This is a genomic window from Microcoleus sp. BROC3 (genome assembly GCF_036702515.1).
Lineage (GTDB): Bacteria > Cyanobacteriota > Cyanobacteriia > Cyanobacteriales > Microcoleaceae > Microcoleus.
Window position 1 is genome coordinate 1 of record NZ_JAUBTQ010000053.1, and the last position, 47,294, is coordinate 47,294.

The following is a 47,294-nucleotide window of genomic DNA, read 5'->3' on the forward strand; positions in this document are numbered from 1 at the left end:
AGGCAGCGAGCGCCCGGAGGTCGTTCCGGCTGAAGCCGGAGCGCCTTTGTTAAGAAAGATGTGAGTAAGGCATAGCTTAGCAAGGGGGGGCTGGGGGGGGTAAAACACCTAATGTTCTCAGCGATTTAATCCCATCTACAATCACATCTAGAACCCAATCCAAATTATGATAAACATTATCATTTGTAAACCTCAAAAAATTAATTCTTGCTGATTCAATAAATTCTTGCCTTTCCGCATCATATTCTACAGCACCTTCTTGAAAATGACTATCACCGTCAACTTCTAGTGCTAACTTGATTTCCGGCGAGTAGAAATCGATCGCAAATTCTGCTACGCTGTACTGTCTGCGAAATTTACAATTCTCAAGCTGTCTGTTTTTGATTTTCTCCCAGAGACGTTTTTCAGCTTTTGTCATTTCTCTGCCAAGCCGCTGTCGCTTGAGTTTTTCTGAGGTTTTGTTGTAAAGTTTTGTCATTTTTATATTTGGGTCTTTTCGTTGCTTGCTTGGCTTTTCTTACCCCCCCCAGCCCCCCCTTGCTAAGGGGGTGAGCAAGAGGGTTTTTCGTTGCTTGCTTGGCTTTTTTTACCCCCCCCAGCCCCCCCTTGCTAAGGGGGGAGAGCAAGAGGTTTTTTCGTTGCTTGCTTGGCTTTTTTTATCCCCGTTGCTAAGGGGGAGCAAGAGGGTTTTTTGAGGTTTTGTGAACTATCCGTGTAATACCAATTTTAAAAAAGAATGCAACAGTATTCTTGTTCCCCCCGCAATGCAGCGGGGGGGCTAGGGGGGATCGAAGAGTGTTGCACGATTTTAGAGAAATGGTATAAGTCCGGTAGATGCAAAAAAGGGGCAACTCGCGTCGCCCCTCATCTATTTAATCAACTGCAAAATTAAACTTCCACAGCAATCTTTTGTTCCGAAGCCTCCGGCGAATTCACTTCACTTGGCGGCACAACTTGCCAGAACTTAGGCAAATATTCCGACCAATTTGCTAAAATCTTCGCAGCTTTCTTGCTGCCAGTTCGATCGCACTGAGCCTCAATCAACTCCTTCAATTGCGCCTCCCCAGCCGCCGTACAAACGCGCTGCATCTTCACAATCTCCCCGTTGACATGAGCCGGGAAAGTCCCATCTTCATCGAGGAAATAAGCCAAGCCGCCAGTCATTCCAGCGCCGACGTTGCGGCCGACTTTTCCTAACACGACGATCGCGCCGCCAGTCATGTACTCGCAGCAGTGATCGCCCGCACCTTCAATGACTGCTTTCGCCATCGAGTTACGCACCGCAAACCGTTCGCCAGCTTTACCCGCAGCCAACAGAGTTCCCCCCGTCGCACCGTACAAACAAGTGTTACCGACGATCGCATTTTCAGAAGCATCATAAGTCGCACCAGCCGGGGGTGCGATCGCGATTTCGCCGCCGTGCATCCCTTTACCAACGTAGTCGTTGGCTTGGCCTGACAGTACCAGAGTCATCCCCGGCAAATTGAACGCGCCGAAGCTTTGGCCCGCGCTACCAGTGAAGTTGAGCGTGATTTGACCGCTAAAGCCGGTGTTCCCGTGTTGCTGTGCGATCGCACCTGCTAAACGCGCTCCCACAGTGCGATCGGTATTCACCAATTTTACATTCTTGCTAACAGTGCCGTGATTGGCGATCGCACTTTGAATCTCAGCATCCGCGAGCAAATCGTCGTCTAACACAGGCCCGTTGGTGTGTACGTCGCCGTGGATCAAGAAAGATCGATCGCTCTTAGTATCCGGTAACTTGGTCAAACAATCCAAATTAATCGCTTGGGTTTTAGTTAGTTTCACCCCATCGCGCATTTTCAGCAAATCCGCGCGGCCGATGATATCTGCGAGCGACTTATAACCCAATTTCGCCAGCAAACTCCGCACTTCTTGTGCTACGAAATAGAAGAAATTAACAACGTGTTCCGGTGTACCGGGGAACCGTTTCCGCAAGTGTTCTTGTTGAGTTGTCACGCCCACGGGACAACTATTCATGTGGCAAACGCGAGCCATAATACAGCCTTCTGCAATCATTGCCACCGTGCCAAACCCGTACTCTTCGCCGCCCATCAAAGCGCCTACAATCACGTCCCAGCCGCTTTTAAAGCCACCGTCAACACGCAGCAAAACTCGATCGCGCAATTTATTTTCCATCAGCACCCGGTGGACTTCGGTCAATCCGAGTTCCCACGGAGAACCTGCGTGCTTAATCGAACTCAGTGGTGAAGCACCGGTGCCGCCATCGTGGCCGGAAATTTGAATCACATCAGCATTTGCCTTGGCGACACCAGCGGCTACAGTCCCGATGCCGACTTCCGACACCAACTTCACCGAAACTCCTGCTTTCGGATTGATTTGGTGCAAGTCAAAAATCAACTGTGCCAAATCCTCGATCGAATAAATGTCGTGGTGAGGAGGAGGCGAAATCAGGGTGACACCAGGTTTCGACCGGCGCAAATAAGCAATGTACTCGCTCACTTTCGCCCCCGGCAATTGACCGCCTTCACCCGGTTTCGCACCTTGTGCGATCTTAATTTCGATTTGTTCGGCGTTCATCAGATACTCAGGAGTCACCCCGAAGCGTCCCGAAGCTACCTGTTTGATGGATGAAGAAGCTGTATCGCCGTTCTGCAAACCTTTCAAGTGAGGTAGCGTTTGTGAGAAACCCGCCTCGCTCACATCGTTTAGCACTTTGTAGCGCACCGGGTCTTCGCCGCCTTCGCCGGAGTTGGATTTGCCGCCGATGCGGTTCATGGCAATCGCTAGCGTTTCGTGGGCTTCCGGGGACAAAGCGCCGAGAGACATTCCGCCCGTGGCGAAGCGTTTGACAATATCTGCTACAGATTCTACTTCTTCGATCGCAATGGGAGGACGATCGCTCTGGAAATCCAGCAAATCCCGCAAAGCCGTTACCGGGCGATTTTCGAGCTGTTTCTTGTAAACCTCGTAATGGTCGTAGGCACTTTCCGAATTTTTGTCACCAATTGGTGTCATTTTGGGTTCGGCCCCGTTGCCATTACTGTTAGTTTGAGCCTTAAAAGTAGTCACAGCCTTGTGCAAAGCCTTGGCCATTTCCGGGCTGTTCATGTGATATTCGCCGCCCCGGCGGTACTGCACGAAGCCGAAGTTTTCCAACTTTTTCAGAACCAATTCTGGGAAAGCCTGACTGTGGAAAGACATTACCTCGTTAGCCAGTTCCGCGACACTCAAACCGCCGATGCGGGAAACAGTGCCTTTGAAGCCCAAATCGAGCAGATCGCCGCCAATGCCGATCGCCTCAAAGATTTGCGCCCCCTGATAGCTAGACAGCAGCGAAATCCCCATTTTCGACATAATTTTCAGCAGCCCGTTTTCCACCGCTGTGCGGTATCTAGCTTGAGCCTGCGTCACGGTAATATTGGGAACTTTGCCGTGCTGCATCAAATTTTGAGTCTTGGGGTCAGACCACCAGGCGCGCACGCTTTCCAATGCCAAGTAAGGGCAAACAGCCACCGCCCCGTAACCGAGCAAACAAGCGAAGTGGTGAGTGCTCCAACATTGGGCGCTATCCACAACCAGCGAAGTTTGCATCCGCAGACCGACGCTAATTAAGTGGTGGTGAACCGCACCAACTGCCAGGAAGGGCGGAATATAAGTGCATTCTGCACTCAATCCAACAGAAGATCCATCGCCTTCTTTCTTCAAAAGTCGATCGCTCAAAATCAGAATTCTCGAACCCTCGCGCACGGCTTGAGCCGCCTTTTGACAAAGTTGCTCGACTGCGGTTTTCAAACCGCCAGGCCCGGCCGCAATTTTGTAAAGCGTTGACAATTCGGTTGCGGGGAAAGACTTTTGCTCTTTCAAGAAACACAGTTCAGCGTCGTTGAGTACGGGGGAATCAATTTTTAGCCGCTTGGCATTTTCTGGTATTGCTTGCAGTAAATTGCCCCGCAGGCCCACATTCATCGTCAGCGACATCACCATCCCCTCGCGCAGGGGGTCGATCGGCGGATTTGTCACTTGAGCGAACCGCTGTTTGAAATAGTTGTACAGCAACTGAGGCTTTTCTGACAACACAGCCAAGGGAACGTCGTCGCCCATGCAGAAAGTCGGTTCTTTCCCAGAACTCGCCATCTCGACGATCACCATGTCCAAATCTTCGGCTGTGTAGCCGAAAGCAGTTTGGGTTGCCAACAGCGTTTGCGAGTCGAGGGTTGGGGTTTCGGCAAAAGGCTGCGGTTCCAAGGTTTCGCGGTGTTTTTGCAGCCATTCGCCGTAGGGATGCCGCTTAGCAATTCGCTGTTTGAGTTGCCAATTTTTGAGAATTTCTTGAGTTTGCAGGTCAACTGCAATCATTTGTCCTGGCCCCAAACGGCCTTTTTCGACAATATCTGCTTCGGGAATATCGACAACTCCGGCTTCGGAAGCCACAATTACCAAACCGTCTTTAGTAATGCAGTAGCGGGCCGGCCGCAAACCGTTGCGATCGAGCGTAGCACCTACTTGTTTCCCATCGCTGAACACCAGCAGTGCGGGGCCGTCCCAAGGTTCTTGAATGCCGCTGTAATATTCGTAAAAATCGACAATTTCTGGATAGGGAGCCAAATCCGGTTGATTTTTGTAGGCTTCGGGCACCAGAATTGTCAGGGATTCTAGGGGGGTGCGGCCGGAGTGCACCAACAACTCCATCACGTTGTCCAAGTTTGCCGAATCGCTGCTTTCGGGATTGACAATTGGGTTGAACGTGTCGATATCAGCTTGACTCCAATTCGGGTGAGCTAAATTCGCTTGCCGCGCCTTCATCCAAGTAATATTGCCCAACAGCGTGTTAATTTCTCCGTTGTGTCCCAGCAAGCGCATCGGCTGGGCTAAGCGCCAGCGGGGCAGGGTGTTGGTGCTGAAGCGCCGGTGATAGACGGCAAAAGAGCTTTTATAAGCGGGATTTTTCAGGTCTGGGTAAAATTCTGCCAGTACGGCCGATCGCACCATTCCTTTATAGACGATCGTGCGGCAGGAGAAAGAGCAAGTATAAAAGTCTTCGCGGGTGAAGTTGGGGCGATTTGACAGCGCGTGTCCGATCGTGCGGCGCGCCAGAAATAGATGTCTGTCGAGTTCGTCTCCGGCTAAGTGTGGTGAACTGACAATTACTTGTTCGATTTGAGGTTGATTTTCTAGCGCTTGCTCGCCCAAAACCGACGGTACAATGGGAACTTGGCGCCATCCCAAAAGTTTCAGCCCGCGATCGGTCAGAACTTGCTCAACCACCTGCCGCGCTATAGTCGCTTGAAATTTATCTTGAGACAGAAACAGCATTCCCACGCCGCAATTTTCCCGCGCCGGAGGCACAATTCCCTGTTCGGCAAACCAAGTATCCAGCAATTCCCAAGGAATCGCGGTCATCAAACCCGCACCGTCGCCGGAATCTTGGTCGGCACTGCAACCGCCGCGGTGTTCTAGACAAGTTAAAGCTGGAAGGGCTTTCTCAATAATCGAGTGGGTGGCTTCACCGCTTTGGTTGGCAATAAAGCCCACACCGCAGGCATCTCTTTCTTCCACTAACCAGCTTTGGCCGGCGAATGGAGTTCCTCGCTCAGTCTGATGCACGTTTCTGTTTCTGTTTGGATCGATCGTGTTACCCATGTTGATTGAATGTTATTTCCGTGATTGTGTGGTTGATGCGTTTTTATAGCTCGGAGAGAGAAGGCTGCCGAGCGGTGGGAGCCTAGTAAACTTTAAGACAGCACGTTGGAAGCTGATTTGATAAAAATTTACGTCTATGCGGCCTGTACTTAGCACTGAAACCCTGTTTGCAGATTTTAAATTATCTCGCTCGCATCCCCTCGGAGATGTCTCCTAGAATACCCTGCTGTTAAAAAGCAGTGATTCTTTGGGCAATCGCCGCCCTGCGACTACACACATTGCAGGCGATCTAGTTTTTTGTGTGGGTTTTTCCCGAGTTCGGAAGGGTAGCCTTGCGGACTCAGGTAGATAGTAACTTTAGCGTTATTTTGCTTGCTGCGCTGTTGAGTTGCTTTCGTCAGCGCCCGCAGAAACAAAAGCCACCTGCCCGCTCAGTCGGTAGGTGCAATGTAGCAGCGCGGTTCACAACTGGTGAAACCTGTCTTATTGTGAAGTCAACTCTCAAGCCGCGAACATCAAGTTTATCAAAAAATTGATAAAATTTCACCCATTACACTCAGAGTTTGCGCGCAAGTCTTGTCAGCGATCGTCCAGAACCCAGGCTAATATGGCTTGCCGAAACAGGTGGACAGTTGTCCACAACCCTAATTTGTGTTTTTTGACCCAAAAACGTTTGTAACTCATCAATGAAGGCTATTTCAAGGATTTCTGACATATTTATGGAGTATCTGGTAGAACCAGCGCAGCCTTTTTTAATCAACAATCTCACTCCATTTAGGGCCGAGAGTGTCAAAAATCATCCCATAATTAGGCCACGCCTGTTAATTAGGTTCTTAAGTTCCTCTTCCCTGAACTGCTGTCGTTCAATCAGCTAAAGCTAAGTCATTTTCTTAGTCTCAACTGCCATACAAACAGCGATTAGATCGAAAATTAAAGTCTTGTTTTTCAAATCGCTCTTTCATAGTTTGGCATCCCAAATATGTTAAGAAAAATGTAATTCAATGAATGTCGCAGCAGATAGAGGGACAATATTAGATATTAACTCTAAGAAGCTTCATGCTTAACAAAAACAGTAGGAATACGTAGGTATGACTAACATCACAAATCTTTTTCTAGGGTATCACATTAACGAGCAAATATACGCAGGCAATCGAACTCTAGTTTATCGTGGCTTTCGGTGTTCAAATGGGCAGCCCGTCGCGATCAAACTGCTGCGAAATGACTTTCCCCGCTTCAACGAACTGGTTCATTTCCGCAACCAGTACATCATTGCTAAAAACTTAGAGATCCCTGGCAGTGTTAAGGCATACAGCCTGGAGACTTACCATAACCACTATGCTCTGGTGATGGAAGACTTTGGGGGAATTTCCTTAAGTAGCTACCTCGCTAGTATAGCAGAAGCTAGCAAGGAACCTGTAGAAGGCTTGCCAGTTAACGAGTTTCTTCCTATGGCAATTCAAATTGCCAACGCCCTTGACGGACTTTATCGCCACCACGTCATCCATAAAGACCTCAAGCCCGCCAACATTCTGATTAACCCCACCAGCAAAGAAGTCAAGCTGATTGACTTCAGCATCGCTTCCCTGCTGCCTCGCGAAACCCAAGAAATTCAAAATCCCAACGTCCTCGAAGGCACTTTACCCTACATATCTCCAGAACAAACTGGCCGGATGAACCGAGGGATTGACTACCGCACAGATTTCTACTCTTTAGGAGTAACATTCTACGAATTACTAACAGGAAAGTTACCCTTCCAAACGGATGATCCAATGGATTTGGTACACTGTCACCTTGCCAAGCAGCCTATCCCAATCCATCACCTCAACAATAGCATTCCATTGGGGCTGTCTGAAATTGTTAGCAAACTGATGGCGAAGAATGCTGAAGATAGGTATCAAAGTGCGATCGGACTCAAGTTTGATTTGGAAACTTGTTTGCACGAATGGGAAGAGACAGGTCAAATTACTTCCTTTAAATTGGGAACGCGAGATTTGTGCGATCGCTTCATCATCCCCGAAAAATTATACGGTCGGGAAAGCGAAGTATTCTCCCTGCTAGAGGCGTTTGAGCGCGTGAGTGCCGGAAGCGCCGAAATGATGCTCGTTGCCGGTTTCTCAGGCATTGGCAAAACCGCTGTTGTCAACGAAGTTCACAAACCAATTGTGAGACAGCGGGGATACTTTATTAAAGGCAAATTCGACCAATTCCAACGCAACCTCCCCTTTTCAGCTTTTGTCCAAGCTTTTCGCGATTTAATGGGACAATTGCTATCGGAAACAGATGCTAAAGTTGAACAATGGAAGTTAGAAATATTGGCAGCTTTGGGCGATAGCGCTCAAGCGATCGTTGAAGTCATTCCCGAACTAGAACGGATTATCGGACCGCAACCGCCAGTCCCAGAACTTTCTGGCAGTGCCGGTCAAAATCGCTTCAATTTGTTGTTTGAAAAATTTCTTCAATTATTCACCACAAAAGAACATCCTTTAGTGATTTTATTGGACGATTTGCAATGGGCAGACTCAGCATCGTTAAAATTAATTCAACTGCTGATGAGTGCTACCGATAACTGCTATCTCTTATTAATTGGAGCTTATCGGGATAACGAAGTTTTTCCAGCGCATCCATTGATGCTGACGTTAGCAGAGATTCAAAAAACTGAAGCAAAGGTGAATACTATTACCTTAGCTCCCCTCGATCGAGCCGACGTAAATAGTTTAGTTGCCGATACTCTAGCTTGTTCTACAGCGTTGGCTCTACCTTTGACAGAACTCGTTTATCAGAAAACCCTAGGCAATCCATTTTTCAGCACACAATTCCTCAAATCTTTGCATGAAGATGGGCTAATTGAATTTAATTTTGAATCTCGGTATTGGCAGTGCGATATTGCCATAGTGCGAACCTTGGCACTAACGGATGATGTAGTAGAATTCATGGCACTTCAGTTGCGAAAGTTGCCAACCAGGACACAGGAAGTTTTAAAGTTAGCTGCTTGTATTGGCAATCAGTTCGATTTGGCGACGTTAGCAATTGTTGATGAAAATTCGCCAGTAGAAACCGCAACAGCTTTATGGAAGGCACTACAAGACGAGCTAATTTTACCGATCAGTGAAATTTATAAGTTTTATCAAGTAGAGGGGAATAGCAACTCGGTAATCGGTAATGGGAAGGAATCTGACCAATTACCCATTACCCATGACCAATTACCCAAATATAAGTTTTTACACGATCGCGTCCAACAAGCTGCCTATTCCCTGATTCCCGAAGACCAAAAGCGATCGACTCACTTACAAATCGGTCAACTGCTGTTAAAGAATACGCCCGAAGCCGATCGAGAAGAAAGAATTTTTGATATTGTCAATCACTTAAATGTGGGAGTTGAGCTAATTACCCCGGAGGCAGAACGGGAGCAATTAGCACGATTGAATCTGGTTGCTGGAAAGAAAGCCAAAGCTGCTACCGCTTATGCTGCTGCGGTTGAATATTTCAATGTTGGGAATAAATTACTGACAGCAAATAGTTGGGAAAATCAATACGAACTAACATTAGGGCTGCATACCGAAGCAGCAGAAGCGGCATATCTGTGCGGTGACTTTGACCGGATGGAAGAATTGGCATCAGTCGTGGAAAGCTGTGCCAAAATGCTACTGGATAAAGTGAAAGTATATGAAGTACAGATGCAAGCTTGTATGGCGCAAAATAAGTTACAGGAAGCGCTGAATACGGGACTACAAGTTTTAAAACTGTTGGGCGTAGAGTTTCCCTCGGAGCCAAATCCGTCTGATATTGGGCAGGCATTAGGCGAAACTGCGGCAATTTTTAACGAGAAGCGAATTGAGGATTTAATTGAGCTGCCTCAAATGAGGGAGCCCTATAAACTAGCAGCCATAAGACTTTTATCAAGTATCTTTGCTACTGCATACCTTGCTGCTCCTGCACTGTTGCCTTTGACTGTATGCAAACAAGTACAATTATCCGTCGAATATGGGAATGCTTCCGTTTCTCCCTTTGCTTACGCCAATTATGGTTTTCTTCTTTGTGGAGTTGTGGGAGATATTGATTCAGGTTATCAGTTCGGTCAATTGGCTTTAAGTCTAGTGTCAAAGTTAAATTCTCAAGAAATCAAAGCCAAGACAGCCTTCGTAGTAAATTTCTTGATCCGACATTGCAAAGAGCATCTCAGAGAAACCTTAGAGCCTTTGGTGTCAGCTTATTCGAGCGGAATGGAGACAGGAGATAGAGAATATGCAGCCTATAATTTATTACAGTATTCCTGTTCAGCTTACTATAGTGGCAAAGAACTCACTGTCCTTGAAAGAGAGATAGCAAGAAACAGAGATGCTATTGATAAAATTAAACAAAAAAAACCGCTGAATTATATAGAAATTTATTGGCAGTCTATCTTGAATCTGCTGGGAAAAAGTCAAAATTCCTGCATTCTCAAGGGTGAAGCCTACGATGAGCATATCAAGTTGCTAGTTTACCAGCAAACAAATGACCAAGTGGGATTTGCCTACATATATTTAAACAAGTTTTTACTTTGTTATTGGTTTGAAAAATACTCAGAAGCGATTGATAATATCGCTCTAGCAGAGAACTATTTAAATGCAGTAATAGGAATGCCCGTTGTTCCTGTTTTCCATTTCTACGATTCTCTAGTGAGGTTGGCGGTGTATTCTGATACTCCACAGTCTGAACAACAGAAACTTCTCGATCGAGTACAAGCTAATCAAGAAAAAATGCAACAGTGGGCGCATCATGCCCCCATGAATCATCTGCATAAATTCTATCTAGTAGAGGCAGAACGGCATCGGGTTTTAAACCAAAAAATAGAAGCGGTCGAGATGTACGACAAGGCTATTGCTTTCGCCCAAGAAAACGAGTACATCAACGAAGAAGCAGTTGCTCACGAACTCGCTGCCAAATTCTACTTAGAATGGGGCAAAGAAAAACTGGCAAAACCCTATTTAATTGATGCTTACTATGCTTACGCTCGTTGGGGAGCCAAAGCAAAGATTGACCATCTAGAACAGCGCTACCCCGAATTGCTTGCTGTGATCCTGCAACAGGAGCGAACTCGCCAGAATCCGACCGAAACAACACACACCTCGAACAGTGAATCATCTCTATCTAACAGGAATAGAACAATTATCGGTAGCACCAGCAGTTTGGAGTTAGTAGATTTGCCGACAGTGATCAAAGCTTTTCAAGCTCTTTCCAGTGAAATAGAACTAGAGCAATTGCTAACTACTTTGATGCAAGTAGTAGTGCAAAATGCCGGAGCACAAACCGGAGCATTAATTTTGGAGGAAGGTGGAAAGTGGAGAGTTGCCGTACACTGTACAAATCGCCAAGATTGTGACTTGGAATCACTTCTAGTTGAAGAAAGCAAAGCAATTCCTCTGAACATCATTAACTACGTCAAACGTACAAAAGAAATCCTGGTATTCGATCGTGCCAGCACTCAAACCACCTGGGCTGGCGATCCTTACATGATTGAGCACCAACCCAAGAGCGTATTATGCACTCCGATTCTCCATCAAGGCAAAGTAATGGGGATTCTGTATCTAGAGAATAATCTCACAACCGGGGCGTTTACGCGCGATCGCGTCGCCATCCTCAACATCCTGTGCTCCCAAGCTGCAATTTCCTTACAGAACGCCCGACTGTATCAGCAATCCCAGGAATACGCCCAAAAACTAGAGCTTTATCTTCACGATCTCAAACAGATGCAGTTGCAATTGGTGCAGGGTGAGAAGATGTCTGCTCTCGGAAATTTAGTCGCAGGGGTAGCCCACGAAATTAACAATCCCGTAGGCTTTATCGCCGGCAATTTGCAACCGGCTCAAGAATACCTACAAGATTTGTTCGAGCTAATCGATGTATATCAAGATAGTTTTCCCAAGCCAGGAGCTAAAGTTGAAGAAAAAATTGAGGATATAGACTTGGAGTATTTGCGAGAAGATTTACCCAAATTGATTGGCTCGATGCAGGAGGGAGTCGATCGCATCCGCAATATCAGTACGAGTTTGAGAACGTTTTCGAGGGCAGATAGCGATCGACCCGTTGCTTTCAATATTCACGACGGACTAGAGAGCACTCTGCTGATTCTCAAGCACCGTTTAAAAGCCAGCGAGTTCCGCCCTGCCATTGAAGTTGTGAAAGAGTACGGTAACTTGCCCCTCGTAAAATGCTTTCCCGGACAGTTAAACCAGGTATTTATGAACGTACTGGCAAATGCCATTGACGCTCTGGAGGAGTCAAATAAGGAGCGCAGTTTTAATCAAATTAAAGCCCTACCCAATCAAATCACGGTTCAAACTGCTCTGAGCGAATCCAACAATCAGGTTTTGATTCGCATTAAGGATAATGGAGTGGGGATGTCGAACTCAGTCAAGGAAAACATATTTAACCATTTATTTACAACCAAGTCTGTGGGTCAAGGAACTGGATTAGGATTGTCGATCGCCCGCCAAATTGTTGTGGAAAAACATGGAGGTACGTTAGCAGTGAATTCCTCCTTGGGGCAGGGTTCGGAGTTTGTGATTTCTATTCCGACATGAGCCGTTCGTGCTAGGATTTAACGCAATTAGCGCCATTTAGTAACAAGAAACATAGGGATATTCCGGGTTTCTAGATACCCATGGGTTTAAATGAAATTGTGAGTTGTAAGCTGTGAAATGTAATTTGTCCTGTTGGCGTTCAATATTGTCAGTCTCGATTTTACCCATACTGGCGATCGCCCCGTCTTTGTTTTGGAATCAACCCGGAAGAGCACAAGAGGGCGAGAGGGCTGGGTTGATTCATGCTTCGAGAGCCCGCCAGGGAATGAATTCCCTGGCTGATAGCGAAAGTGGGTTAAAACTCACATCTTGCACCATTCTCAAGAACAGGCAAGATGCCTGTGAAGCGAAGAGTGAATTTTCTCGCTTCACAGGCATCTTGCCTGTTCCTAAACAAGTAATTGAGAATGGTGCAGCATCTCAGTTAAAACCGACTGAAATATTGACAGATAGTTCTGTTGAGAGGACTTCAGCTATGAGACAAGGGTTTCAACCCCTGTCGGACTATAGGTTTTTGACTCAATCCCTACCGCCAGCTTCCAGAATCAAACAAGGCCGCCAAGTTTCTCTAAACGGCCGCATCCTGCCCCTAGCTTGGACTCAGCAGCCGGCAAACAGCACTGCTGCGAATTTCCGAACTTGGATTGCCGACGTTGGATTGATGCAAAGTGCGGGAGTGGATTTGCTCAACAGCGCCGACAGTGCTAAACAACCGGTGCAGTGGTTTTCGGTATCTTTAACCGGCGCTCAAAGCGTAGCAGCGCGGGCAACAGGCCCGTATCGTTACTTAGATGTTACCGATTTTGCTAGACTTGCCGGCTGGCAGATATCTGCTGATGGGAATATTCTGAAAATTACCTCTCAAACTGCAAGTGTTACCGGAATTCGGCAAGCAGAAAAAGAATGGGGCGATCGCATTGTTGTAGATCTCGATCGCCCCGCCCCTTGGCAAGTTAACTTTGTCGATACACCGAGCCCGTCTCCGACACCCACACCGCCAGATACGCCGGACGACCCCACAAAGCCCGCTCTCCCGCTGCCAATCATCCCCGCAGCGCCAAACCTCGAAACACCAGACGACCCGACCAAGCCCGCTCTCCCGCTGCAAATAACGCCCGCAAAACCGATCGCCGGTCAAGAATGGTCGATCGCGATCGATGCCAAAATCGCACCCGCCTTAATCCAGCGCGCGTTTCAAACCAGCAAACAATTACTATCTCTAAAAGTCGAACTTGCGGGGAATCAAACCAAAGTCAAAGTCACAATACCTTTAGGTTGGCGGCCGCAAGTTTTCAGCTTGGGAAATCCCAATCGATTAGTTATCGACATTCGCCCCGATTCGTTAATAGAAAAAAATATTCTTTGGACACAGGGAGTCAGATGGCGGCAGCAGTATCAAAATTTAGGAACTGCGCGTTTTCCCGTAGTTTGGTTAGAAGTTAATCCGCGTCAAACAGGTGTAAAAATTCGACCAATTCTCAGCAATCCGCCGACAGATAAAGGCACTGCACCTTTATTGCAAACAGCAGAAGTTTCGGGAACGGCTGCGGCAATTAATGCAGGGTTTTTCAATCGAATTAATCGGTTAGCTTTAGGGGCAATTCGCCGCGAGAATAAATGGCTTTCCGGGCCGATTTTGAACCGGGGGGCGATCGCCTGGAACGATCGGGGCGAATTTGCGATCGCCCGTTTGACTTTGCAAGAAACCTTGATAACTCCGACAAATCAACGTTTGCCTGTTTCTCATCTCAATAGTGCCTACGTACAATCGGGAATCGGTCGCTACAATCCCGATTGGGGAGCGACTTACACTCCGTTGTCTGAAAATGAGATAGTTGTCACAGTTGCGGGCGATTCTCTACGGGATAGCTTCGCTTCACGAGTTGTCAGCCAATCCCCCGGAGGTGCGCCGGGAACGACAACTTTTCCCATTCCAGCTAACGGTTATATTTTAGCTTTGCGTTCCGATTTTTCCCCTGTCCCTCAACTTTCTATCGGCACTTTATTGCGTTTGGAAAGTAACACAATCCCTGCGGATTTCAACCGTTTTCCTTATATTTTAGGCGGCGGGCCCGTGTTGGTACAAAACAGTCGAATTGTGCTGGATGCTAAGGCGGAAGGGTTTAGCGATGCCTATGTTCGACAGACAGCAATTAGAAGTGCGATCGGGCGAACTGCTGCGGGGAATTTGCTAATTGTAGCCGTGCACAATCGCGCGGGCGGGGCGGGGCCAAATTTCGCGGAACTGGCGCAGATATTGCAGCAAATGGGTGCTGTGGAGGCTTTAAATTTGGATGGGGGAAGTTCGACGAGTTTGTATTTGGGAGGGAGTTTGCTCGATCGACCTCCGTCTACTGCTGCGAGAGTTCATAATGCGATCGGTATTTTCATTCAACCATAAACCGTCACCTTAAATAGTCGGCAAATTGTCGGTAAATTCTCAGCGGTTAGAAACCGCTACTAAACCAACAAAGTTCACCTAGGTGGACTGGGAACTGGAGTTTAGACGCACCTTACGGTTAGACTTTTTTGATGACGTTACTCGACAAAATCGGGTGTCGGAGCACGCGGCGCGGCAAAATTAGGCTAGATGGGGATTTTTGAGGGTTGTGAGCCTGTCAGCCTCAAATTTAAGACTGATTAGCCGATCGACCCACCAGATATGGGAAAATCGATCAGCGTTTGCCGGTAAACCTCCGGCAATCCGGTGTCAAAACACCGCCCTTGCACAACATAACCAGCCATTCCCTCGAACTGCCGCAATTTATCCAAACAGGAAGTTAACTGGAATTCGCCTCTTTCTCGAAAATTGCCGTTAATATGTTCCGCCAAATAATCAAATATTTTAGGATCGAGGACATACATCCCAAACATTGATAAAAATGAATCATCCGCCATTCCTTCTACGCTTAAATGCTGCCGCGCATACTCGATATCCGGCTTTTCGTAAAGTTGCGTCACAGACAAAATAGAATCTTGTTCCTGCCAAACTCCCGCCGCGCAGCCGTAGTGATGAATTACCTCAGCTTGTGTTACTCTCAAACCAATTACGCTTTGCTGCACTTGCGAGTAAATATCCAATAGCTGGCGCGCGCAAGAACTTTCAGTTTGCGAGGAGTAAATGTGGTCGCCCAAAAGCAGGAGAAATGGCTCGTTGTTCGCCCATTCTTTAGCACAAAATACCGCGTGGCCGAATCCTTCCTGAACATCTTGAGTCAGAATTGTCACTTGCTGGCCCAAATCTTGTAAGTATTGGCTGTATTGCTGATTTTGCAGAGACAATTTTTGGAAAAGTTCGGGAGACGGGGGAGTTTTAAAGAAATCTTCAAAAAAAGTGCGATCGCCCTTTTGCACCACTATACCAACTTCTTCGATTCCCGCGCTCAAAGCTTCTTCCACAATTGCCAAAATTATCGGTTTAGCGCGGCCTTCGCGATCGATAATGGGGAAGAATTCCTTCTTGACTGCCTTAGTAGCCGGAAACATCCGAGTGCCGAAACCAGCGGCCGGAATCACGGCTTTGCGGACTCTGTACTGAGAACGGATTGTCAGTTTCAGGCATTCCATCTGGGGGAAATCGCTGTTTATAATATCGATAACTTGCTGCTGAGTGTCCTCATCTTTCACGATAAACTGCGCCGTCCCGTCTCCTTGAGAACCTACTCCCTTCCCTCCCCAAATATAAGGCTGAATCGGTTGATAGTTTAGGATTTCGTGCAAAACTGGAGCAGTTAATTGCCCTGGACAAGCGGGGATTAAATACCTGTCAAATTCCCTCTGGGCAACTTTCATCAACTCGCCGATTTTAACTGCATCTCCCTGCTGTAAAGCGGAGGCCGCAGCTTGGGTAATTTGAGAACTAATTGCACCGAGATATTTCTGCACGTTTTCTAGAACTTCATTCGCCGCATACGGGTAAGCCTGATTGAGGCTTGCCAGAATTTCTTGAGTATTTTTGCTAGCGCCCAAATCAACGATTACAAAAAACAAATCTTTGGCAACTTTTAGCTCAACAACATCCATTCCCGTGCCGTCAAAAATCATCATTATCGGGCGATTTCCATAGGCACAACCCTGATCCATGCGGCCGCAGCGCGAAGGTGTTGCAGTCTCGCCTAGATAAGCCATTTCCATTTCGGCGCGGAGGTTCATTTTTAAATCGTATAAGCGATTGAAAGCGCGGGCTACTAACACGCAAATTGCAGCACTTGATGACAAGCCTTTCTGAATTGGCAAATCTGTTAAATAATTGTCAATTTCTAGTCCTCTCACGTCGCAGTGGGAAAGCAATTGATAAGCAACACCCGCTGCATAACTAAAAAAAGTTCCTCTTTCTGCCTCAGCAAGCAGAGCATTTTTTTCCATCGGGAGTGCAGCTTCAATTTTTGTGCCGTCATTTAAAGCAGCCCGCAAAATTAAGTGTGTGGGATGTTGGTTAACTTCGGCATAAATTCCTTGATTTGTACTGGTAATCAAAGTGCAGCCTTTTTCGATAGCGGGATTGCGCGGGCGATAACCTGCGGCCCAATCGCTGTGTTCGCCAAATAAACAAAGGCGGCCTGGCACAAAAAGTTTCATTGCATCTATCTAAGGGTATCTATATTGCGATTACTGTAACCTGAAATGCAGATATTTTAATCAAACTCGATCGTCCTCTGGGTTGATGTAAGTGGCTGGCGCAATTTGTTTTAATAAATGTAAAGTTAGAGTTGAAGGGACAATTTCAATGCGTAAGTTAAACATAGGTCTATCTGACGAGCAGCGTGCAGGCGTTATCGAACTGTTGAATCACGACCTGGCAGATGCTTATCTCCTGTTAATCAAAACCAAAAAGTATCACTGGGATGTAGTGGGCCCGCAGTTTAGATCGCTCCACCAGTTGTGGGAAGAACACTATCAGGCGTTAACACTAAATATCGATGCTATGGCCGAACGGGTGAGAACTTTAGGTGGCTATCCCATTGGTACTGCTGAGGGTTTTCTGAAGTATGGCTCGATTAAAGAACATATCGGCGATTTGCCTTTGGCTACGGAAATGGTATCGCGTTTAGTTGACGACCACGAACTGATTATTCGCAATCTCCGCCAACACGTCGAACAGTGCGGTGAAGAGTTTAAGGATGACGGAACCGCAGACTTTTTGACTGGTTTGATGGAACAGCACGAACAAATGGCTTGGATGCTGCGCTCGTTTATTGAAGGGGAATCTATTTCGCCCGACGGTAAGCAGCCGAAAGCTCAAACCGCTACAGCTTCTCACGCTTAGAGATATATAAGTAGAAGGAAGAAGCAAAAATTTATTTCCGTTGATTTCACTCTCTTCCATAGCTTGCCTCAAAAACCAGGTTTCTTTAAGAAATCTGGTTTTTGAGCTTTGGTTTATTCGCGTTATCGGTTGGCAAAATTATTGAATCGCATTCTTTCATAAACCTGGGACGGGAGCATTTTATGAATCATGGTTCGCCTCTTGATGGTGGAAATTGTTGTGCCTTCAGTCTCTGTTGATGTTGATGTTGATATTGATTTTAAGGCTGACCGAGATAGAGTAACTGATGAAACTAGAATTTTTAATATACTTTCTATTGATAAAATGTACAAATTATGGCGTAAAAGAGTCATCAATGAATCTTCTCGAAAAGCGCGATACAGCCAAAATAATGTACTGCGATGGTTGCCGTTACGGTTGCTTTTAACTGCTAAATTGTATATATAAAAACTGCTGTTAGACCAGCGATAAATATTGGCAGGAATTTCAGGATGCCGCTCCCGGACATCTGCCATAATTAGAGAGTGAGATTTTGCCATTGCTGCATAGTTGCAAGACATACTGCTGGAAATCTGTCGGTAGCCAACTAAAAATTCTGGCACTACTTTAAATTGATAATGCTCGGCGATGCGGAGAAAAAGTTCCAAGTCTTCGCAGCCTTGGGCGTTTTCGGCTTTCAATTGGCAATTGTAACCGCCGACTCTCTCGAAACAAATGCGGCGGATCAGAGATGAACTCGCATTACCCATAAAATATTTATAAACTAAAGCTTTGTATACTTCTCCTTCGATGGTGGAGTTGTAAAATCCACCTGTGAATAAGTCTTTTTCGTTGATATCAAGTGACCACGAATAGACAACTCCTACAGATTGTTTTGATTTAATTAAGCATTCGACTTGTTTTTCTAGGTTTTGCGGATACCAAATATCGTCGGCATCAATGGGAGCAATATATTCGCCTTTTGATTTTTCAATTGCTAAGTTGCGAGCGGCGGCTACGCCGGCATTGGATTGCTGAAATAACCTGACTCGGCTATCTTTTTGAGCAAAAGATTTGACGATTTCGGGTGTTGTATCTGTAGAGCCGTCGTCTACTACTAAAACTTCTATGTTTTGATAAGTTTGAGATAAAACAGATTCTAATGTTTTAACAATAAATTTTTCAGCGTTGAAAGCTGGTATAATTACCGAAACTAATGGGTGATTTAAATTGTTTAGGGAGGTGTCCATGTAATATAAAAACTGGTTTATGTAAAAGTTTTGCCTCAAAGGGATCTAGCTAAGGGTATGTTAGCAAATTACGAAAGCCCGATCGTACACCGTCGGAAATTTTAAGACCTATATTTAAAATATATTGCCAAAAGTCCTAAAATGTGAATTGACGCCGAAGTCGGGATAGAGACTTGGTTCAGGAGTCACTCGCCGATGAGGTCTGTAAAAGAAACTGTACCGGACAAGTCCTGACAGCCTGCGGGTTCCCGTACAAAGTATGTTTGATTTTATACGGTGTGCTTACTTATAAAATCACAGTCTTGTGCGGTGCAAGACAGCCGCACAAAAATGCTGCTGGTGCTTTTTCGCAAGTTTACACAAACAATCCTATATTTAAAGATTTTGTAAAGCTGTTGTCTGCATCAGGTCAGTCTCAGCAAGATATGGCGTAGAATACAGGTATGAATTAGGAAAAATCCAATCGAGAATGCCAGCAAAAAATCTAGTTGAATACAAACAGCAATCGAGTTATAAATAAAAAAGTACAGCTAATTTTACCCTTCGTAAAGTAGCAACAATAAAATTCAAGCAAATTTTGGTTCCTGCAATTTAAACAATTTAGGTAATGATTTCTACCGCTGACCCCACTGTATCCGTCATTATCCCAGTCCACAACGGGGGCGCTTACTTCCGCACCTGTTTGTCAAAACTGGCTCAAGCTGTGCCCAGACCGATCGAGATTATTGTAGTAGCAGATGGCGAAAGCGACGGTTCCTGGCGTCTGGCCAAGGAATTCGGTGCCAAATTAATCAGAATTCCTGAGTGCGGGGGCCCAGCCCGAGCGAGAAATTTGGGAGCGCAAGCTGCGAAGGGAGATATTCTGTTTTTTGTGGATGCTGATGTCGCTGTTTGTCCAGAAGCTGTGGGCTATGCGGTATCGGTGTTCAAAAATAACCCCTACTTGGCTGCTTTCATCGGCTCTTACGACGATGCTCCTGGAGATCCCGATTTTCTATCGCAGTACAGGAACTTGCTGCACCACTACGTGCACCAAACAGGTAATGAAGAAGCTTCAACTTTTTGGGGAGCTTGCGGAGTGATTCGCCGGGAAATTTTTTTGCAGATGGGTGGTTTTAATGAGAGTTACCGCCAAGCTTCGATAGAAGATATTGAGCTCGGCTACCGTTTGAAACAAGCAGGTTATAACATTCGGCTGTGCAAAACATTGCAGGTGAAGCATTTAAAGCGGTGGGAACCGATGGGGATGGTGAAAGCGGACTTTTTCTACCGAGCGCTGCCTTGGACAGAACTGATTTGGCGAGATCGCAAATTGAATAACGACCTCAATTTGCAAGTTTCAAACCGGATCAGCGTGATTTTAACTTATGCCGTGCTGCTGGCAGTTTTGGGGACGTGCTGGTCGCTGAGCTGTCTGCTAGTGGCTGGCTTGCTGGCAATACCACTGGTAGCAATTAATGCACAGCTTTACCGATTTTTTCACCGCAAACACGGTATCGTATTTGCTCTGAAAACAATTCCTTGGCACTGGCTTTTCTACTTTTACAGCGGACTGGCATTTGCGATCGGCACTGGTCGCTACTTATACCAAAAAAAGCCATTGACTGGCAAAGTTAGCTTGCCAGTATCCGCTCAATAAATCAAGGCAAATCGTCCTTCAACATCAGGTCGCTCCATAGTTTCTCAGGGTATTCACGGGTGCATCTATCACTTTGACAAGTTATAAATAACTGTATAGTTCGATTCAAATGCTGGAGGTAGGCTGAGTGAAACATTATCCTGTTGCGATCGTCGGTGCAGGTCCTGCGGGCTTGACTGCTGCCTACGAGCTAGTCAAGCAAGGCATCATCCCTGTTGTACTAGAAAAAGGTGATAAAGTTGGGGGAATAGCTCGCACCGAAAGCTACAAAGGCTATCGTTTCGACATTGGCGGCCACCGCTTTTATACTAAAGTTGAAGCCGTGCAGCAGTTGTGGCAAGAGGTACTGGGAAATAAGTTTATTAAAGTGCCGCGATTGTCGCGAATTTTTTATCGAGGTAAATTTTTTAACTATCCGATCAGTGCCTTCAATACTCTTTTTAATTTGGGCATAATTGAGAGTACCCTAATTATTTTGAGTTATCTGAAAGTTAGAATTTGGCCGCTTCGGGAAGAAAAAACTTTTGAACAGTGGGTGATCAATCGTTTTGGCGAACGCTTGTATAAAACATTTTTTAAGACTTACACTGAAAAAGTTTGGGGAATTCCTTGTTCGGAAATTCAAGCAGATTGGGCGGCGCAGCGGATTAAAGGATTGTCCCTGACGACAGCTATTATTAATGCTTTGTTTGGCAGCAACGACACTAAAACATTAATCAAAGAGTTTGATTATCCGGCTTTGGGCCCGGGGATGATGTGGGAAAAGTTCGCGGAAGCTGTAGAAAATAAAGACGGCAAAGTTTATCTCGATACTAAAGTCATTAGCTTTGAACGTGAAGGGAATAAAATTAAAAGTATTACTGCTGAGCAGAACGGAGAATTAGTTCAATATTCGGCGGATAATTTTATTACGAGTATGCCGATATCGGCACTGGTAGCAAGACTGAAGCCGCAGCCGCCAGAAGAGGTGTTGCACGCCGCGCGATCGCTCAAATATCGAGATTTTTTGATTGTATCGCTGATTGTCAATCGCAAGGATTTGTTTCCTGACAACTGGATTTACATTCACTCCCCCGAAGTCAAAGTGGGACGAATTCAAAACTTTAAGAATTGGAGCGCCGCTTTAGTTCCTGACGCCAGCAAAAGTTGTTTGGGAATGGAATATTTCTGTAGCGTAGGGGACGAGATTTGGGAAATGTCGGACACGCAACTTATCGAATTAGCAACTCGCGAATTGGTTGGTTTGGGGTTAGCAACAACTGCTGATGTGGAAGATGGAGTTGTCATACGGCAACTTAAAGCTTATCCAGTTTATGATGGGGAATATCGAGGACACTTGCAGGTACTTGAAGGTTTTTTGAAGGGATTTGAGAATTTGCAGACGATCGGGCGAAACGGTATGCACCGATACAACAATCAAGACCATTCTATGCTGACGGGGATTCTGGCTGTGAGAAATATTCTCGGCGAAAAGCACGATTTGTGGGATGTGAATACTGAGCGATCGTACTATGAAGATTTTAGTGTCGATCGCTCAAAAGAAAAGAAGGATTCGGATTTAATTTCGCAGTCTAGTTGATATTTTTGGAACTATGGCGATGGGGCTATTCCCTACGGGATAGCTCCGCTTCACCTGCATATTTTGTTTGTGGGCGATCGCTCAACTATCATCAGGTAACGGCGGCAATAATGCCTCTACTTGTACCAGTAAACTAGGCAAAACACTTGTAACAATATTCCAAATAACTTCAGATCTCACTTGGTCATAACGGTGAACCAAAATATTTCGTAAGTTAATCGCATTTCGCCAATCAATTTCGGAATGGAACTGCTGAAATTAGATCGACACTCTTCGAGCTGCCTCCCCCCAAATCCCCAACTGCCGCTCTACGGCACTTTGCATAAAAACACTTTCAAGATATGTCTCGCATGACGCATCAGCCGTAAACTCCTGAATCCGACGGATTGCCTGCGCCATGTCCCAAAGTGAAGCACTATCCCGATCGTTGGCTTGCATAAATCACTCGATAGGTTTTCAAAATGTTCGATCGCCGATAGGGATTTTTTAACTGCTTTTTTTCCACCAAATCTACAGAACGCTGAAATAAATGCTCTATTTGCTCCTGCATACTCAAGAGATCGGATAGTGTGAGGCGGTGCGATGGCTCATATGTCACCAGTACATCGACATCGCTATCAGGGCGAAAATCATCCCGCAGCACCGAGCCAAACAGTGCAAATTCGACAATGTTCCAGCGCTGGCAAAATTGTGCGATCGCATCTAAAGAAACTTTTAGGCGATCGCTCACTACATATTCTAAATCCGATTGCAACTCAATCATGCGCGAGGAAACCTCCAACGAGAGCAACTAACGTCTGAGCTAAAGTTAAGCAATGACATCGCTAACTTTCACCATGAGTGTCATCGGATCGATCGGCGAAACAGTAAAGCCGCACTTCTGGTAAAACAGCTTCGCATCTTCGGAGATAGCGTGTACGAGAATTGCGCGTATTCCTGCAATCTCAGCAGCTTGCAAAGTGCGAAGAATTGCATCCCGCAGCAAAGCGCGTCCGATGCCGGCACCTTGCCAGTTGCGATCGACTGCAAGCCGTCCAATCACCATAACAGGAATCGGATCGGGCATATTGCGCCGGACTTTACCCGTTGCAGAAGTTTGTGCTACTGCTCCATTTGCAAGACAATAGTACGCAATGACTGCTTGGCGATCGCACAAAACATAAGTCCGTGAAGCCCCCTCTGACTCATTTTTCAGAGCGCGGCGCTTGAGCCATTCATCTAACTGACTGTTGCCTGAATCAAAGGTCTCAATTTGATGTAACGAGTTCAGTTTTTCAGGCGGGCAGAGTTGGCCTAAATCTCGATCTAATCCCACGGAGATTTTGTTTTTAGTAATGCGTTTAGCTTCTGATTTGGCGTCGGCGGTGCATCCAGCAGCGCCAAAAATTGCTTAAATTTAATTTCATCTAACCCAAAAAAACAGCGGTCTAGAAGAACATCTTGAGCTTTTTGGTAAGCTGATTCAAGCATGAACTCCGATCGGCTCTTTCCCTGTAATTGGGCCGCGCGATCGATGAGAGCGCGTTGATTCGGCTTAGCTCGAATGTTGATTGTCACATCGCGGGTCTGACTGACTGACCCTTCAGATGCTGGCGGGTGCATAACAGTTACCTCTGGCTAGACACATTAGTAATTAGAGCTAGTAGCAGCATATTTATATGCTAATTTTTTGTATACACAATGTCAACACATTTACTAAAATCTGCGATCGCGGATCTAGTTAACCGCGATGGAATCGTGAACTCACGCATTGTACTGGCAGCCCCCGCCGCCCTTGAGACAGGAGCGATCGGCCTAAGTCCTGATGTTGCCTTTCTAGGTCTGTTTTTGATAATTGACACAATTTTTTTAAACTTGTGCTAACTCTTGACTTACAGACTTACAGAGTGAAAATATGCTAAGACGCAAGCAACAAACGAACCAACCTATGAACTTTTCCCAGAAGTCAGGGGGCAAAAGTGCCACACCCCCAAAAACCAACTCAACACAGAATCTCGGCGTCGCAGGATTGCGGAAATTACTTTTTGCCGCCGGAATAGCCTCTCTGTGCGCTAGCTGTCAAAATCCTCCAGCACCCACCGCCACAACTCCCGGAGCCAGCCCCGGAACCAGTCCCGCAGCCACTCCCGTCGCAGTCAGCAGCCCCGGAGACCCAAATACTGTCAAAATTGTCTCCATGCTCCCGATGACAGGCAGCGCCTTGGGTCAAGCTCAAACAATGGTCAACGGCATCCAACAAGCCCTCGCCGAAACCAACTCCAAAGCTTGCGACGGCAAAATCCAAATCCAATACGAAGTTTACGATGACGCCACCGCCGCCGCCGGCAAATGGGACCCGGCCCAAGTAACCTCGAACTCCAACAAAGCCGTCGCTGACGGTTCGGTAGTTGCCGTCATCGGTCACTATAACTCTGGTGCCGCCAAACTTTCCATTCCCGTGCTCAACCAAGCTAACATCGTCATGATCAGTCCGGCAAACACTTATCCGGGACTGACTAAACCAGGAAAAGGCGAAGCCAAAGAACCCAACCTTTATTATCCCACAGGCACTCGCAATTTCACCCGCGTCGTCCCCGCTGACGACCTTCAAGGGGCTGTAGCTGGCAACTGGGCGAAATCTTTAGGCGTGCAAAAAGTCTACATTCTCGACGACCAAGAACTCTACGGCAAAGGCATCGCTGATGTTTTTGAAGCAACTTCTAAAAAGTTGGGAATTCAAGTCCTCGGAAGAGAGGGAATTGATATTAGAGCTAGCGACTACAAGGCGTTAATGAATAAGATCAAAGCTTTAAATCCCGACATGATTTACTTCGGCGGCACTACTGAGAGCAACGCCGGACAAATAATTAAAGACATGAGAAATGTCGGGATGGCGGCTGATGCAGTTAAGTTCATGGGGCCCGATGGCATTAAAGAGCAAGCTTTAATTGACGCGGCAGGCAAAGATGCCGAAGGAGTTTACGCTACTTTTGGCGGCTTGCCTCCTCAAGACTTGACTGGTGCGGGCGCGAAGTGGTACACAAGTTACAAGGCAAAATATAATGCTGAACCGGAAGCTTATGCAGCTTACGCCTATGAAGCTGCTAAAGTTGCGATCGGCGCAATTAATAAAGTTTGCAAAAATGACCGCGCTGCTATCCGCGAAGCTGTGTTGGCAACTAAAGATTTTAACGGGGTACTCGGCACTTGGAGTTTTGACACCAACGGCGACACGAGCTTGACTACAATGTCAGGAAATGTTGTTAAAGGTGGCAAGTGGGAGTTCGTGAATGCGCTCAAGACGGAATAATTAATTAGAAGGAAGAGGGAAGTTCGGCAACGGATTTTATAACGGATGTAACGGATATCGGGAATAAGGAAGAAGGAAGAAGGGATAATAAAAAATTATGCCTTTTTCCTTCTCCCTCCAATGTCCCATGCCCAATTCTCGATTCCCAATTCCCGATTCCCAATTCCCAATTCCCAATTCCCCATTACTCAAAAACATGAAAAACTGGAAAAGTATTCTCTTATATCTAGGTCTAGTTTATATAGTTTTGCTATTAGGCCCGATCGCAGGATTTGATTTGCCAAAAATTGTTGGAGAAATAGTCAGCAATCCTGAAGTTTTGATTCAACAATTATTAGTTGGTATTGTCAACGGCGCGCTGATTGCAATTATTGCTTTGGGTTACACTATGGTTTATGGCATTATTGAGTTAATCAATTTTGCTCACGGCGATTTGTATATGTTGGGCGCTTTTGCTTCCCTAACCGTGTTCGGGGCTTTTGGGATGCAAGATGGCGCACCTTTAGGTATTGCTATACCGGTGATGTTAGTCGCTTTAATTGTATGTTCGGTGTTTTGTGCGGGGCTGAATATTGTTGTCGAAAAGTATGCTTATCGACCTTTGCGAAATGCTCCCCGTTTGGCTCCTTTAATTTCAGCAATTGGAGTTTCTTTTATTTTCCAAAATATGGGGTTATTTTGGGGAGGATTGAAAGCTTTTATTCCGGTAATGGGTTCTAATTCTGCTGCGCCGAAAAGTTTTCCCGATTTGTTACCGCGAGTTGATATTCTCAAGTTTTTGGGAATTCAAACGAGTATTGTATTTACTACGAAAGATTTAATTGTGTTGGTAGTGGCTGTGGTATTGATGGTTTTGCTTCATCTGTTTGTCCAGTACACTCGTCTGGGAAAGGCGATGCGGGCAACTGCTCAAAGCCGCGATGCTGCTAAAATTATGGGGATTAATGTAGATCAGATTATTGCTCTGACTTTTTTGATTGGTGGAGCTTTGGCTGGTTCGGCGGGTATTTTGGTGGGTTTGTACAACAATACGATTGTGTTTACGATGGGGTTTACGGCGGGTTTGAGAGCTTTTACGGCGGCGGTTTTGGGGGGTATTGGCAATATTGTCGGGGCGATGTTGGGGGGGGTTTTGATTGGGTTGCTTTCGTCTTTAAGCGATCAGTATTTGTCGAGTCGCTGGACTAATGCTTGGGTGTTTGGGGTTTTGGTGGTGATTTTGGCTTTTCGGCCTGGGGGTTTATTGGGTGAAAATGTTCAGGAAAAGGTTTGAACTTGCAGAATTTAAATAATCGCAAGAGACATTTAAGTATACCTGAAAAAAAAAACAACGCAGCTCTCAGACTTCTTTAAAAAGTCGGACCACTAAAAGCGATCGCGTTTTACGTTTTTGTTTTACGTTTTAAACATTCCCTGGTTTGAGCCAGCCAAAAACTTCGCCTAAAGTCAACTGCATTTCCGGCATAAATTTGGGCATCAGAAGTATATCGGTTGGTTCTTGCAATGAAATCGGCTGCTGCCTTGCTGGATAGGCTAAAATGTTTTTTTCATCCGGATCGACCAACCAACCCATCTGACAACCGGCGTTCAAACAGTGCAAAATATTGTTTGTGACTTTGGTTTGGCTTTGGGCTGGGGACAATATTTCTATTGTCCAGTCTGGGTGAGCATTAAATGTATTGGCAATTTCGCCATCAGCGTCTAGGGGAATGCGATTCCAAACAAAAATGGCGACATCGGGGACAATAGAACGTCCGCCAAACGTGCAGCGAAGTTCTGGTAGGGCTAGGGCAATTTGCGGTTTCTCTGCGATGTCGTTGGTGACTGTTACGAGTCTGCCTTGTAGTTTGCTGTGTTTTCCTTGTGGCATAGGTTTTTGTACGATCGCACCTTTGATGTATTCGCTAGCGGGTTTGGTTTCTGGGAGTTGCAAAAACTCGTCCAGAGTGATAGTTTTTTGAGGTGCTTGTACCATATAGCGATCGCCCGTTTGAAGTGTGTTGGGGTAACAGTTCCAGTATATTTGAAGTTTCGTCACTTTTGGTGCAATAATCGAACTCAAAAGACTCTAAACTGTAGCTAGCCCGATCGACCGTTTCCACGATAACCAGTCGATCACATTCATTGAGGCCGAATTTGGCACGGCCCGCGTCAGTCGCATCTATAAACTGCAATTCCTAGCATTCTTTCATCTAACTACTGACTAATGACTAATAACTTCTTCCTATGTCAAAAAAAATAATTAAAGCAATTAAATCGACTGGTATTTTAGGGGCGATCGCCTCTTTGACTGTTTTGTTATTCGGCGGTTGGAGCGGCACCGTGATCGGCTGGCTGATGGGTACGGCGGCGGGCTTTATTAGCTGTCGGGAGCAGAAGGTTTACGGCCCGAAAATGGGTGCGACTATCGGCAGTTTAGCCGGATTGGGATTGGGAGTTTGGCTGTTAGTTGCGAGTGTGTTAGAAGGGGTTTTGATTAGACCTTTTTCTGGTCAATCTGCTGTGGCTTTGCCGACGACGCTGCTGTACGGGATTTGCAGTTTGACGATCGCAATTTTGACAGCTACGTTAATGGGTGCTTTGCAGGGTTTGCAGGGAGAACGCCAGCGGCTGGCAACTCTGGTGACATTAGCTTTTATTCTAATTATGTTTCCGTTTATCGACATTCAGGCTCAGACACGCTGGATTGCTACTGTAGTACAGATTCAAATCTTTATTATGCTGGCGCTGGGTTTGAATATTACTGTGGGTTTTGCGGGTTTGTTGGATTTGGGATATGCGGCGTTTTTTGCGATCGGCGCTTACACGACGGCTTTGCTATCTTCTGGGCAGTTAAATATTGCTTGGAACTTTTGGGTGGTACTGCCGATCGCCGCCGGTGTAGCTGCGATCGCAGGCGTAATCCTCGGTATTCCCACACTGCGGCTCAAGGGCGATTATTTGGCAATTGTTACCCTCGGTTTTGGCGAAATTATCCCGGTTGTCTTTAGGAATTTAACCGCGATTCGGATTGATGAACCAGTCTCGAAGATTGTTGCTTCCCTGTTGAGTAAACCTGAGTTGGTGCTGTGTCTGGTTGGGTGCGATCGACCTTTTAACCTCACCGGCGGCGAAGCGGGCATAAACCCGATCGGGCGTCCATCTCTCCCCATTATCGGCACTTTCAGCACCGGCAACTACTTTCCCTGGTACTACCTAATTTTGCTTCTAGTTGTCTTCGCTTACTTCATGATTTCGCGGCTGCGAGATTCCCGCTTGGGCAGGGCATGGAATGCCATGCGCGAAGATGAATTAGCGGCGAGTGCGATGGGCATTAACCTAGTCAAAACAAAACTTTCGGCTTTTGCGATGGGAGCGACGTTTTCGGGCTTTGCAGGCGCGTTTTACGCCGCCTATATCAGCGCAATTTTTCCCGGCGTTTTCGATTTCTCGGTGTCGGTAATCATCCTGTGTATGGTGATTTTAGGCGGTTTGGGGAACATGACGGGGGTGATTTTGGGCGCTATCATTATCATGTCTGCCGATCGGCTTTATCTGCCACAATTAGCGCAAGTCCTCAAGGGTTTTCTGAATACTTTTGTACTCCCCAGGATTGCAATTCCCCAGTTGCGAGACTTTCTGGCAACCAGTTTAGACCCGATTCAAATGCGCTTATTTCTATTCGGCCTCACTCTTGTTGTCATGATGCTCGTGCGGCCGGAGGGACTGATTCCTGATAAGATACACCAAGCTGAACTGCATTCGGATGCTGAAGCTAGCAATGAGTCTTTAGCAGATGCGAGAAGTCAATAAATAGGTAAGGGCAAAAACCATAGTATTTTGTAGGTGGGTTTAGCTAAGAATCTAGGATGCAAGGGAGTTTATGAGTGTAAAACTCCCCTCTCCATCTAATGTTTATTTGTAACCAACTACTTAGTAAGGGTGAAAGATTAGCCATGAAAAATGTAACTGGTACTGCTTTTATCGTTGCGGAATTTAGAGCCGAAGAGAATGAAGAGGCAATTCCTCTCTACACTGATAATGTAGTAAGAATTTGGCTGAATGAGGAAACAAAAAAAGTAGCTAGCCAAATAGCTCAAAACTCTCCCGCCGCTAAAGAAATGGTTAAGTTGCGAACTAAATATTTTGATGATGTTTTGTCAAATCAAATTTTAGGAGGTTGCAAACAAGTAGTTATTTTAGGTTCGGGTTTGGATACTCGCGCTGCTAGAATTAATGGAGAAGGAGTGATTTATTTTGAAATAGACGACCAGGCGACTCTTCAATTAAAAGAAGAAACTCTCAAAGCTTACAAAGTTACTGCTAATGTTCGCTACCTTCCCGGCGATTACGTAAAAGACGGTTTAATCTCTTTGCTGAAACAGAGTGAATTTGATTTCGCTCGACCGACCTATTTTTTGTGGGAAGGCAACACAACCTTGCTTGCCAAAAAAGATGTAATATTTGTGTTAGAACAAATTCGCGACAATGTTGATAATTTTCGCTTGTCCTTTGATTATATGTCGGAAAAGGTGATTTTGAGAACGACGGGCTACCAAGATATCAATGATTACATAGATAAATACGAAAGTATGTATGCACCCTGGATTACTGGGTTTGAAAACATTGCAACTTGGGCTGACGAACTCAATCTCAAAGTTATTGAAAACTTTTCGACGGTCGATTTACACGCACAATATCGCCCTCGCCGTTCCCTAGAATCTAATCTTTTTAAGTTCTATTTTGTCTGTACGTTAGAAAATGTAGTAGGGGGCGTCAGTCAAGAGATTTGACTAAACTCAAACAATTTGCTGCTGACGCACCGCAGAGTACAGCAAAGACGATCGCACTTTGTCTGTACGCTAGAAAATGCAGGAGGATGCGTCAGTGATTTCTTGGACAATCGCAAACCATTTATTAGGTCAAGCGAATTCGTAAAGAATCAATAAGACCATGTTTAGCCAACCAATCTTTTACCTCTGGCGTTAAAAGTCCCAGGGTAGCACCCTCATTAGCAGCCACTCTCAGAAAACGAAGCACTGCTTCAGGAACCTCATCAGCATTTAAGCCATCCCAGCACTGCTTTAATTCCTCAATTAGCCGATCGACTTTATCAAAATCCTCATTGCTTTGGGGAATGGAGTTAGACTCCCGAATTTGCAAATCTAAATGTCGAATTCGTTGGATAGTTGGCTTAAATGCCGAAACTCGATCCAGCACATTCAGGACTTCCTTATTCGTGTTCGGCATCTTTTCAGTTCGGTACAGCCCCCAAGCTTGACTCAATTCCTCTTTCAGAGACTTTTGTAATTGATTTACCGTAGAAGTGAAATTTTTGTTGTTAAAATTTTCATTGTCTATAATCCACTCACGATCTTCCTGAAATTTTGCCTCAACATTAGCAATAAATTTCAGTAAACTGTCAGCCTTTTGAGTTAAATCAAAATTGGCAATTCCTCTTTCGCGAAAAGCTCTTAAAGATTGCACCAGAGGTAGAGTGCCAGTAACAGCTTGCTCGATCTGTTTTTCTCTAGATTGAAACCCTTGATAATGCTCTGCATACTTCCGAAGATTAATTATCTTTTGAGACAAATCTCTCAATTCATGGGACTTTTCGATCAGCATATTGTTTATCCTTTATTTAATATCACTAATTAGCTCCCGCAATTTTGCTAATCCATCTTCAATACATTTATGGCTCGATTCTACTGTTGCACCACCTGACGCTTCTAACTCCTCAATCCGGTTTTTGACCTCGGTTAGAGAAGCATCAAGAAAATTATTGGTACTCTTGATAAAATCGGCAGATTCTGTCATTGCTTTTTGATGATTTTCGCTGAGATACTTCAGCAGCTTTCCAGGTTGAATGTCTGGACTATCTTTTTCAATTTGCAAGCGTTTCATGGTATCTACATAGCTAGAAAGTCCAACTCGTTTAAACTGTTCCAATAATGATTTTAGCTCATCAACACTCTTTCTGCCTCGAAATACACCAGCTTCTTGTGAACGTTCGATCGCCTTTTTTACTAAATCGGTAACATCTTTTTTCTTGATGTCTTCCCCTAATTCAGCTACTAGAGAATTGTAAACAGCAAGTTGGCGCTCGCACTCTTCTTGAATCGCTTTTTCTAGCAGTTCATCCGCAGCTTGACGCGCTTTATCAATTTCGGGGAACTTCTCTCGAACATCTGCCGGAATTTCACATTGAGGTTGCCAAGATTTGCTAACCTGTTTCAAAGGTTCCAAAATTTGAACAGTATCAATAATTTGAAATTGTGTAGAGCTTCCTTTCGTGCAAGCGGTTCGACTCCTAACAATGTCTAGTAAAGCATCGCGGTGTTTTTGTAAAGTACCAAATAGCTTTTTCCAAGTAGCTGAACGATTTTCTAAATCTTTTGGGTCTAGTTTGAGAAACAAAGCATTTATCAAATCTTCAGTAGAATTGGTAGAATGTCCGGCCATTGTGGCGGCGATCGCCAGTAGCTCAACAGCAGCAGGTACAGGGCTCCAGGGTTCCCCAGACTCACGGGGATACAGGCGAATTTGCTCTAAAACATATTGACTCCATTTTTCCAGTTGTTTGGCGTAGGTGCGAAAATAGCGAGATCCATCGGGGAACTTCCAATGCTTGTAGTAGCTGTATTGCAACATACCTTGAAAGGCGATCGCCGTTTCCCGAAACTCATCTGCATCGTCAGGATTCAGAGGAAGAGATAGTTTAACTCCAGAAATCGTCTCCCTCGTCACTTTTGGACTAAAAAAAGTAATATTTCTGCTTTTAAAATATGTCGTCCCACTACTAGAAAAAACCCCCTTAAGCAGCATTTCCGTGTCCCATTCGATCCGCTCGCCGATAGCTGAGTAAATCAACGACCGCAGTTCCCCAGCGATATCTTGTGGGAGAAATTCTTGATTGTTCCACCTATCAAGAATTTCTTTTTGCCTAGTCAGCTTGTCGGGAACTTGTCCGGCTGCTGTCAGATTTTTTTGAGTTTGAGGTTGTGACTCAACTTGATACTTACTAACAGAAGACCTAGACTCTTTAGCACCCGAAACAGATGATGATTTTTTTGTAGGCTGAACCTTCACGCCCAGCGCCGGAATATCAAATGCAGAGTGAACTTCTGGGCGCAAATCACAAAGATCGTTACTATCCGTCCACAAATCTAGGAGAATCTGGCGGCGATCGCCATTTTCTGGATCTTTCGCTTGAATATCTCCCTGAACCATTGCACTCAGCCGCATCTTACCAAAGTGTTCTCGCACAGAAATAGCAGGAAACTCTCCGCCCTCGATATCAGCAGCAGAATTTTCTAGCGTCCACTTAAGAACATCTTTAATCAAAATGCGAGGGTTAAAATTGCCGGGATTGACTCTAGAAAGCATTTGTTCTAAGGCTTGTGAAGTGAAAGGATACAAACCAAAACCGTCTGATTCTGCAAAACCTGCATGACAAGCTAGTTTGTGTTCGCATTCATTGCAAGCACTAGGTAGAGATTCTCGATCCGAATCTTCGCGATTGCGAGAGTCAGCCCACCAATTTTGAATTGTTTTCTCCTCCAAACGCACCGCGTTGAGATATCGACCCACAAATTGTTTGATATCTGCATAATTCACTAAAGATTGTTCGCCAACTGTGCCAAGGTCAAGATTAACGCTAAAAGTAATCCGCTGTTTTACAGTATCTAACCTCAGACTGTCAAAATAGCCCGTAGTACAAGCTAGCGCAGTTCGGATCGCGCACAAAGGTTTGGGTCCCGGTTGTTGAGGTCGCGCTAAAACTGCTTCTAAAACTTCGCGATCGATGCCTTGCAATTTAGCAAAATCTTCAATCAGCAAAACTAACTCTATTCCTTGTTCTGCTAAAGTTTCGCGAACTTCCCGCATTAATCTTTGTAAATCTTCGCGCCCCAGGCTCAAAACCTGAGCGATGGCTTCATCTAAATGCCGGTTCAACCAATCTACAGTTGCCTTTTGAGTATCCTCATCGCCGATGAGGAAGCTATAAAAATCCTGTGCTTGCTTGCCAGCTTTTCCCAAGTTTAAAACATTAAGAGGCAAGTCACCTAGCGAAAAATGCCGCCGTTCTTCCACAATTTCTACTGTATCTCGCTGTCCGAGAATGTGGATAACTAATTGATGGATAATACCCCCATCCTTTAGCCAGTGTTTTCGGAAAAATGGATCGTAGAGTAGAGAATCAACAGCACCGACGAGGTAATCTTCCACATCAGAAAGTTTAGTGCGATCGCCCCGACCGTTTGGGCCAACAGCAGCCGCAAGCTGATTCAGAAGTTGTTCCCGCGCTTGCGCTTGTGTCAAGCTGCTAGTGGCTCGATTTAAACGCTGCCGGTATTCATCAAAACTTGCTCCTGGCATCCCTTCTAATATTAAACTGATAATATCTTTGAGATTCGTTCCAATTTTGGGAATCAGCAAAACTTGGCGCTTTTGGGTCGATTCAATATTGGCGGCCAGCCAGCGAATCAGGTGAGATTTTCCCGTCCCGGAACTTCCTAAAACTGGCACGAAAGCGAAATCTTGTTCAGCGAGAAAGTCTTTCAGAAATTCTGACTCACTGTAGGTAACTCGCGACGGTGCATCGATAAGTTCCTGGCGGTACATGGCAATTGGATGGTGAGTTGCCACAAATATACTATCTGGAGTTTGGGTAGCCTCCACACCCATCACGCGGCGAACGCGATCGACATCCCAGCAAACAAATTTTGTAAATGTCATAGTTCTACTCCTGTCAAAATAATATGAGAAAATCCTTCTTCATTTCCTACCCCGGGAAAGATGAATAAATCGGCATCAGACTCTTTTTCAAGCTTGATGCAACCATCATCCTGAAGGCGAAATAAAGCAAAAGCCGTGCTAGTTGATAAGTGATTTGGTAAGCGAAAACCAATTTTTTCTTCTACCTGTTCTCGAAATTTTCCCGTTTCAAACAGAGGACATTTTTTAGCTAGGCGATCGAGAAAATCTCGGATTGAAAGTTTAGCTTTTCCTTCTCCTGCAAATAAACCTTTTAAATTCCGTCTGAGATAAGCAGTTGGCTCAGCAACAACAAGTTTTTTGTTTGAATCTAAAGCATGACCCCAAGCAAACCCTAAATAACACATCCAGTCCTCGGCTTGACCCAACAAAGCATTGCTCGATGCTTTTAAATCTAAAGACCGATCGACTCCCTGCTCTGCGACACGCTGTTCTACTTCTTGCCATGTACCGGGAGCATCATAAATATCCTGTGCTAAATACCATGCTATTAACCGACCTAAATCTTCTTCATCTTCGTTATCAGAAGCAAACAATAGCTGTACCAGCGTATCGGGTAACAATTTATCACCCATTTTAGGATGTCGAGATGCTTCGGGAAGCTCAAAATTTATAGCAATATCATCATTGTCTGCGATTAATAAGCGACATTTTATGCTTTCTCGCAGTGCAGCATCAAACATCGGATGTTCGGCACTTTTGTTTCTCCCTTCTGACAATTCATGTGGAGAAAGCAGGCGAGTGAGTTTTTCCTTGTTTTCGCGCTGTTTGGGTGCTTCAAGTAAATATCTAAATATTCCTCGCATTCTGCTAGGAGTAGCCAAAGCAGTTTTTAAGACGCTCATAAATTAACCTCCCTGCAAAAGTGGTCAAACATAAAAAGTTTCCCCGAAAAAATATCAATCAGCTTGCGGTCATCGCGGCTCGGATCGGGTGTATCTCTGGGAAGTACGATAATCAGCGGAGCCTGAGAAGTTCTGTTGAGTGACAGATAGTTGTGAGGGATAGCCTTTCCGGGCGGATAAAATATCAGGGTGGGAATGCGCGGCATCAGCAGAGGCTCGTATTTTTGAAACAAAAATATACAAGCATCGGCTATCCGATTTGTTTCTTCAATCAATATACTCTGAAATTCATCAGAAACCACCAGATTATTAATTCCCTGCTCGATTAACCAGTTAAAAAGTTTAGGGCTTTTGAGTTTCCAGCTTTGAGCTTCAAGAGACTCATAGAAAACTAGCATTAATTTATTTCCTCCTAACAATCGTTTTAGTTCTTCACCTACAAAAAAATTCGGTTTTTGCCATACAGGTAATGGCGCGGGCATAATTCCCGAAAACTCTGGTTCCCTGTTTTTTCTGCAAACAGGACATCCACCGCAAGCGGGAGAAACTCTGACCAGTTTTCTCGGTTCTGGCACTACACGGGCGGGAATAGTGTAAGCTTCAGCAAAGATTTCGGAAATACAGCGTTTCGGCAGCAAAACCTCGCGCATTAATTGCAGGTTTTTAGAGCTCCAGTTTTGGCGCTGTTTGCGAATTGGCTCTACTTTATGTTCCCAAGTTTGACGGTTGAGATGCGATTCATCTCGGATGCGGATGAACCGGGACTCTCTGTGCAGTTCCCAAGCTTCGTTATAAGCTGCTTCCGATTTAAAATTTCTTCTTCGCGGCGGTTCATCGGCATCAAAATCGATTAAACCCGATCGACTCATCAGCGTTAAAGTGCGGATATTCCAAGCCTGATTTTGTTGGCTGTTCATGTCAATGTCTCCTGGTCGTAAGGATGGAGGAATATTGACGGGAACGCGACACCGCCCATCGGGAAGACTTTCTTTTCTCAAAAACATACTTTCCCACCGCTGCAAACCCCGATCGATCGTTATGGCAGATTTGTCATTAAGCGATTTGGCAATCTCTAAGTCTTCATTGGTATGTAAGGTGAGCGAGATTGCTGCTTTGCCGTCTCGACCTCCTCGACCCACTTCTTGATAAAAGCGATCGATAGTTTCGGGGATGCAGACATGAAGCACGGCTCGAATATCTGACTGATCCACACCCAAGCCGAAAGCAGAAGTAGCAACCACTATATCAACTCGTCTCTCGCGCAAGTCTTCAATCAGTTGAGAGCGTTCTTCTGAACTGGATTCCCCGGTCATCATCGCACACCGTTTGAATCCAGCAAACAATAACTCCTGTTTCCATCGATTCACATCTTGGCGCGTTGTGGCGTAAACAATCAGAGGGCGGGGAAGATGATAAACTGCTTCAATTAATCGCTGTTTCCTGACTTCTTCACTTTGACACCAAGCAAACCAGTAAGACGGTTCCGGCCGCAACTGTACGGCAGATATTACTTGAAAAGGGCCGGGTTGCCCAAATAAAGTTTCTAGGGTATCTAAACAGGATTCTGTTAAGGTGGCTGTCAGCAATAAAGTTGTAAAAGAAGTTAAGCGCAACAAATCTCTTCGCAAGCCTGGAAGTTCTTGAAATTTTGTGCGAAATTTATCGCCCCACTGCTCGACGATATGCGCTTCATCTATTACGAAATACCGCAGCATTTCTGATTTTGCTGCTTCGTAAAGAGCAGGTGCGAGAGAATTCATCAAGCTTTCGGGTGAGGTGAAAACGATTCGCTGGGTGCCCTTGCGAATGCGATCGCGAATTTCCTGTCGTCTCTCTTGTTCTTGCCCAAACTCGTCGCCATTATAGGCAGTGGCATGGTTCACAAAAGGTTTTAAAGCTCGTTCTTGGTCAAGGGCTAGTGCTGTAGTTGGTACTACAACAACTGTTACACCAGCATTTTGCGATCGCACCAGCGCCGGCAGTTGAGCGCAAAGACTTTTCCCCGATCCAGTAGGCAGATTAATCGCTAGTGTCGAATTGTCAGGAGCAGTTAAAACAGCACGAATTGCCTCGCGCTGTCCCACACTCCGGTAATTTTTCCTATCCACCAATTCCAGAAACGGATCTCCCTCTACTGGCTCGTAATTGCGGCGTTTTTTCTCATCAAATACGGGTTTATCTGGGGGATATTGTGCGGAAAAATCTAGCCAATCAGGCTGCCAAGGGTGAGCGCTAATCAGATAGTAATCCGCACCTTCGATCAAAATATCGATACCGCTTTGTTGCCACATTTTGCGATCGGGAAAAAGAGAAGTCCGAGGTACTTTCAAAGTTGGGGGTAGCCCACCCTTTTGCTCGTATTCCCGCCGCAGAACCTGACGGATCAGAGCCGCAATATCTCCCATTCCCGGCGCATAAGAAGTTCCCGCAGCATCCAAAGTTTCCAGCAAGCGCCTGTAACCGACTTCTGAAAATTGACTTGTATCGGCAGGAATCTTACCTGTTTGGAGAATTTCTCTGAGTTCTTGAAAAGAATCAGCCATCACTCATCTCTCCCTTCCTGAGATTCAACCGGAGGTCGCCCAGAAACTACAATGAATCCTACAGAATCAAGCTTGGTTCGGGGATAGCGAATCCCTTCTAACATAGCTTGACTTAAAGCAGTTTCTATGTTAAGTTCCTTGGCTAGTAAAGAATGCGAAGTTTGTGCGCTTTCAGCCATTCGGTTGAGGCGCAGCCGCAGTTGGTCTAGTCTATTTCCTAGTTTCTGGTCGGCGATTCGGGCGCGCTGTTCGCAGAGCGAGATGAAAAAAGTGCGATCGCGCAACAGTATTTCCGAAGTCTCGCGCGCCTGAGTGCACAAATCAGGCCACTTACTCTCATCAACAAACTCATTGAGAACCGATAATCGACTTTTTGCTAAATTATAATCTCGGCAGGGATGAGAACTTTTACCCTTGTACGAACCTTGCAGAATCTTCAAAACAGCTTCATCTTCAACAATGCTCATTGGTTCGTAGCGAGCATCAATAAAAATTGTCTCTAGAATAGGAGGAAATAACGCATCAGCGCGCCGTTTCACAGATACAAATCTACTGCGATCCAGCTCAAAATCTGTTGAAACTTGCTGGGCTAATTCCAAATCAGCCTCGACTACATAATTAAAGCGAAAACCGAACCATTCCATCCCTTCCCCAGCATCCCAAGAGCGATCGCACCGCCACATCGCAAAGGCTTGACCTCGGTCATCCCAATGAATGTAAGATGCTAGCGCTTCCACAAATCCTTCCCCAATACGGTAGAGTTTGACACCAGGATGTTGAATTGATATTCTCCGGTTATAAGTACCAGATAGTTTTCCACAATCAGCAAAGTGAGTTCTTAGATCGTGAACGGGAATTAAAGTGCGCGCCGTAGGTTGATAATGCTGCACTTTTGCTAAATTCAGATTGTCAATTGCCTTGAATCGTAGCGCTTGACAAATCCAGTCTTCTGTTGCTCGTTTGATTTCCTGATGGCGAGCGTCACAATCATCTAAAGCTTGAAAATATTCGGTAGCATTTTCATCCTGAGCATCAATTTCATCTAAAGCATTTTGTTCGCTAATTTTCACTTGTTCCCCAGCGATTCCTTCCCGGATTGAATCGATTTTTTCTAATAGTCCGCTAGCACCAGATTGAAACAGGACTGTTTCCAGTTCCGGCAGTTTTTTATCTACATAAAACTGTAGGCTGGCAATTGATTGATGAAAAATGCCGAAACCATCTTTTAATAATTCATACCAAGCACTGTGAGGGCTATCCTCTAAGTCTGAGCCTGCGAATACTGTAAATTGAACATTTAAAAGGCGACCAATGCGATCGATCCTACCAATCCTTTGTTCTAAACGATTTGGCGACCAGGGAAGATCGAAATTAATCATCCAGTTCACAAATTGGAAGTTGCGGCCTTCTTCACCAGAGGAATCGCACACTAGGATAAAACAATTGGGGTCATTTTTAAAGCCATCGAAGTTTTTTTCAACATCAGAGCGTTTCATCCCTAATTGATGGCTAGCTACAGTTCCGCTACCGAAAGTACCTGATAAGCACCGGACAATCTCAGCGCCGGTTTGAATAAAACTGGTGAAAATGATAACTTTTGGTAGGGTATCTCCCGGTATCGGGCGGCGAATTCGCTGCTGCACCTGTTCCAGCAATCTATCAAGGTTGCTGCGATAAGATTGAAGTTTCAAACATTCTGACAGATAAGAAAGTAGAACTCTCTTGAGTAATTCGATGCGATCGCCTTTTTCCGAAGGTTCTTGAATAATTTGCAGCAAAGATTGCAGAATTTCTGCTTCTCCTGAAAACTTGGGAGTTTCAGTCAAAATTCGGGCGCTATCAATCCCAAATTCCTGAATGATGCTAGCATTGGAGATAGAATTTAAACGGACTTTAACTACCTGTTGTAAGATTCCCAGCCAAGTACCAGCAGCACGGAATAAAAGCAGGAAAATGTGCTGATATTGTTGTTCTTTGGGGGCGATTGTGCGCCATTCGTCGATGAGTTCGTGAATTTGGGGCGATCGCTCATCTAATTCATACTCTACTTTTGGTATGATATTGCGATCGAAAATTACATCTTCTACGGAAGCGCGGCGGTTGCGGAGCATTCGACGGTGTAACCGATAGGTATCGCTGATGTGGGTGCGAATCGATCGCACAATTCGATCTCGATCGGCCGGGAGTGTTTCTTTAGAAAGCAAACAATTTTGTAATTCCTCTACCAGATTTAGCAGATACTTATCTTCAGCAAAAAGGTTTCGCAGTTGGTTGAGGTTAGTTTTAAGAACAAAAGGATTTGCTCCCTCCTTAAATGAAAGTAAAACTCGACCAATTTGTTGGCGGTTTTGTACCCTCGCACGAAAACCTTCCAAATCGTTAAGTTGATAGGTTATTGGATCGAGCAAGTGCAGCATCGCCAGGAAATCTTGCTCGTGATTGAGAACTGGAGTTGCAGATAATAAAAGTAGGCGATCGCTTTTGTGGGCGAGGTGTTTGCAAGTTTCAAAACGCCGGCGCTGTACCGCATCGGAAGAGGTAGCCATTGCTGCGATGTGATGCGCTTCATCTAAAATTAAAAAGCCCAAATCGGCATTCGGGCTGACTCGATCGACATCCTCAACTGCAAGTACCTGGACACGATTGTCCAAGTCAGAGACATAAAATTTATGTTCTAATTCTTGAAGCCACTGTTCCCGCAGGTATTGCGGTACTAGCACCACTGCACGTCCCTGCGGTCGATCGAGGAGATACTGGCGAAGAATAGCACCTGCTTCGATCGTCTTTCCCAGTCCAACTTCATCAGCTAAGAGGTAACGTTGAATGGGGTCTTCGAGTACGCGGCGGACAACTTCAACTTGATGAGGATAAAGGTCAATATTGGCAGAAATCAGCCCTGTCATCCCGCGACTGACAGCGCGTTGTTCGATGAGACACTGGACAAAAGCTAAACGTCGATCGTGAAAGTAGGGCGTTTCCTGACCTTTCATCGCTAGAGTTTCGATGGGGTCATCGATTGGTAGGTTGCAACGAACGTAAATTTCCTGTTCAGCAACTAATGCTATCTTTTTATCGGGTAGATCGATTCGATACTGACCTTTGTCTTCGTCCCAGTCAAAAATTCGGCCAATTATCCATGTATCCTGGCTTTCTGGCTGGATGTAGCATCGTGTCTGAGGCGGGAGTTGAACTCTATAAAGCGAAGTTAAGGGTAAGGTTTTTTCAAGGCGTTGCCCAACTGAGCAGAAGTATTCAACTGTTGCTGTAGAGTAAGATAGCTCGGTAACTTTTCCGATTCCTAAGTCGTTGTTTGGCGATTTTTCTGCGGAGACGCTTCGCGATCGCACCAGCAAACCAAGCTTCATCATAGTTCCGGCCTCAATACGACCCCTTACTAGAGTAGCCGATCCTCCTGGAAAACTACCCGTGTAATTTAATTTTCCACCCTTTTTGTCCTTACACTCAAGGGGAAACCTTAAACCGAAACGCAGTCATGAAGCTTAGCCCAAGACTTTCTGTAACGCATTCCGATCCCCAAATCTTTCCGTGTCGTAACGAGCATCCCACCACAGCCAAGCTGACGCACTTTAACAGATCGGATTTGGTATTATATAGAATCCGAGCTATAACAGCTTAACTAATATTAGGAATCACAACTAAAATGTCATTATTAGAAGCACAGAAACTTACAATGCGATTCGGCGGTTTGACTGCGGTAAACCAGGTGAGTTTAACCTTGGAAAAAGGCTCGATCGCCAGTTTGATCGGCCCCAACGGTGCGGGGAAAACTACTTTTTTTAATATGCTGACGGGTATCTACAAACCGAGTGGCGGTCAGTTGCTTTTGGAACAGAATAATATCACGGGTTTGCCTCCGGATCGCCTGACAACTTTCGGCATTGCTAGAACTTTTCAAAATATCCGCTTGTTTAACAACATGACTGTCCTGGATAATGTTTTAGTAGGTAGACACTGCCGATTAAAAACAGGTTTGTTGGGTGCAATCCTCCGCCCTCCCGCTGCGAATCTGGAGGAGCGGGAAGCTAAAATAAAAGCGCTCACTATGCTTGATTTTGTCGGTTTAGGTGTTGCTAAAGCGCCGGAGTTGGCAAAAAACCTTTCCTACGGCGACCAGCGCAGATTGGAAATTGCCAGAGCCTTGGCTTCCGAGCCGAAAGTGTTGCTTTTGGACGAACCTACGGCGGGGATGAACCCGAACGAAACGGCTGATTTAACTCGCTTTATTTACCGGATTCGCGATGAGTTGAATTTGAGTATTTTGCTGATTGAACATGATATGAAGGTGGTGATGGGAATTAGCGATCGCGTTAGTGTGATGGAGTACGGTACTAAAATTGCTGAGGGAACTCCGGCAGAAGTTCGCGCAGATCCTCGCGTAATTGAGGCATATTTGGGAAAAGAAGAAGATGGACATTGTTAATGGGTAAATATCTCCATATTTTGATTAAAATTTAGGTAAAGATAGCCCACAAAAAGCAATTATGTTGGAAATTAAATACGTGTGAAAATAACCGTGTTATACTCGTTCCATAGCTTCTCTCACACTATGCACACGACTCGGTTTAACGAAATTTGCTAGAAAGTTGATAGAAGCTTAAAACCCTTACTGTACCTTGAAAAATCAATATGTACGCTAAATCACAGACACTGCCTGAGACGATTAAAGTTCAGTCTGATAACGGTTCACTGCGGTTACAGTTCAGTACCAAGTACAATCCCATTTTTGGGGGCAAGCGGAAGCATCAGGGCTTAGGCCTGAAGGACACTCCCGAAAACTGGCAAAGGGCGATCGCTATTGCTTGGAGGATTGAAGGTGACTTGCAGCATCCAGACTGGCAACAGTTGTTTGACCCCAGCTTTGCCAAGTACGGCTTAAAGAGCAAGTACGGCGCTGAACTAAAACTAGCAGCACCCATACCTGAACCTGAACCTGAGATGACAGTAGGGGCAATGTGGGAGGATTACCTAGAGTGGAAGAAAACTGTTGTTGAGGAGACGACGTTTGAAAGTGCTTTTAGAACATTTACCAATGCAATAAACGGTAAGGTATGGAATAAAAGCACTCGGAACTATACCCAGTCAGAAATAAATTTATCGAAACTGTCGTGTAGATGTAATCTCGAAATTGTATCTGTCTTGTCATCGGTAACAATCAGACAGAAATCCTACCTTTTGTCTGAACTTAACCAGGCTTTCGAGTTCTGCAAAGCAAAAGGGATGTTAAGTAACTCACTTGCAAACCCTTTTGTTTTAGATAAGTTCAGTGCACCTGCTGTTACTACTCAACAAAAGTACGCACCTAAAATAGTGAATGGGGAGGAAAAAGAATGGCACGAAGTATTGGATGAAGATGAATTAGAGCGCGATAGACGTGCTTTTACCAAGGAGGAGCGTGACACTATCATCAAGGCTTTCCATGAGTCTGACAAAGCAAGCGATAAAATTTACGCACCCTTAATTGAATTTTACTTTCTTACGGGGTGTCGGACTTCTGAGGCGCTACCGCTTACTTGGAAAGATGTTGATTTTGAGAGAAATTTAATTCGTTTCAGTAAGTCACTAGGGGCTACCACGGGAAAGGTAAAGGAAACTAAAACGGGTGAGGTACGTTTTTTTTACTTTAGCAATAATTCTCGCTTAAAAGAGGTGCTGCTAAAACTGAAAGGTGAAAGTTCTAGTAACCTAGTTTTTCCTAGTAAGCGTGGGAAATACCATAGTCAGTCTAGCCTCACAAAAAGATGGTCGGGCTATGTGTTGAACAAGGTTTTGTCAGACGGCACAGAGGTAGAGTACGTTTATCCTGGTGTAGTTACTCAATTGGTAGATGAAGGCAAGATATCCGGCTATCTTAGTCAGTATCATACCCGTCACACTTACATCACCCTTACCGCAGAAGCGAATAAGCAAGATAACAACGCTTTGCTGTACATAGCTTCTGCCTGCGGTAACAGTGTTGACGTAATTCTCAGACATTATCTGGGAGTAAGTGAGGAAGCCAAAATCGTAGAAGTCTAACAACCCCTCTCTCACCCTACCGACCGCCCCCTAAAAAGGGCGGTTTTTTATTGGCGATCACTTTCAAAAGTAGGGGAGTATCACTTTGCTTTTACCTCTATTTCCTAGCGTAGCCGCCAACTGTAGGCGGCTACTTGTAGAAATGAAGACAAAAGAAAAGCTAGAGTCACATCATCCGTATAGTGTGAACCTAGCTTTTTACTTTCCGTGCCGGACGATCGCAATCTAAAACTCAACCAACAACTCGTTAAGCTCTTGCCGGGAAGGCGGGAACTGTCCGCCCCGTTCGGCGTGGGTGAGTAACCGCTTGTAAGTTATGCCCGACTTAATGTTCCCAAAGTGCTTGGCATAGGCATATAGCCCCAGTTTTTGCGCTTCCGCAACCATTGCCAATTTATCCTTGGGGGCGGTTCGCCGCTCAATGATACGGTAGTGCTGACTCATTTTCACCGGTTTTGGGAGTAGCTCGTAAGGTTTGGATGCTACCGCATCAATGCCACCTAATGCCCAAATAGTATATTGGGTGGCTGGCATCCAGCAAGCTAGTTTGAGTACAGCCCGTGGGGGCAACAGATAATTAAGGTGGGGCTTCCCTATCCAGCAAATACCGAGTACGGGTTCTGAGTGTTGCACGAAGGTTTCCGGGCAAGCAAACAGTCCGTCCCCTACCAACTGCGCTTCAAAGTTGCGGATTAACCTGTCGGTAGTTTTCGGCTCTACACCATATAGGGCATCACACTGTTCCGGTAACAGTACCGGAGCTTGGTAGTAGTGCAGCCAATGTTGAGACTTACACACGACAAGGACTTGAAGGGCAACGGTATGGGAGATGCCATCAAACACGGCATCTCGATACCAGCGAAGCACTAAGGGGGCGTTCCACGAATACTTAAGAGAAGTCGATCGCGGGGTATTACAAGCGGACTGTTGTGACATAATAATATTCTCAATTGTGTGAGCAATTGAGAAAACAGCAGTCATCGGGTTGCACCCCGGTGGCTGTGTTGCTTTCTCTTACTTTTGACGATCGCAAAGGGCGAGCGAGTTTGTCAATCCTTGACAGGTTAAGTTTTGTGAACGCTACGCCATACCAAAACGAACATTGTCAGAAATACTCTACAGTCGGTTAACAGAAAATCACCTGACACAAGTGATTAGATGATTTATTTAAATAGTTTAACGGGATAATGCTTGAGTTTTAGTTCCAGCTTGGAAAGGGAAAAATTAGGTTTACGTTCTACACAATTCGTAAACCTAATTTTTTGTTACTACCTTATATTTCTAAGCATAGCCGCCTACAGTTGGCGGCTACTTGTGAAAATATACTTAACTGTCGAGAGTAAACAATGAAAATTGAAACAACCCCGTGGTACGAGACGAGAACCCTTATCTCAGCTCGGATTGAGATGATTCAGGAAGACGGAATGATTCAGTACAAAGGGTCATTCTTGAAAAAGGAAAGCCCAAAAAACGCGACTCTCAAGTCAAGGTTTATTCACTACGACGCAAATTACGTCAAATATTGCTTCCTCAAAGAGTTTTACCAACTGTTATTTGATGAGACTCGGCAAGACTTCTTTAAAAATGAGGAAAATGAGCTACTTACTCTACTGGCTGAGGTTGTAACTGACTTTACTCAATACTGTCGCGAACATCCCTCAGAGGAAAACGCTCGCGAACTGTTTAGATCGTTTTGCAAAGCTCACCTTTACAGGTCGGCTGCTAAGGGGTCATAAAACCTCATATTTTTGTGCCGCCAGACCTGTAGGGTTTGAAAATATTTTCTCGCAAGAAAACTTGTTGAAACCTATTAGGTTTGGACAAGTGCATCCTCGCTATTTGTTACCGCATTTTGCTACTTTTGCCTTCTCCCGGCAAGCTATAATCACAATCAAGGCTGATTAATACTCCTACTGCAAAAATTAGCCCGCTTGCACCCGCAGGCAAAAAAAAGCCGCTACCTCTAGTAAAGGTGAGCGGGGCTTAAAAGATTAAATTACAATCTGAACTTAGCATTATTTTCTAGACTTTTTCTAGCAATTTTCTAGAAAGCCCCCTTGCCGGAAGGGTATATCGCGGCTATAGCTCCACTCACTAACACTAGGGATAGCGGCTTTCCACCCTTACAAAAGGAACAACCGCTATGGATAATGTATCATCTATTTCTCAAACTGTTGCCGCTACTCGCAATAAATCTTTACTCAATGCCGCCGAACTCCACTTAGATGAATGGGTGATTGAAAGCGGCGTTAGTGTAGGCATTGCCACGCGCAACATTATTAGCTTGAACGATCGCGTGGAAATTGCCAAAGCAATTGGCTGGAAGAAATACTCAGACGAATTCCCTCCCGGTTGGCTGGTTCGCGGCATTGACCTCAAAACAATGCAGCCTCAAGAGTTTTGTCAGTTCAAGCCAGACGATGAAATTTTGCTGGATAGGAAGAAAGCAAAATACATCTCTGACAAGGGGCATCCATACGATGCTATCGCTCTCCCGCACCCTGACCCCGAATACTGGCAACGGGTTTTAGATGATGTGTCTATCTCGGTTGACATTGACGAAGGGGCAAAAAAATCAGGATGCGGTATGACTTGCGACTTTCCATCGCTGGCACTCTGCGGCGTTACTACCCACATTCCGCACCCCCAACTGGCACATAGGGGGATTGAGGGGGTCAAAGTGAATCATCCGAGATCATAGTAGGTAAAAACACCCAAAAATCTGTGCAACGAGATCATCACTCAGTTAGGAATTACTAAAAAGTGAAATGAGGGCATGAATGAAATCTTCTTCACCCATAAAATGTCAATAATCCGACAATTAATAACTATTAATGACCAGCAGATATTTTCCGAGATGTGATAATTATACATCACTGATGAATCAACAATTAATTAAATTAAAGTCAGCCTTACTAATCGAGTGATTAACTTCTTTTCACAGCAAGAAATAATAAGACCTACAGGTGACTGGAAACAAATTTAAGATGGCTAACCGTTCGGATGTCAAATTAGAAACTTGTTGAATTCCTTGAATACAAACGGAATGAATCGATTGAAAAATTTGGAATATCCAGCGCAAAGTAGGTCGATTGGTTCCTTGCCCCAACTGGTTTTTTACGGTTTTATTAGTGAGTTGCAAGTTTTGCCGGAGTAACCTTTGACCTAAAGTATAAACCAACAAACATAAACCCATTACCAAAGTTAAACCCTCGATTCTTTCCGGCGACTTCAGAAACACGCTATCCGTAAAAAATAGGGGGTCTTTCAAAAACCCAAACCCTCTCTCTGCTGCCTGCTGTTCCTTATATTTGACAATCATTTCATCCGGATTTAATTGTGATACATCCAGCACATTAGTAGCTAAGATAAATCTGCCACTAGCTTTGGTTATGCCGGCGATCGCACTAGTATCTAATTCTAGTTTTGCTTGAACTTTAAATATCAATATCGAGCTAGAATTGTCATGAGAAATGGTCGAATTAGTAGCTGGTTTTGCTGTAGTTTCTCTGGTGGTGATTTGGGTTAAATTATAATACTTTAGTTGTTTGGATAAACGACTTGCTGCTGCTGAGGCATCCGCTGAACAAGCAAATTCAATATTTGATAAATCTCGCAACTTTTTCTGACCCTCAACTTCAGCTTTTTTGAGATTTTTTTCTAATTTACTTTGGTCAGAATCACGACGTAAACTGCTCTCTACTACTAACCATCTTTGTTCAATTCCACCATAATTACTTTTGTGTTCTGACCAACGATATCCTGTCACTGAACTTTCATGAAATTCTGATTCATTTAGCTGAGATACCAGTTGCTGCGCTTGTTTGAGGCGAGCGTGGTACACGAGTCAACCATCTTAAATTGGTTAACATTTCTAAATTGGGAGCGGTATATAATGCACTGTCAGCTACCATTAAACTGTCGAG

General features: G+C 45.1%; 27 protein-coding genes and 2 pseudogenes. 13 read left to right on the forward strand and 16 right to left on the reverse strand.

The annotated features are described in order from the left end of the window. Positions 1 to 76 precede the first annotated feature (76 nt). Positions 77 to 478, reverse strand: a complete 402-nt coding sequence (locus tag QUB30_RS26385; RefSeq protein ID WP_333339681.1) for an endonuclease domain-containing protein — start codon at positions 476 to 478, stop codon at positions 77 to 79. 410 nt (positions 479 to 888) lie between these two features. Next, on the reverse strand, positions 889 to 5,625 hold the full coding sequence (locus QUB30_RS26390; RefSeq protein WP_333339684.1) for a glutamate synthase-related protein: 4,737 nt from the start codon (positions 5,623 to 5,625) through the stop codon (positions 889 to 891). 1,088 nt (positions 5,626 to 6,713) lie between these two features. Between QUB30_RS26390 and QUB30_RS26395 the strand changes: the two genes are divergently transcribed. Together QUB30_RS26395 and QUB30_RS26400 are read left to right on the forward strand one after the other, a co-directional pair. Next, positions 6,714 to 12,185 carry an AAA family ATPase gene (locus QUB30_RS26395; RefSeq protein WP_333339687.1) on the forward strand — a complete coding sequence of 1,824 codons (5,472 nt, stop codon included), beginning with the start codon at positions 6,714 to 6,716 and terminating at the stop codon, positions 12,183 to 12,185. A gap of 112 nt (positions 12,186 to 12,297) precedes the next feature. Then, positions 12,298 to 14,586 carry a phosphodiester glycosidase family protein gene (locus QUB30_RS26400; protein ID WP_445300551.1) on the forward strand — a complete coding sequence of 763 codons (2,289 nt, stop codon included), beginning with the start codon at positions 12,298 to 12,300 and terminating at the stop codon, positions 14,584 to 14,586. Positions 14,587 to 14,825: 239 nt separating this feature from the next. On the opposite strand, the gene QUB30_RS26405 is transcribed toward QUB30_RS26400, so the two are convergent. Continuing rightward, on the reverse strand, positions 14,826 to 16,763 hold the full coding sequence (locus QUB30_RS26405) for a sugar phosphate nucleotidyltransferase (protein ID WP_333339694.1): 1,938 nt from the start codon (positions 16,761 to 16,763) through the stop codon (positions 14,826 to 14,828). A 148-nt stretch (positions 16,764 to 16,911) separates the two neighbouring features. Here QUB30_RS26405 and QUB30_RS26410 point away from each other — a divergent pair, with 148 nt between their 5' ends. Continuing rightward, positions 16,912 to 17,451: a Dps family protein gene (locus QUB30_RS26410; protein WP_333339698.1), complete on the forward strand. Its 540-nt coding sequence runs from the start codon at positions 16,912 to 16,914 to the stop codon at positions 17,449 to 17,451. Between the two features lie 122 nt (positions 17,452 to 17,573). Here QUB30_RS26410 and QUB30_RS26415 read toward each other — a convergent pair whose 3' ends face one another. Further along, the gene (locus QUB30_RS26415; protein WP_333339700.1) at positions 17,574 to 18,680 is read right to left on the reverse strand and encodes a glycosyltransferase family 2 protein; all 1,107 of its coding nucleotides are present in this window, start codon (positions 18,678 to 18,680) and stop codon (positions 17,574 to 17,576) included. Between the two features lie 607 nt (positions 18,681 to 19,287). Between QUB30_RS26415 and QUB30_RS26420 the strand changes: the two genes are divergently transcribed. Further along, positions 19,288 to 20,319, forward strand: a complete 1,032-nt coding sequence (locus QUB30_RS26420) for a glycosyltransferase family 2 protein (protein ID WP_333339703.1) — start codon at positions 19,288 to 19,290, stop codon at positions 20,317 to 20,319. Positions 20,320 to 20,446: 127 nt separating this feature from the next. Next, on the forward strand, positions 20,447 to 21,898 hold the full coding sequence (locus QUB30_RS26425) for an NAD(P)/FAD-dependent oxidoreductase (protein WP_333339705.1): 1,452 nt from the start codon (positions 20,447 to 20,449) through the stop codon (positions 21,896 to 21,898). An 81-nt stretch (positions 21,899 to 21,979) separates the two neighbouring features. Here the strand turns inward: QUB30_RS26425 and QUB30_RS26430 are convergent. The 4 genes and pseudogenes from QUB30_RS26430 to QUB30_RS26445 form a co-directional block, all read right to left on the reverse strand. Beyond that, a pseudogene (locus QUB30_RS26430) lies at positions 21,980 to 22,336 on the reverse strand (HepT-like ribonuclease domain-containing protein). After that, a complete protein-coding gene (locus QUB30_RS26435) occupies positions 22,314 to 22,661 on the reverse strand; it encodes a nucleotidyltransferase family protein (RefSeq protein WP_333339708.1) in 348 nt (115 codons plus the stop codon). The pseudogene QUB30_RS26430 and the gene QUB30_RS26435 overlap by 23 nt, the downstream one beginning before the upstream one ends. Positions 22,662 to 22,706: 45 nt before the next feature. Beyond that, complete coding sequence (locus QUB30_RS26440) at positions 22,707 to 23,213, reverse strand: GNAT family N-acetyltransferase (protein WP_333339711.1); 507 nt, start codon at positions 23,211 to 23,213, stop codon at positions 22,707 to 22,709. After that, positions 23,204 to 23,500 (reverse strand): DUF1778 domain-containing protein, encoded by a 297-nt coding sequence (locus QUB30_RS26445; protein WP_333339713.1) that lies wholly within the window; start codon positions 23,498 to 23,500, stop codon positions 23,204 to 23,206. Before QUB30_RS26445 ends, QUB30_RS26440 begins: the two co-directional genes overlap by 10 nt. Positions 23,501 to 23,792: 292 nt before the next feature. On the opposite strand from QUB30_RS26445, the gene QUB30_RS26450 reads away from it, so the two are divergent. After that, a complete protein-coding gene (locus QUB30_RS26450) occupies positions 23,793 to 25,187 on the forward strand; it encodes a branched-chain amino acid ABC transporter substrate-binding protein (RefSeq protein WP_333339716.1) in 1,395 nt (464 codons plus the stop codon). 127 nt (positions 25,188 to 25,314) lie between these two features. After that, entirely contained in the window at positions 25,315 to 26,460 is a 1,146-nt protein-coding gene (locus QUB30_RS26455; RefSeq protein WP_333339718.1) for a branched-chain amino acid ABC transporter permease, read from the forward strand. A gap of 129 nt (positions 26,461 to 26,589) precedes the next feature. Here QUB30_RS26455 and QUB30_RS26460 read toward each other — a convergent pair whose 3' ends face one another. Next, entirely contained in the window at positions 26,590 to 27,162 is a 573-nt protein-coding gene (locus QUB30_RS26460; RefSeq protein WP_333339758.1) for a Uma2 family endonuclease, read from the reverse strand. 251 nt (positions 27,163 to 27,413) lie between these two features. On the opposite strand from QUB30_RS26460, the gene QUB30_RS26465 reads away from it, so the two are divergent. Together QUB30_RS26465 and QUB30_RS26470 are read left to right on the forward strand one after the other, a co-directional pair. Continuing rightward, a complete protein-coding gene (locus QUB30_RS26465) occupies positions 27,414 to 28,979 on the forward strand; it encodes an ABC transporter permease subunit (RefSeq protein WP_333339720.1) in 1,566 nt (521 codons plus the stop codon). Positions 28,980 to 29,122: 143 nt separating this feature from the next. Next, positions 29,123 to 29,959, forward strand: coding sequence for a class I SAM-dependent methyltransferase (locus tag QUB30_RS26470; RefSeq protein WP_333339723.1), 837 nt, complete (start codon positions 29,123 to 29,125; stop codon positions 29,957 to 29,959). Between the two features lie 124 nt (positions 29,960 to 30,083). Here QUB30_RS26470 and QUB30_RS26475 read toward each other — a convergent pair whose 3' ends face one another. The 5 genes from QUB30_RS26475 to dpdE are packed head-to-tail and all read right to left on the reverse strand — an operon-like array spanning position 30,084 to position 40,700. Continuing rightward, positions 30,084 to 30,791: a hypothetical protein gene (locus QUB30_RS26475; protein ID WP_333339726.1), complete on the reverse strand. Its 708-nt coding sequence runs from the start codon at positions 30,789 to 30,791 to the stop codon at positions 30,084 to 30,086. Positions 30,792 to 30,803: 12 nt separating this feature from the next. After that, positions 30,804 to 33,905, reverse strand: a complete 3,102-nt coding sequence (gene dpdH / locus QUB30_RS26480) for a protein DpdH (RefSeq protein ID WP_333339729.1) — start codon at positions 33,903 to 33,905, stop codon at positions 30,804 to 30,806. Next, the gene (dpdG, locus tag QUB30_RS26485; protein WP_333339732.1) at positions 33,902 to 34,789 is read right to left on the reverse strand and encodes a protein DpdG; all 888 of its coding nucleotides are present in this window, start codon (positions 34,787 to 34,789) and stop codon (positions 33,902 to 33,904) included. The genes dpdH and dpdG overlap by 4 nt, the downstream gene beginning before the upstream one ends. Further along, entirely contained in the window at positions 34,786 to 37,332 is a 2,547-nt protein-coding gene (gene dpdF / locus QUB30_RS26490) for a protein DpdF (RefSeq protein WP_333339734.1), read from the reverse strand. Before dpdF ends, dpdG begins: the two co-directional genes overlap by 4 nt. Beyond that, on the reverse strand, positions 37,332 to 40,700 hold the full coding sequence (dpdE, locus tag QUB30_RS26495) for a protein DpdE (protein WP_333339738.1): 3,369 nt from the start codon (positions 40,698 to 40,700) through the stop codon (positions 37,332 to 37,334). The genes dpdF and dpdE overlap by 1 nt, the downstream gene beginning before the upstream one ends. A gap of 293 nt (positions 40,701 to 40,993) precedes the next feature. Between dpdE and QUB30_RS26500 the strand changes: the two genes are divergently transcribed. Next, on the forward strand, positions 40,994 to 41,773 hold the full coding sequence (locus QUB30_RS26500; RefSeq protein WP_333339741.1) for an ABC transporter ATP-binding protein: 780 nt from the start codon (positions 40,994 to 40,996) through the stop codon (positions 41,771 to 41,773). Positions 41,774 to 41,979: 206 nt separating this feature from the next. Then, entirely contained in the window at positions 41,980 to 43,368 is a 1,389-nt protein-coding gene (locus QUB30_RS26505; RefSeq protein ID WP_333339744.1) for a tyrosine-type recombinase/integrase, read from the forward strand. Positions 43,369 to 43,593: 225 nt separating this feature from the next. Here the strand turns inward: QUB30_RS26505 and QUB30_RS26510 are convergent, their stop codons facing one another. After that, on the reverse strand, positions 43,594 to 44,304 hold the full coding sequence (locus QUB30_RS26510) for a hypothetical protein (protein ID WP_333339747.1): 711 nt from the start codon (positions 44,302 to 44,304) through the stop codon (positions 43,594 to 43,596). 410 nt (positions 44,305 to 44,714) lie between these two features. On the opposite strand from QUB30_RS26510, the gene QUB30_RS26515 reads away from it, so the two are divergent. Together QUB30_RS26515 and QUB30_RS26520 are read left to right on the forward strand one after the other, a co-directional pair. Then, positions 44,715 to 45,104, forward strand: coding sequence for a hypothetical protein (locus QUB30_RS26515; protein WP_333339750.1), 390 nt, complete (start codon positions 44,715 to 44,717; stop codon positions 45,102 to 45,104). 407 nt (positions 45,105 to 45,511) lie between these two features. After that, on the forward strand, positions 45,512 to 46,069 hold the full coding sequence (locus QUB30_RS26520; RefSeq protein WP_333339752.1) for a DUF3854 domain-containing protein: 558 nt from the start codon (positions 45,512 to 45,514) through the stop codon (positions 46,067 to 46,069). 237 nt (positions 46,070 to 46,306) lie between these two features. On the opposite strand, the pseudogene QUB30_RS26525 reads toward QUB30_RS26520, so the two are convergent. Continuing rightward, positions 46,307 to 47,294 (reverse strand): annotated as a pseudogene (locus QUB30_RS26525) (IS1634 family transposase); the annotation flags it as partial.

What these genes read in the sequence shown, in the direction of transcription:
- QUB30_RS26385 (WP_333339681.1), bottom strand. Translation starts at nt 478, where the DNA reads ATGACAAAACTTTACAACAAAACCTCAGAAAAACTCAAGCGACAGCGG.
- QUB30_RS26390 (WP_333339684.1), bottom strand. Translation starts at nt 5,625, where the DNA reads ATGGGTAACACGATCGATCCAAACAGAAACAGAAACGTGCATCAGACT.
- QUB30_RS26395 (WP_333339687.1), top strand. Translation starts at nt 6,714, where the DNA reads ATGACTAACATCACAAATCTTTTTCTAGGGTATCACATTAACGAGCAA.
- QUB30_RS26405 (WP_333339694.1), bottom strand. Translation starts at nt 16,763, where the DNA reads ATGAAACTTTTTGTGCCAGGCCGCCTTTGTTTATTTGGCGAACACAGC.
- QUB30_RS26410 (WP_333339698.1), top strand. Translation starts at nt 16,912, where the DNA reads ATGCGTAAGTTAAACATAGGTCTATCTGACGAGCAGCGTGCAGGCGTT.
- QUB30_RS26415 (WP_333339700.1), bottom strand. Translation starts at nt 18,680, where the DNA reads ATGGACACCTCCCTAAACAATTTAAATCACCCATTAGTTTCGGTAATT.
- QUB30_RS26420 (WP_333339703.1), top strand. Translation starts at nt 19,288, where the DNA reads ATGATTTCTACCGCTGACCCCACTGTATCCGTCATTATCCCAGTCCAC.
- QUB30_RS26435 (WP_333339708.1), bottom strand. Translation starts at nt 22,661, where the DNA reads ATGATTGAGTTGCAATCGGATTTAGAATATGTAGTGAGCGATCGCCTA.
- QUB30_RS26445 (WP_333339713.1), bottom strand. Translation starts at nt 23,500, where the DNA reads ATGCACCCGCCAGCATCTGAAGGGTCAGTCAGTCAGACCCGCGATGTG.
- QUB30_RS26450 (WP_333339716.1), top strand. Translation starts at nt 23,793, where the DNA reads ATGCTAAGACGCAAGCAACAAACGAACCAACCTATGAACTTTTCCCAG.
- QUB30_RS26455 (WP_333339718.1), top strand. Translation starts at nt 25,315, where the DNA reads ATGCCCAATTCTCGATTCCCAATTCCCGATTCCCAATTCCCAATTCCC.
- QUB30_RS26460 (WP_333339758.1), bottom strand. Translation starts at nt 27,162, where the DNA reads ATGGTACAAGCACCTCAAAAAACTATCACTCTGGACGAGTTTTTGCAA.
- QUB30_RS26465 (WP_333339720.1), top strand. Translation starts at nt 27,414, where the DNA reads ATGTCAAAAAAAATAATTAAAGCAATTAAATCGACTGGTATTTTAGGG.
- QUB30_RS26470 (WP_333339723.1), top strand. Translation starts at nt 29,123, where the DNA reads ATGAAAAATGTAACTGGTACTGCTTTTATCGTTGCGGAATTTAGAGCC.
- QUB30_RS26475 (WP_333339726.1), bottom strand. Translation starts at nt 30,791, where the DNA reads ATGCTGATCGAAAAGTCCCATGAATTGAGAGATTTGTCTCAAAAGATA.
- dpdH (WP_333339729.1), bottom strand. Translation starts at nt 33,905, where the DNA reads ATGACATTTACAAAATTTGTTTGCTGGGATGTCGATCGCGTTCGCCGC.
- dpdG (WP_333339732.1), bottom strand. Translation starts at nt 34,789, where the DNA reads ATGAGCGTCTTAAAAACTGCTTTGGCTACTCCTAGCAGAATGCGAGGA.
- dpdF (WP_333339734.1), bottom strand. Translation starts at nt 37,332, where the DNA reads ATGGCTGATTCTTTTCAAGAACTCAGAGAAATTCTCCAAACAGGTAAG.
- dpdE (WP_333339738.1), bottom strand. Translation starts at nt 40,700, where the DNA reads ATGATGAAGCTTGGTTTGCTGGTGCGATCGCGAAGCGTCTCCGCAGAA.
- QUB30_RS26500 (WP_333339741.1), top strand. Translation starts at nt 40,994, where the DNA reads ATGTCATTATTAGAAGCACAGAAACTTACAATGCGATTCGGCGGTTTG.
- QUB30_RS26505 (WP_333339744.1), top strand. Translation starts at nt 41,980, where the DNA reads ATGTACGCTAAATCACAGACACTGCCTGAGACGATTAAAGTTCAGTCT.
- QUB30_RS26510 (WP_333339747.1), bottom strand. Translation starts at nt 44,304, where the DNA reads ATGTCACAACAGTCCGCTTGTAATACCCCGCGATCGACTTCTCTTAAG.
- QUB30_RS26515 (WP_333339750.1), top strand. Translation starts at nt 44,715, where the DNA reads ATGAAAATTGAAACAACCCCGTGGTACGAGACGAGAACCCTTATCTCA.
- QUB30_RS26520 (WP_333339752.1), top strand. Translation starts at nt 45,512, where the DNA reads ATGGATAATGTATCATCTATTTCTCAAACTGTTGCCGCTACTCGCAAT.